Genomic DNA, 53,217 nt, shown 5'->3' on the forward strand with positions numbered 1-53,217 from the left:
TCCTCGCCGAGGTGCTCCCCGAGCCCGGCAACGAACGCACCGCCCGCGCCGTCCTGGACGGATTCCTCGCCAAGGCCTGCCCACCGACAGCCCCCGCGGCCGGGTGGCTGGTGGGGAGGTCACGGCGTCCCCGGGAACGCGGGCACCGGACCGGCTCCGGTGGGAGGATGGAGTCCGCCGATTCGCCTGAGGGGGTTTCACATGAGTCGGACCGTGCGTTGGCTGCTGCTGGCCGTGGGGTCGCTGGCGGTGTTCGGGCTGTGCGTGTGGCTGGGGGACGTGCTGCTGCCCTGGGACCGGCCGGAGCGGATCGGCGCGGGCGCGGGAGCCGGTGCGGTCCTCGCGGCGGTGCTGGTGGCGTGGGGCTCGTCCGTGATCAACTCCACTCCTCCGCCCCCGTCCCCGGGGGCGGGCGGCCATACGGTGTCCGGTGAGCGGTCGGTGGCCACGGGGGACAACTCGGGGATCATCGTGACCGGGGACAACGGCAACGTCCAGCGGTGAGCGCGGAACGGATGCCCTCGTCCGCCTCCGGCGGCCGGGCCGCGGCCGCGGGCAGCAACCCGGGCGTGATAGCGACCGGCGACGACGCCCGGATCGAGCAGCGGTTCGTGGTGCTGCCGCCGGACGCCGTGGGGCCTGCGGTCGACGGCGCGGCCGTCGCGAAGCTGAACAACCTGCCCGCGTACGACAGCGCGGTGTTCGAGGGCCGGGACGACGAACTGCGGGCCCTGGCCTCCGTGCCGTCGGCGGGGACGGGCGTGGTGGCGCAGAGCGTGCGCGGGCTGGGCGGGGTGGGCAAGTCCACGCTGGTGCTCCACCACGCGCGGGCGTTCCTCTCCGCCGGCTCCGGCCCGGTGTGGTGGATCGACGCGGAGACCCCGGCCGGCATCGTGGCGGGACTGGCGGGACTGGCCACCGCCCTGCACCCGGCGCACGCGGCCCTGCCCCTGGAGGAGGCCGCGGAATGGGCGCTGGCGTGGCTCCAGGGCCGCTCGGGCTGGCTGGTGGTCCTGGACAACGCCGAGGACCCCGCCGACCTGTCGCCCTACCTCGGCCGGCTGACCACCGGCCAGGTCGTGATCACCACCCGGCGCGACCTGCCCTGGCGCGACCTCGCCGCACCCCTGTGCCTGGACACCCTCACCCCGGACGCCGCCGTGGCCGTCCTGGAGGGCATCACCGGCCGCGGCCGGGCCGACGACGGCGCGTTCGAGGAACTGGCCGAGGAACTGGGCTGCCTGCCCCTGGCACTGCAACAGGCCGGCGCCTACCTGGCCCAGACCCGCACCTCGGCGGGCGACTACCTGAGGGAACTCCGCCGGGACCCGGCCGGCATCCTCGCCGCCACGCCTCCCGGCGACGCCCAGCAGCGCACCGTGGCGCAGGTGTGGAGCGTCACGCTCCGGGCCGTGGAGGAGGCCGACCCGCACGCGGTGCACCTGCTGGGCATCCTGGCCCACATGGCGCCGGACCCCCTGCCGCGCGGTGTCCTGGACACCGCTCTGCCCGCCCGCCGGACCGTCGACCACGCCCTGGGCGTCCTCGCCGCCTACAGCATGGTCACCCTGACGGAGTCGACCGTCACCACGCACCGCCTCGTCCAGAGCGTCATCCGCACCACCGCACCGCCGCCCCCCGCACCGCCCACCCGCCTCCGGCTCCTCACCCGCCGGCTCCTCGGACGCCCTCCAGCCGCACCTCCCTCACCCCTGACCATCGCCCTGGCCCTCCTGACGTACGCCATACCGTCGGAGAGCCCCGCGGAGGTGGAGGGATGGCCCGTCTGGCAGGACCTGCTGCCCCACCTCCAGGCAGTGATCGCCCACCACCCGGACGACAGCACGGCCCAGCAGCTGGCGTTCGCCCTGGGAGAGACCGCGCTCTATCTGCGCAGCCGCGGACAGGCGTCCGTGACGCTGCCGTTGGAGCAACGGGCGCTGGCGATCACCGAGGCGGCGCTCGGACCGGGCCACCCCGACACGGCGGTGCGGCTGAACAATTACGCTCTGACGTTGACCGCGCTGGGCCGGCACGGCGAGGCGCTGCCGCTGGTGGAGCGGGCGGTGGGAATCGCCGAGGCGGTGCTGGGGCCGGAGCACCTCACCACCGCGCTGCGGCTGAACAATCTCGCCTCGGTCCTCACCGCGCTGGGCCGGCACGGCGAGGCGCTGCCGCTGAAGGAGCGCGCGGTGGCGATCACCGAGGCGGTGCTGGGGCCGGACCACCCCACCACCGCGCTGCGGCTGGGCAACCTCGCCGCGACCCTCTCGGACCTGGGGCGGCACGGTGAGGCGCTGCCGTTGAAGGAGCGGACGCTGGCGATCGTCGAAGAGGCGCTGGGGCCGGACCATCCGCACACCGCGCTGCGGCTGGGCAACCTCGCCGCGTCGCTCTCGGACCTGGGGCGGCACGGCGAGGCCTTGCCGTTGGAGGAACGGGCGCTGGCGATCACCGAGGCGGCGCTGGGACCGGAGCACCCCACCACCGCGCTGCGGCTGGGCAACCTCGCCGCCACGCTCTCTGCTCTGAGCCGGTACGACGAGGCGCAGCCGTTGGAGGAGCGGGCGCTGGCGATCACCGAGGCGGCGCTCGGACCGGACCATCCCGACACCGCGCTGCGGCTGGGCAACCTCGCATGGAAGCTCTCTCGTCTCGGCCGGCACGACGAGGCGCTGCCGTTGGCGGAGCGGGCCTTGGTGATCACGGAGGCGGCGCTGGGCCCGGACCACCCCGACACCGCGATGTGCCTGGGCAACGTCGCCTCGGTCGCCACCGCTCTGGGCAGACTCGACGAGGCGCTGCCGATGAAACAGCGGGCGCTGATGATCACCGAGGCGGCGCTGGGCCCGGACCACCCCACCACGGCACTCCGGCTGAGCAACCTCGCCGCCACGTTCATCGCGTTCGGCCAGTACGGCGATGCCCTGCCGCTGGTGCGGCGGGCGCTGGCCATCTCGGAGGCGGCGCTGGGGCCGGACCACCCCACCTCCGCGCTGTACCGGCACAACCTCACCGAGCTGCACCGACGGCTGGAGCCCGCCCGCCCCGACGCACCCCCTTGAGCCGCCCGAAGCGCCGTGGGCCCCGGCCGCTGGCGGCGCGGCGTGGGGAACACCAGGTCGCGCGGTTCCCCCCCAGCGCTGGAGTACCCTCGCCGCGGAACTCCTCGGCGGCGTGGGCGTTGACCGCCTCCATTCCTGCCCTCTCGGGGTGACGCCGAGGTGAGGCCCAGAGGCCGCCCATTCCCGCGCGGGTGTCCGAAGACGCTGCACGGGGCGCGGCTACCCAGCGGTGCGGCGGGCGCGATGGGAGCTGCCGCCCGGTATCCGATCCGTACTTCATCTCCAAGCTCCGACGCTGTAGAAGCGCCGGAAACCGCCCGCGGGTGGAGGCGACAGTCCAGGCCGATCGGCACGTTGCAAGCCTCGGCCATTCATTGGTCTCGCCGGTGGATGCTGGTGACGGCGACGGCACATGCGGCGCCCGCCCACACCGCGTAGACGGTCCAGGCTCCGCCGGTGCTCCACGGGAAGGCGATCGGGGAGTAGTCGACATCGACGAGCCGGAGCCACGCACGGTAGGGAAGGGCGTGTCCGGCGACCGCCGACCGGTGGCGTCCGTCGGTCAGGAACAGCGGCAGCACGAGGACGACCACCACTGAGATGATCATGGTGGAAGCGGTGTGCCGGATGACGGCGCCGAGCGCGAGGCCGGCGAGCGCGCACACCGGCGCGAGGAGGGCGGAGGCCAGAACGACACGGAAGGCTCCCGGGTCGCCGATGGCGACGCCCGCGTCCCGACGATCGAGAATGGCCTGTGTCGCAGCGAACGAGACACCGGCGACGACCATGCCGAAGACCGTCGTGACCACGGTGACGACGACCGCCTTGGCCCCCATGACCGAGCGGCGGGCCGGAACGGCCGCACATGTCGTCCGGATGGTGCCCGTGCTGTACTCCCCGACGATCACCAGGGCGCCGATAGCGCCGATGGCGAGGGCCATGAGCAGGGCCGCATTCGGCGTGAACGCCTCTTGCAACGCGATCCCGTCCTTCTCGAATGCGGCGCGGTCCTTCGACACCTGCAGCGTCCAGTGGCTGTACGTGTCATAGGCAGTGCCCGCGTTGCAGCCGATGACGGCCAGGGCGGTGGCCCCGTAGGCGATCCAGGTCGAGCGCAGCGACCGGTGTTTGAGCCACTCGGCGGCGACCAGATCGCGGAAGCGGGCGCCAGGTTCGCGGGTGGCGCGTTCGCCGTCGGGAACGTCCGTGGTGGTGGTCGCGGTCATCGGGGCTCTCCTCCGGGGAACCGGACACGGTCGGCGGTGAACTCCATGAAGGCCTCTTCCAGCGAGGCGGAGCGGGTACTCAGCTCGTGCAGCGGGAGACCGTGCCGCCGGGCGATCTCGCCGATCCGCACCGCGGTCAGGCCCGTCACGGTGAGCTGCTCTCCCTCCGCCCGGACGGCCGCGCCCTCGGCGGTCAGCAGATCCCTCAGCGCGGTCGCGGCGGGCGTGGCCACGGTGACGCCGTGCCGGGTGCCGCGGGCCGAGAACTCCGCGAGGCTCTCCGCCGCGAGCAGTTGGCCACGGCCGATCACGATCAGCTGGTCGGCGGTGTGCTCCATCTCCGACATCAGGTGGCTGGAGACGAACACGGTGCGGCCTTCGGCGGCGAGCCGTCTGAACAGCTCACGCACCCACCTCACCCCTTCTGGGTCCAGGCCGTTGAGCGGCTCGTCGAAGAGCAGCACCGGCGGGTCGCCGAGCAGGGCGGACGCGATGCCGAGCCGTTGTTTCATGCCGAGCGAGAATCCGCCGATGCGCCGCTTCGCGACCTCGGCGAGACCGACCTCCCCCAGCACCTCGTCCACCCGGCGCCGGGGGATGCGGTTGCTGCACGCCAGCGCCGACAGATGTGCCGCCGCACTGCGCCCGCCATGCACGTCGTGCGCGTCGAGGAGGGAGCCGACATGTCGCAGGCCGCGAGGGCGGTCGCGGAAGGGCCGGCCCTCGATGGCGACCGTGCCGCTGGTGGGCTCGTGCAGGCCGAGGATGACCCGGAGCGTGGTGCTCTTGCCGGAGCCGTTCGGCCCGAGGAATCCGGTCACCTGACCGGGGCGCACGGTGAAGGTCAGGTCTTCGACGGCGGCAGTGCCGCCGTATCGCTTCGTGAGTTCATTGACTTCGATCACGGTGCCCACGGTGCCGCTCGGCGCTCCCGCTCGTCGTCGGACCGGTGCTGACAATCACCGGGCGCGGGTGTCGACCCTGGTTGTACGACCGCGAGCCGATGACCCGTTGCGGGTACGCCCTTACGATCTCGGCATGCCCGCCTCCTCGCCGCCGCCGCTGCTCAAGCGCATACCGCCGGGCCTGTGGACGGCGCTGGTGTGGGTCGCGGCGGCAGTGCAGCCCGTGGTGGAGTACGTCCTGATGCCGCCGCAGCGGACGTACTCCCACAGCTATCCCCGGGACGGCCTCGATCCGCTCGGAGCCCGGGCACTGCTCGCCCTCGCCTTCCTGCTGGTCCTGGCCGGCAGCGCGCTGCTGCGCCGCCAGACGGCGGTGGCGTACGGTCTGGTGATCGTCGGCACGGTCGTCTCGTCGGTGGCCTGGCGGCAGGACGAGGTTCCGCCCCTCCAGTTTCTGGGGGCGGATGTCGCCCTCTGCTACGTCGCGGCCACCCGGACCCGGCGCACCGCGATCACCGCGGCCGCCGGGGCGCTGGGCGTGCTCGCCGGTTACCTCGCGCTGCGGTGGATCACGGGGGGAGAGTCCGGCACCGCCTCCGAACCGTTCGTGGCCCTGACGGTGGTCATCGCCTGGCTCATCGGCAACTCGGTGCACCAGGCTCGTGCCCACACCGTGGAGCTGCACGCCCGGGCCGCCGCCCAGGCGGTCACCGCCGAACGGCTGCGCATCGCCCGCGAGATGCACGACACGGTTGCCCACAGCATCGGCATCATCGCCCTGCAGGCCGGAGCCGCGGCCCGAGTGGCGGAGACACAGCCGGCCAGGGCCCGCGAGGCGATGATCACCGTGGAACACGTAGGGCGCGAGACGCTGGCGGGACTGCGGCGGATGCTGGGCGCACTGAGGCAGGCCGACCAGGAGCAGGAACCCGCCACCCGGGATCGGGAACCAGCCGGCCACGACCAGGGGCGTACACAGGCTCATCGGCGGCCGGCCGTCGGTCTGGCGGATCTGGAAGGGCTCGCCGCGACGACCACGGCCGCCGGTGTCCGCGTGGAGGTGTGGTGGCAGGGCACACGCCGCCCGCTCCCCGCGGACATCGACCTCGCGGCGTTCCGGATCGTCCAGGAGGCGGTGACCAACGTCGTACGACACGCGGCTGCTGATCACTGCAAGGTCACAGTCGAATATCGCGAGGACGAACTCGTCGTCGAGGTCGTCGACCGAGGGAAGGGCGGCGGCCCGAACACGAAGAACACAGACACCGGATTCGGCCTGCTCGGCATGCGGGAACGGATCGCCTTACTGGACGGCCGCTTCACCGCCGGGCCGCGTTCCGGGGGCGGCTTCCGGGTAGCCGCCCGGCTTCCAGTGCCGGCAGCGCCGGGGACCGAATCCGGAGCCACGGCTGGTGCCCGATGACCATTCGCGTGGTACTCGCCGACGATCAGCCCCTGGTCCGCGCCGCCCTGCAGATGGTCATCACCGACACCGCGGACGTCCAGGTCGTGGGTGAGGCAGTGGACGGCGCCGAAGCGGTCCGGCTGACCGGGGAAGTCACCCCTGACGTGGTGGTGATGGACATCCGGATGCCCGGCATGGACGGCATCGAGGCCACCCGCCTGATTACTACGGGCACCAGCACCGCACGCGTTGTCGTGCTGACGACCTTCGATGACGACGACTACGTCTACGGAGCGCTGCGCGCCGGCGCATCCGGGTTCCTGGTCAAGGACATGGCCTTGGACGACATCCTCGCCGCAGTCCGTGTCGTGGCCGCCGGGGACGCCCTCATCGCACCGAGCGTCACCCGCAGACTGATAAAGGAGTTCGCCGGCCGCCCTACAGCGACGCCGCCACGGCGGACGGAACTTGAGCGCATCACCGACCGGGAACGTGAAGTGCTCACCCTGGTCGGCAAGGGCCTGTCCAATGCCGAAATCGCCGACCAGCTCTCCATCAGCGTTGCCACCGCCAAGACCTATCTGACCCGGCTGCTCGCCAAGCTCGACGCACGTGACCGGGTGCAACTCGTGATCCTCGCTTACGAAGCGGGGCTGGTGGCCCCGTCCTACTGAGCGAACTTGGGTGCCGTCTTCCGGCGGTACTCAGGCGACCTGGCCGAAGCCGGCGGTGGTCAGGTCCTGCTCGCGCAGCGGGGTGAAGTCGACGTCGGGCTGCGGGTCGTATGCCTCTGGCCGGCCACCGCCACGTCGCCCTGCGCAGTTCCTCGGCGAGACAGGTGAAGACCATCGCCTCGACGTGCTCGCGGACGAACTGACCCGGCCTGCTCTTGTCGGCCACGGCCTGCTGCCAGTTCTGCGTGGCGAAGGAGACGCCGATGCGCCTGCCGTCCGCGCCGATCGCGCTGGTATACCCGCCGCGGGCGGCCTCGTTGCGCTGCGCGTGCGCGAGCGCGTCCAGCACCTTGTCGGGGCGTCGGCCCGTGAACCCTCCTGCGTGCGGACGGGTCACCCGGCGTCCGGAGCGCCCAGCGTCCGGTGCGCCAGCTCCAGGACGCTGCGCGTGACCTCTTCGGTGTCGATGGGCCCGCCCTGCGCGATCAGTTCCTCCAGCAGCCCGTCGGCCGCGTGGTAGACCATGCGGAAGGCCCAGTCGGCGTTGCGGCTGCGGAAGGCCCCGGCGTGCTCCCCGCGCACGACGAACTCGCAGATGCGGTTCACCACGCGCGCGTTGGACTCCTTGCACAGGTCCAGCGCCTTGGCGTTCGCCGAGCCGTACACCAGCCGGTGCAGTTCGGCGTGGCCGACCGCGTGCTGGATCAGCCGGGACAGCAGCTCGTCCAGCGTCGGCCACCAGGCCTCGCCCCGCGCCAGGATCGCCTCGGTGGTGTCGTAGAAGGCGTTGACGTACTCCTCCCACATGGCCCCGAGCACGTGGTCCTTGGTCTCGAAGTACATGTAGAAGCTGCCCTTGCCCATGCCGGCAGCCGTGGTGATGTCCTGGATGGTGGCCTCGGAGAACCCGATGGTGCCGAACACCTCGTGCCCGGCCCGCAGGATGTCCGCCCGCCGGGCCTCCGGGCTCTTGTGGACGCGCTTGCGCCTGGCCGGACTCGGGGTCTGGGGCATCCGCACGCCTTCCTTCCGTGGCTCGTCTGCTCCCCAGCGTACCTGACCGACCGCCGGTCGATTGACTGACTGACGGTCAGTCCCATACTGTCGTGGGCATCGCCGGGCCCGTCGGGCCTGCCGTTTCACCGCCCTGGCCAGGGTCGGTCCGCTTTTGCTCCCGCGTGTACGTGAGGACGACATGACAAGTCCCAGCCCTGCCGCCACCCGAGGCAAAGGTCTGCTGCTGACCTTCATCTGCGTCGGGATCTTCATGGTCTATCTCGACTCCACGATCGTGAACGTGGCCCTGCCCGAGATCCAGCACGACCTGTCCGCGAACATGACCCAGCTGCAGTGGGTCATCGACGCCTACGCCCTGGTCGTCGCCTGTCTGCTGCTCATGGCGGGCACGCTCGGCGACAGCTTCGGCCGCAAGCGCATCTTCCTCGGCGGTCTGGCCGGCTTCCTCGCCGCCTCCGTGCTGTGCGCGGTCTCACCCAGCTACGAGTTCCTGCTGGCCGCCCGCGTGCTGCAGGGCGCCGCGGGCTCCGTCATGATCCCGGTCTCGCTGGCCCTGGTGTCCACGACCTTCCCCGAGCCCGCCGCCCGGGCCCGGGCCATCGGCGTCTGGGCCGGCATCGGCGGACTCGCCCTCGCCGCCGGCCCCGTGCTCGGCGGCGTGCTGGTCGACGCCTTCGGCCGACAGTCGATCTTCTGGGTCAACGTGCCCTTCGGGCTGGTCGCGTTCGCCGTCCTGGTCACCAGGCTCCCGGAGAGCAAGGCCCCCGGCCGCCGGCGTGCCGACGTCGTCGGCCAGATCCTGTTCGTCGTCTCGATCGCCTCGCTGGTGTACGCGCTGATCGAGGCCGGCGCCAGGGGCTGGAGCGACCCGCTGATCCTCGCCGCCTTCGCCGTCGCCGCCGTCGCGATGGCCGCCTTCATCGGCTGGGAGTTGCGCCGGGAGCAGCCGATGCTGCCGATGAGCCTCTTCCGCAGCCCCGTGCTCGTCGTCGCCGGCGCGGTCAACTTCCTCGGCCTGTTCGGCCTCTACGGCAGCATCTTCCTGCTCACCTTCTACCTCCAGCAGGTCAACGGGCTCTCCACCACCGAGACCGGCGTGCACTTCCTCTCCCTGAACGTGTCGATCATGGTGTTCTCGTACGTCGCCAGCGTGGCCGCCGCCAAGTTCGGCCCCAAGGTGCCGATCCTCATCGGCTCCGTGGCCAGTGCCGTGGGCCTCTTCGCACTCGGCCGGCTGGACCAGGGCAGCGGCTTCGGCGAGTACGGGTGGTCGATGGCCCTGCTCGGCGCCGGTGTCTCCCTGGTCGGCGCGCCCGCCACCGTCGCCCTGCTCCTCTCGGTCCGCCCCGAGCAGGCCAGCACCGCCTCCGGCGTCTCCAACACCTTCCGGCAGGTCGGCAGCGTCTTCGGCGTGGCCCTCTGCGGCACCCTGCTCATCCGGCATCTGGGAGGCGCCGTCCCGGACGCGGTGAGCGGGATCGCCATGGACGCCGGCACGCGCCAGGAGGCCGTGGGCGCCCTCTCGCACGGCGATCTCAGCGTCGTCGCACAGCTGCCGGCCCGGGTGCAGGGCCCGGTGATGGACGCGGTCGGCCCGATCTTCACCGAGGGCCTGCGGATCGGCTTCACCACCGCCGCGATCGGCACCCTCGTCGGCGGCCTGTTCGCCCTGGTCGTCCTGCCCGGCCGGAAGAGGCAGGCGGCCAGGGCCGCGGCGACCGCCCCCAAGGTCGCCTCCGACTCCGCATCCCACTGAGCCCGCTGATCCCGCTGATCCCACTGAGCCCGCTGATGCCGCTGATCCCGCGTGCCGGCGGCCGCACGCCGCGTCGCGGCCGCCGGCGCCCCTGCCCCGCACCGGAGCCTTTGTGGGGACCAAAGCCCTCGCCGACGCCTACCGGGACCTGGTGGCGGCGGCCGAGTCCATCACCGGGAGCAGCCCCCTCGCCGACGCCGACCGGGCCCAGGCGGACTGGCTGCTGGCGCACATCGCCCTCAGCGACCGGGCGCTGATCGACGCCGCCCGGCAGGTGCTGGTCGGGCACAGCGCCTGGATCGACAACGCCCGGGCGATGTCGAAGTCGGAGATCGCCAAGGTGCTCTCCGCGACGCGTCACACGGAGCGGGTGGACATGGTCCGCCGCACCGCACGCGAACTGCTGGCCGTCCTCGACTGCACCTCGGACACCGCGGCGGAGGTGACGGTCCGCGCCCGGCTCGCCGGCCGGAACGGCGCCGTGGTCCTCGACAGCGACCTGCCCTGGGGCGAGGTCATCCGGCTGCGGGCCACGGAGCACATCCCGGGGCACGCCGCCTCCCTGGCCGCCTGGGCCTCGCCCACGTCCGCTGCCTGACCCGCTCGCGCCGGACCCGGCTGCGGGTGCGCGCGGCTCCGGCGCCCGGACCTCGCCCGACTCGCGGAGACCGACGCCTTGGTCCTGCTCGGCGGCTGCTCCGGCCTCATCGCGCAGGCCCTGGGGACGGCCCGCGGCATCCCGCTGACCGGTCCCGCCCACTACGCCCGCGCACCGGCCGGGCCCACCGCGACGTTCCGGCCCCGCCCGGGGCGCGTGAGCGTCGACGGCACCGTCCTGCACGAGGCGACACCGCGCGCCGGGCGGCTCCACCAAGACGCTGGAGGTGCTGCCCGGCGTGATCCCGGCGTGGGGCCGGGGGGTCTGGGGGAGACGGTCGGGGCTGAGAGGGGGGAGGGCGGGAGGGCGGTGCCGGGGTGGGCGCTTCCGGTGCCGGGGCAGGGGGAGGCGGGATGGACGTCGAGGTCGTGGGTGCCGGGGCAGGGGAAGGCCGCAGGACCGTCCAGGACACGGGTGCCAAGGCAGTGGGGGAGGCCGCACGACCGTCGACGACTTCACCGCCCCCGCCGGGACGACGGGACCTGCTGGCAGGTCGCCCGGCGCGTCCGCGTCGTGCACGACCGCGCGATGACGCAGGGACTCCTCGACTCCGACGCCCCCATCGGAGAGGCCGTACGCCGGGCAGGCCCCGCCGCCGAACGCCCGGACGGCCGTGTGCGAGGCCATCGGCTTCGCCGACGCGAAGGTCTCCGACATCACCCGGGTCGCCGGCATCGCCAAGGGCACTTTCCACCTCCACGTCGGTTCACGTACGCGGGGGAGGAGGCCGATGAGCCTCCGTTACCCTGGTCGTTTTCGGCCCTTGTGGTCGGCCCGGAACCGAACGATGTGATCGTCGGGAGATGGCATGGACCTGCTTCAGGCCCTCGGTGAAGCGGTGGCCGCTCTCAAGGCTCCTCTGGGCGAGGACGACCGGGCGCAGGGCTGGACCGACGACCTGCGGAGAGAGGTGCAGGAGGAACTCTCCGTCAGTCGCTCGGTGCTGCGTCGCCACGGGACGGGCATGGTGCGGCACCTGCGCCCTCGCTTCGACGAGTGGATGGAACACGAGAACGTGCAGCCCGGACGCCTCCGGAACCTGGTGGGCGACGTGCAGCGCTCGCTCGCGGAGGCACGGACCATGACGTGAGAAACGTCGACCAGGCCGGCTGTCATCCTGCTCGAACGGCAGGTTCGTGATGCGGTCGCCGTCGGCGTGGCGCTCTGCGGACCGACGCGTCCGCGAATCCCTCAGAGGTGTCGCTTGGCTGTACTGACCAGCCGGCTGATGTCGTCGCGGGTCCGCACCCTGGCATCGTCGAACGCCGATCTGCTGTGTGCCTTGAACACCACCGTGACGTCTGCCAGCACCTTCTCCGCGTCCTGGCTCAGCGTCTCGTCATCGGTGAGCATCTGCGCCCTGAACAGGGCCTCCTGGGCGTTGGAGCGTAGCTCGTAGGCCCGGATACGCACCGTGTCGGGGTCCTCCGGTGGAGGCTGTTGGTGCTCGCAGAACCAGAGGTGAACCAGGCAGCGGCGGTAGTTGACCAACGCGCCGGCATAAAAGGAGTAGGCGTCGAGTCGTTCCTGTCGCAGCTTCTCCTGACGGGTGAACTGGTGGCTCCTGTCGGCGGTGCGCTGCTGGTACGCCAGGGTGATCCCCGAACCAAGCAGCGTCCCCAGGACGGCTATGCCGCTGGCGATGATGGTCTCCACGTTCCCAGCTGATCACACAGCATCGTCTCGGGGCAGTTGGAAGAGGGCATCCCGCTTCCGCACTCCGGAACTTGCCCGCGCCCAAGGACCGCGTCAGAGACCTTGGAGGCGGCGATGACCCGGCTGTGAGCGTGGTGGCCGCCGGGCATTACGGAACACGCTCGGACGGCCTGGAGACGGCCGACCACGCCTGACCCATCGGCTCGGTACGGGCGTCACCAGGGCGCCGGTGCTCACCCTCTTCGGACAATCGGCCACCGGTGCAGAGGTCCAGAACCTCGGTCGAGTCATGGCACCTGGCCGGAGGCAGCGTCCAGCATCACCATTGTCTCTGGTCGTTCATCTGCGGACGGTCCGGGCGCTGACTTCGGTGGACGCCCGAAGGGCGGCCTCACCGGCCTCGGCAGCTCTCACCGTTCTTCCCGCCGTTTCCCGCTCGGTCTGACGCGCGCGTGATGCAAGGCCGCCACGCCGCCTGCCGGGCATCCGTCTTCGCATGCCGGCTATCGCGTACCGGTCCTACGACTCAGCGACGACCGTCTGGGCGTTCGTGCTGTCCCTTCTGGTCGTGCTCGTCGTGGGCTGGTACGGCCGGCGTCGCAGGAAGTGACCCCGCGTGTGGCAGGCCGCTGGGGCACTGACCTTTCGCCAGCCGCGCTCGAATCTCGAACTTCGCGAACGACACGCAGCAGAAGATCCTGTTCATGGCTGCACGGACGAAGAAAACGATGGAGGGCACGGTCAAGGCCACCGTCGAGTACGTCGAGGGCGACCTGACCATGGCTGCCGATGCGCAGCGTGAGGTAGCCGCGGCACCTACGCCCGAGGAGCTCAAGGCGGCTGCCGGCAAGCCGGATCCAGGCGGGGAGCAGCCGCGATGATCGAACCAGGGATGATCCCGCAGCACCTGGGCGACTTCGAGCAGTTGGGCAAGGACGCATCGGCGCTGCGCACCCAGGCGGCCGGGATCCGCAACGAAAGTTCGGACATCCACTGCCGGTTCCAGGCCGTCGGCGCCTACTACAAGGCGCCGGAGGACGAGCAACTGCTGTCCAGCACACAGCCGGTGGCGGACACCGGTGACGAATTCGCCGCGAACCTCGAAACTCTGGCCGACGCTCTGGTACACGTTCATCGCCGAAGCCAAGCCGCACGCGGACCGGCTCAAGCAGCTGAAGGCAGATGTGTTCGCGTTCGTCGACAGCGTCAAGGGTGACGACGACTGGACCGACGATGAGGACAAGTCCAACACCCACCAGGCGCTGCTGGACGGTGTCACCGCCGCGCAGGCCGGGTTCCAGGAAGCCGAGCGGAACGCTGCCAACAAGATCGACGCGATGAACAAGCTGGTGTGCCGCCCCAAGTGGGTCGTGGATGACGGCAGTCATGGCGCGGGCATGTACGGCTACAGCGCCGACATGCTGGGGCAGGCCCAGGGGCTGCCCTGGGGCACGCCGGAAGAACGTACGTATGAGACGTGGAGTCTCGACTGGTGGGGCCTGCTCGTCCTGGCGCACCTGCGCTGCGGTGACACCTAAGCCCGCCTCGCAGCGGGTTTCCGTATCGGCATCGCGACGGTTTACCGCTACATACGCGAGGCCGTCGATCTCCTGGCCCCGCTCGCTCCGACGATGGAGCGGGCCATGGACACGGTCCGCAGGAAGGCGTACGTGATCCTCGACGGCACGCTCCTGCTGATCGACCGCATCGCCGCCGACCGCCCGTACTACTCGGGCAAAAAGAAGCATCACGGCATGAACGTGCAGGTTCTCGCCGACCCGGCCGGACATCTGCTCTGGGCGTCGGACGCACTGCCTGGAGCCACGCACGACCTGACCGCGGCCCGGACTCACGGCATCCCGGCCGCTCTGGCCGCCGACAACATCAAGTGCTGGGCCGACAACGCGTACCAGGGTGCGAGCTCCACCATCCGCGTCCCGTTCCAGGGCAGGAACCTGCGCAGCCGGCGCCGACGTCACAACCGGGACCACGCCAAGATCCGCAGCCTCGGCGAACGCGCCACAGCAACCCCTGAAGGGCTGGCGGCTCCTGCGGAAGCTCCGCTGCAACACCACCCGGATCACCGCCGTCGTCCGAGCCGTCATTGCCCTCGAACTCGCCAACTGATCAAGATGGGAAGCCCTCATCCAAGCACCGGTGCGAGCCGCTCCGCGGCTGATCGGCAAGGCTTTCCCGGCTGCCAGCTGCCGGCGACGGCTCACACGCCACTCACACGCGGCCAGTGCGAAACAACGAGAGAGGGCGGGAGTCAGTGAGACTGACTCCCGCCCTCTTCCGTCGGCATCCGCCCTGGTCAGCGCTTGATTTCTACTGATCCTCGGCGAGTGCCCCCGGCAGGATTCGAACCTGCGCACACGGCTCCGGAGGCCAGGGGAGAGCGAGGGGTCTGGGGGGCTCTGACCTGCGGGGGAGCCGTGCAGGAGCCGGGCCTCCACCAAGATCATCACGTCCCTATTACGTGAGTGCCCTGTCCGAGGGTGGAGCCGCGCCGTATCGTCAGATGCATGATCTCGGGCACTGGCGGCGAAGCGCACGACGGCGATACGGAGTTCACGGCGGAGGGCGTGGAAGTCGTCCTGCGTGAGGCGTGCAAGACAGCCGGCCTGGACTCGACCGGGGCAGAGCTGCTGCGTCTGGGATCCAACGCGGTGTACCGCCTGGACTCCTTACCGATCATCGTCCGCATCGCACGTGACCCCGCCGTCCTGTCCGAGATGGAACGCGCCGTCGGTGTCGCTCGGTGGCTGGAGACGGTGGACTTCCCGGCCACGCGCGCACTGGCCGGCGTTACTCAGCCCATCGTCGTGCGCGGCCTGGTGGTGACGTTCTGGGAGAGCGTCCAAGAGCATGAGGAGTACGCGACGGTCGGTGAACTGGCCGACTTGCTCCGCCGCTTCCACTGGCTTGAGGAACCCGAGACGCTGGGACTTCCGTACTTCGACCCGCTGGCGAAGTTGTCGGCCTCGCTGGACGGCCTGGATGCCGTCTCCGCCGAGGACCGGTCCTTCCTGGAGGAGCGGGCGGCCAAGCTAGCCAAGGAGTACGACCGGCTGGATTTTGTGTTGCCCTTCGGCCTGATCCACGGGGATGCCAACATCGGAAACGTCCTCCGCCACAGGGACGGTCACGCGGTCCTGATCGACCTCGACGGGCTCACTCTCGCTCCGCGGGAGTGGGATCTGATCTTGACCGCGCTCTACTACGACCGGTACGGCTGGCACACCAAGGCGGAGTACGCGGAGTTCGTCCACCGGTACGGCTTCGACCTCATGAACTGGCCCGGATACGAGACGCTGGCCGACCTGCGGGAGCTGATGATGGTGGCCTGGCTCGGCCACCAAGTGGGCACGAGCGAGCGTTCCGCCGCGGAGTTCGCCAGGCGGGTGCGGTCTCTACGAACGGGCGAGGGGCGCAAGTCGTGGAGTGCGTTTTAAGGGGCTGCCGGCGCCGCTCAGCGCGCCGCACGGGCACGCTCCGTGTTCCCTGCTCCAGCCGGTGAGCCTTGCTGGTGCTACGCCCCCGCAGCGATCCACAGCCTGTGCTCTCGCGCCTCCTCCTCAAGCCCGCGGGCTGCGGCGCTGTGGCCGGCGGTACTGAGGTTGTGGCGGAACTCGGCGAGATAACTGATGCACCGGGCGGACTTGAGCTGTTCGCCGAGGTCAAGCGCGTCGAGAGCCACGCGGCAGGCCTCATCGGCATCACCCGCACGCAGGTGGGCATCGGCGAGAACCATGGTCGCGAAGAAGTCACTCCGCACGTGGTTACCGCTCATGGCGTTCTCGGCATGGGCCACTGCCTTACGAGCGCTGTTGACGTCACGGAAGCAGTGGGCGGCTTCGGCGGCGAGCTCGGTTTCGTCGAAGTAGCTGATCCACTCCGGCTCGTCCTCGCTGTTCCGGCTTTCGAGCGCTCTGGTCGCCGCTCCCAGGGCGGCCTCGCAGCCGGCGACGTCCCCGGTGCGCGCGAGCGCGCGGGCCTCCATGGCATGGAACTGAGCCCGCAACGTCGGTGTGGCCACCGGGGAAATACCCATGAGTGCTGCACGGGCAAGGGTCGCGGCCTGCGTGTACCGACCCAAGAAGGTCGCCTGATGGCTCATCGCTGAAAGGATGCTGCCGGCGAGCCGGCGGTCGTTGGCGTCCTGGGCGAGGCGGAGGGCCTGGAGGAAATACCTTTGGGCGAGCCCGTGGTGACAGGCGTCGTAGGACATCCAACCGGCAAGGAGGGTCGCTTCTGCCACGGTAGAGAAGAGGGCCTGGCCTACCTGCTCGGTGTATCGACCTCGCAGCAGTGGGGCCACATCGTTGTTGAGGTACTGGATGACCGAATGACGCGCGTGGTCCCCACCGAACTGGTCGTCGAGCTGGGCGAACATGTCCGCCGTGGTTTTGACGGCTGCCACGTCGCCAAGACCAACACGAATCCCCTCAGCACGCGGCCGAGGGATGCCCGGCTCTGGCGCGACCAGCCACCGAAGGGACGCCTCGTTCCACGCAGGCTCGGACGGCTCCGACGCGAGCAGCGGGTCGTAGTGGTGGAGATCCGCACGCCATAACTGGCCAACCGTCTGAATGGCGTCATCGGGACTGGCGGGATACGCGACGTCGAGCACGGGGGCTTCGTTCGGCTCTCCGTGCCTCAGACCGAGTTCCGCCGCGCTCATGGCGAAGGCGTCACACAGAAGCGGACCATAGAAGTCGTCAGGCGTGCTGTGTTCTCCCAACTGGCGATACGCCGCTTAACACTGGCGTCCGACGGGAGCTGATGTCCACGCCGGGCGGCTGTCTGGCGTAACTCCCTCACCAACCGCGGCTGACTCCAGCCCCGGCCGGTGCGGGCCTCACGTAAGCGGACACTGATCGGCTTCATGAAGACGCGGCCCTTGGCTCCCTGCGCGTACGCCGGTGCGGCAACTCGGTTGCTCGACCGAATGTACGCGCTGGTCATTGCCTCTTGCACGCAGTAATCGAAGATCGTTCAGATGCAATGGGGGTGACGGGGGATGACGTGACGTGTGTGGACGTGTCATCCCCCGTCGCCTCTCGTCATCTGCCCTGGTCGGGTGCCATGCCGTGAGTCTGGATCCACGGCGGCACCGTGGCCGCGCCATAGTCCGACTGAGGGTGAGACGACGTGCAGAGGATGACCAGGCGGGGCATGGAATGGCTGTCCGCCGCGGCGGACAACCCGCGGGAGTGCCAGCAGATCTGGGCGGATGACCCGCGACGGCCCTGCATGCTGCCGACCGGCCGCTTCTTCGACGTGATGAGCGTGGAACAGCGTCTCGGCATGGAAATGTTCGATCGGCTCCAGCGAAGCGGGATGCCGTTCGGGCCGTCGGTCGTCGACCGGAAGGCGCAGCGAGTCGGGTTCTTCCTCGGCTCACAGAGCCGCGAGACCTTCACGTTCTACCTCGGCCGTGAGACGTCATCCCCACCACCGTACCGATACCTGGGCGAGGGGTCCGCCGTCGTCGTTCCCGGCCCTATCCCGCTCTCCGGCGACCGCTACCAGTGGCTTCGCGCACCGACGGGTAGGCCGGAGGCCAACCCGCTGCGCCCGGTCGCCCTCGCGACCGCGCTGGTTGCCTCCGCTGAGCTCCTGGCCAGGATCGACCGCTTCGACGAGCAGTACCCGACCCCGTACGCGGCGGTCGCTGCCCTTCCCGAGGAGACGACTCCGGATGCCGGGTGAACCGACCTACGGCCGCGACGCTGCCACGTGGTCCCCACTCGACAGCGACGGGTGGTACGCAGCCCGCAACGCGACCACTGCACTGCGAGACGCTCTCGTACGCGCGGGCCTGCAGAAAGACTTCCCCTACCTACGCGCAGACTTGAACGCCTTCGGCCATGGCCTCGTCGAACTGGGTCGCGTTTCCCCCGACACGGCCGAACGCCTCGCGGAGCTCCTGCGCCTCGCCCTTGCGAGCGGCTCCGGCCGGGACCGCTCCGACTGCGAACACGCGTCGACCACCGTCGAAGAACACAAGGGAAGGACGTGAAGCCATGACTGACCGGCGAGGAGTGGTGGCCAAACGGGCGGAGGACCTGGTGCCCGGCGTGCCCTACGTCCGTGGCTGGAACCGCGCACGCCGAAGCGCCGGCACTCTGGCCGAACAGCTCGTGCTGCTCGGACTGGACTCCGACTTCCCGGGCCTGCTCGCCGACGTGAACGTCTTCGGCGACGGACTGGTGCAGCTCGGGACCGTCCGCCCCGAAGCGGCCGAGCTGCTGGCGAAACTGATCACGGCAGGACTCGAAGCGGAGCTGCACAGCGCGGCGGCTGAAACGTATCCGGCTACCGAGCGAGAGACGTCGGCAGCCTGACCGTCCCTCAGACGCCGGCTGGCCGCGGTCTGAGGCTGCTCCCTCGACCAGCCGGCTTGGCCCCGTACGGCATCGTCCCCCGCGCTGTCGTACGGGGCTCTTCGCTGTTGTCCCAGCGCACGTGGTGCGCAGCTAGCCTGCCGCTCGGCCGGGACCGGCGCCCCAGCGCCGCAGCCCGGACGAACGGCAGGCCGCTGATGACATCAGCTTGGGAAGCTGCGGTCATTTGGGGCTGCTTGGGGCGCTGACCTGTGTGAACGGCCGTGTGACAGCCTCTTCAGGCCGGCCCCCTTTCCCCGCTGTTCCCCGCCCGATCTGGTGCGCTTGTGGTGCGGAGACGAACGGTGCGCGGGCGGGTCTCAGAAGCGCGCGTGGATGGTCCCCGTGCCGTACGGCGTGCCGCTGTCGGGGTGCTCGTGGGGCAGTGGGGCACGCACGAACCGGGTGCAGCGCTCGTCGCATGCGCTGATCTCCTGGTAGTTCCGGCGGGCCTCTCGGAGGCTCAAGCCGCGGTTCGGGCCGCCCCGCACTTCGCCAGCGTCGTGTTCGTCCTGGCCGTCGTCTTCCCAAAAGCAGACACGGCAGATCTCGTACGCTCCGCGTTCGGCGAGGGTGATGAAGCCACAGCAGGGACACCGATACGGTCCGGCCGCAGCTCCGCCCTGAACATTGATGAATGCCACGGCTCCATCCTTGTCCACCAGCACTGGCAAAGGCCCTCGACTTTTTCCCCGAAACAACTGGGGTGGGGGCGCTGCCTTGGGTTCGTGCGGCTCTCACCTGGGCTGATGGTCCGCTGACGTTCGCGCTCGTCCGCCGGTGTTCGCCGCCGTTGTCACGCAGTTAGACACTCAGCCTTGCTCCATCTACCGTGTGGGAAACACCGGTGCAAGGGCGCTGACGGCCGTCCTACCATGAGTCTGCCTGCGTCGGCCGGCGCGCTGTAGACCCGCAGCACCGGCCCGTTGTGGAGGGGACCAGCCCGTTCGAGCCGGGCCAGGTGGGCTGTCATCTGCTGAGCGGTTCGATACGAGGTTCGTCTATGCCTCAGGGTGGGGCCATGGAACGGGAGAAGCTCGAACGGCTGCTGGGTGGTGGCGACGACACGTCGGCGGCCGCTCTCGCTGCACTCCGCGCCGACGCTTCATACGTCGTCTGGGACGGAACGACCTCCCCCAAGTCACTCGCGACGGTCTACGGGCGCCGACTCCGTCACACCCTTCGGAGGGGCATCGAGACCTCCGGCTTGGCCCGGGCCGTGCAACGCCTCGACCTATACGGCCGACCGGTTCGATTGGGGCAGATCAGGACTGCCGACGGATCGTGGATCTTCATGCTGTTTCTCGACGCGGGCGGCAGCACGCTGGTGGCGTGCACTGGCGTACGGCAATCCCAACCAGGCTTGGCAAGACCAGACACCTGTTGAACCGGCGCACGGCCAACACGCTTTCCAACTGTGGTGGTGGTCCCGGGAGCATCGGACGGGTCCGTTCACCTGCGTTCATGAGAGGTCGACTGGTGGGCAAGCACCGTGAGCGGTCCCCGCTGAACGGCCGTGAACGTGACTGAATGAGACGGAAACTGAGACGGCTCGGCTGGCCACTGATACGGCTCCGTACCTCGTTCTGGTGCTGCCGCTGCATGGAAGTATGTGGGCGTGGATACCGTGGCGGACCTGCGAGTGATGCTTGAGTCGTTGGCCAAGGAGGACGGTGTCTTCGGCCGGGGCGAGAGCGAGGATGCGGGCTCCGTAGAAGAGCACGTGTACGGCTTGGTCCTTGTCGCCCAGAGAGCTTGGGCGCCTTATGCGATCGAGGGTTCTCGGGGGCCGACCCGCCCCGCTGACATCTCCGATGCCCTGACGGCCATCGACAGGGAAGAGGCGGCAACCGTCATGACCTACCTGTCTGCGAGTGACCTGGTCTTTCCCGGCCGGCTGCGTCGTGATCGTGAGCACGCACATCGAGCGGCACAGCGAGTGGTGAAGCTGCTGGGACGGGACTCCACGTGGTGGACGAACATCGAACTATCGGGTGCGGGCCACGGGTGGAACCCGGTATCTCGGTTCTCCTTCGATGGAGTGGTCGCAGGCACGGGCAACGGGTTTGTCGTGGCCCTGCTCCAAGTCGGAGAAGACTGACGCGTGGCGCTTCGCGGTTCTGAACACCGCTTTAGGAGTTCGATCCCTCATTCATGGTGAGCTGTCATCCTGGCGCTTCACGGCCATCGAGAGTGCGGTCCTGCCCGCTCGGAACCGTCGCCGTCCGGCACTGTTGATGTCAGCCGTGGATGTCAGTTGCTGCTCACGGGGCCCGGCTCGCCCACCGATAACTGCTTGCTGAGCACACATGCTCACTGTATTGCAGGAGCATGACCTGGAGCCTGTCCCCTGAGACCTTCGACTCGCCTGACGCCACCACCCTGCGTCGTGACTACTATGCCGACGTCGCGAGCCGCTATTGGAAGCGGCCGGCGACCGATGAGGAGATCGACCAGGGGCTGGCTGAGGACGGAGCCGAGCTACTTGTTCCGCCTACGGGCCAGTTCGTCGTCGGCCGCTACGGCAGTGAGGCGGCCGCGTGCGGCGGAGTGCTCATGCTGGACGCGGACCGTGCCGAACTCACCCGTATTTACGTGCGACCCGCCTTCCGCGGCCGGAAGGGCGGGAGCCTCCTGCTCGATCTGCTGGAGGACGAGGCACGTGAGCTCGGTGCCCGACGGATCGTCCTCAACACCCGCCTGGACCTGACCGAGGCTCGCTCGCTGTACGCACGCCACGACTACGCCGAGATACCGGCGTACTGCACGGGTCCGTACATGGAGATCTGGTATGGCAAGGAGCTCGCCCGCCGGCGCTCATCGCTAACACCGCGTTAGGAGAGAGGCTGATGGATCTCGTGCCTGCCCTGCTGCTTCGCCGGCCGAGACAGCGGGCGGCTACTCAACCGCGGGGCACCGGTGTTGACCGTGGCTGACCCCTGCATCTGGCACGGTTGTGGCACGAACCTCAGCCAACGAAAGTCAGCCACGACGGCGGGGTGCGCCGACCGACCAGGCGCGCGTGTGTCTCGCTGCACCCCCGCCGGCCTCAGCCACGCTACCGGTTTGTGGGGTCCGCCGACCGGACGGAACGGCCAGCCCGACAGGAGGCTAAGGAGACTGCACTTGGAGCTCTCAGCTTGGGAAGCTGCGACACCATGGAGCCTATGTCAGCGCTGACCTGGGCGAACGGCTGAGCTACGGCCTCGTTGAGCTGTAGTGCTTTCACCGTGATTCCCCGCTGCTCCCCGCCCGTTCTGGTGCGCTCATGGTGCAGACGCGGTTAGGTGAGTGGGCAGTTGGCGGGCCGACAGGCAAAACGATCTGAGTAGGCTTGATCGCGAACGGTAGTCGTTGACTCCTGATGGGAGGCTGGAGCGACAGTGGCTAACCCCTTTGCACCGCCGCCAGAGAACTCAGGTCAACCGTCATGGTCGCCGGTCGACGAGTACCTCTGGCACTCATGCGACATCCTCGCCGATGTCCTCGAAGGACAAGTGGCCCGCCGGCCCATCGTGGCCACGACCGCGCGACTGCAGCACGGTGATCGTGCACTCGCAGTAGGGCCGGGCCAACGCATGACCTGGAGGGCCCTCGGTAGCGGGAGGTACACACACACCAACGTGGTTGCCTTCGGCAGCCCTGGCTTTGTGGTCGGCTCCTTGGTGGGCTCTGCCATCGGAAACTCTGCCCGACGTCGTCAGGCAGCGCGTGATGCTCAGCCACGGTGGGTGGTGGACGGCATCGGCGAAGTCACCCTCACGCTGCAGAGGCTCCATTTTGCGCATGCTGCGGAACTGGACCTTGACTGGCGGGCGTTGAGCTCCATCGAGCTCGCGGCTCCTGACGTGTTCCAGACGAGCTTCATCGACACCCGCGGTTCCCAGACGACGGTTCGAGTGCAGACACCATGGGCTTCGCTCGCCTTCGCTCTCGCCGCGATCACTGCGTTCCCTGCTCACCCGCGTTTACTCAACCGCGGTTGGCTTCCTCCGGATTTCGAGCAACGGTGCGCCCGAGTAGGTCGTCCGTGCCGTCCCGCTGCGCATCTCGCGCTGCGGTCAATCGGCACCTAGAAGTGGCAGAGGCCGCCCTGGAGGCTATGAGCTTGGGAAGCTAAGGACATCTGGGGCATACTCCGGGGCTGACCTGCGGCGGGGCGGTGTCGGCGTCTGGTGGGCCGTCGAATCGTTCCCCGGTGTTCCCCGTGGTTCCCCGCACGATCTGGCACGGTTCTGGCACGCCGCAGTTTGGCCCCTTGCCCAAGCTGCGGCGTGCACCATGCTTCAGGCGTTGACGATCTTCTGGACCTCGCGAAGTTTCTCTTCCGCAGTCAGTGACGAGTAGTCGCCGCTCACCAATCCGTCCAAGGCGCTTCGTACGTTGTACGACTGAGGGCGCAGAACGGCATCCAGGACGCGGGCGCGCTCACTCCCATCGCGTGTGTACACCCACACCTGTTGGTCCTTACGTGGTTCGGTGTTGCACCGAGGATCCAAGACGGCGAGCGGAAAGTACCCGAGGCCGACAGCTTCGAGTTCACGAGCGATGGAGCTGAGAACATGCTTGCCGAGTCTGTCGAATCCCAACGCGTTCCGCAGACGCCCCAAGTTGTCCTGCATCAGCCCGCCTTCATCCTCACACGCCGCAGCCGTCTCCTGAAGATCAGCCACTTCACCCTCCCCTTGTGTGGTGCTGAGATGAAGAGCGTATAGGGATCAAGGAAATGTAACCTGTGATCTCCCAACAGGGCTGGTTGCTGGCCTGGTCATGGCGGTAGACGTAACCTCCGGCACGGAGTGCGCATCGTGCGCACGGCTCCGGAGGCCGTTGAACTGCGGGAGGTCTGCGCACTTCAGGGCCCTTCTGCTCCTTGAAGAGCACAGACCGGTCCACAGGTAGTCCACGGGTCAGTACCTATGCCTACGCATGAGCTGGCAGAAGCTGTCCTCTCTCAGAAGGCACGCGGACTACACTCGGCAAACTCCTCTTGATCCGGCGGTTCTTGGATCAGCTAGGCTTTACGCTCTGCGATAGCGGCTGAAAAAGGCAGACCTCGCATGACCGCCTCCATGTAGTCCCAGTCGGGCTGCCCACTGGGATGAGCTGGGAGGCGAATAACAGTCTTTTTCATTCGCGCGAGAGTCCATTTATATCCGTAAGTAAAGCGACTCCGGCCATGCTTGATGATGGCAGCGACAAACAATTGCGCCCATCGTGAAAGCGGCACTTTTGGGATGAGAACGTTGACGTCGTCGCTTGCGAAAAATGGCTCGTCCTGATAAAAGGCGTACCCCACACTGTTTCCGTTGTAGACAACGGTCAAAACTCCAGCAGGGAAGATGGGGGACACGTCATTCAAGTCTGTAATGCCGTTATTCTTCTCGGACGCGCTGACGAACCTAGTTGTTCCGGGAACTCGTTCAGCCTTAGTTAGTCGCTTCCCTTTCTTGATCTCGAAAAGGTCACCCAGTGAGAAGTCTGACCAGAGTTGGCTGTGCGGGTCGGTGAGATCTTGAGGTGCCGCTGAAGGCTTCGCCAGGCCATCGTGCGTAGGCAAGGGTGTTTGATGGACCCAGTCCGGCGCCCTATAAGGAACCAGCAAAGATCCGAGTGTCCGGTTAGCTTGCCGGCCGTATGAGAATCGATAGCGGTTCTCCCAAATGCAGCGAGCCCACCACAGCCTTTCTACGATCGTCATCCCCGGGTCGATGGGACTCAGGATCATGACGTCCCGGCCGCAGACGAAGGGTTCGGGCTGCACGAAGGTCGAGAGGACTCCATTGCCGCCAAGAGCAACTGAAAGCTCACCAGCCTTCGCTGGTGTGACATTCACGTCCACACGTGCTGTAACGCCGTTATTGCCCATAGCGCGGGATACAAAGTTCACACCGTCGGGTGCATGAACTCGCTTTAGCGCATTCAGTTCCAGTGAGTGCCCGTAACGCAGTTTGAAAACACGATCTAGGCGCTGCATTATTCGGCGTCTTCCTCGGGTTGGGAGCCCTTTAGTACGAACAAGGCGTAATCGAGCAGAACGCGCTCTAGATCTTTCTGAGTGAGGTTTGAGTAGTCCGTCTCCATGTACGCCTCGGCGACCCATTCATCCTTTGGGCCGACCATAGCGGTTACAGACTCACCAGGGTGTACTTCACGATTGCGCCATGCTTCGATCCACCGGTCACGAACTTGTGGCCACCTACTATGGCGGTCTACCCGACCGAGGTTCTTAATCTTGACAAATTCATCGTCTCGCCAATAGCCGAACCATGATTTTTTGTTTGCGACAGCGTGTGGTACTCCTGCCGTGAAAACCATGATGCACGTTACGACACCGACTGGATAGAAAACCTCGGGAGGCATCGACATCACGGCCTCAAGCGTGTGCTTGGACATGATGTTTGCCTTTTCAACAGAGTTCGCGGTTGCGCAGGATACGGGCACAATCGCAACACCCATCCCACCTTTTTCAAGCATGTCCAGCATGTTCTCAACAAACCGGAGTTCGCTAAGATCGGACTTGCTTTTCGCGTAAGGCGGGTTGATGAGTCCAATGTTCGGACGGAGTGGATTGTTGCTGCTGTCTCGGTGTTCTTTAACGGCCTTGACGATGGCGTTATCGAAACAGGAGCCTTGGTAGAGATTCGCTTTCCCGTCGCCTCGTAGAATCATATTTGAGGCAGCGAGAGCGTACATCTGGGGACGCTGCTCGATTCCGATAAGACGATCGCGCTTGATCGATAGCTCTTCTGACTGCGTTGTCGCGGTCTTTGCCATACGCATCATCGCGGAGATGAGGAACCCGCCGGTTCCCGCGCAAGGATCGACTACAACATCGTCCTTCGTGACGTTTGCGATCAGGGCAAAAAGCTCAGTGACGTGTTTGGGCGTAAGAACAATTCCAAGCCCTTTCCCGTCGCCTCCTGTATACTTTAGGAATTCTCCGTAGAACTGACCCACTACGTCGTAGTCATGGTAGATGGTCATGAATGGCAGAACTCGATCCGCCAATAGTCGAACAATCTCGTTTAGTAGGCCTTTCGGGTAGCCCTTGGTGGGCTTCCGTAGTTCCGGTTGCACCTCAATGTTGGTGAACGGTTGAGTCATGTTTTCTACTTTGGGAACTGGAATGTTGGCTTTTTGTACCTCCGTCTTGATGGTCTGCATCCAGAAAGCAGGAAGTTCATGTGCAGGGTAAGCGTCATAAGTTTTGGCAAAAACTTCGTTGCCCAATGCGATGAGTGTGCCTGCTACGGCTAGTGGCTTCTCCTGTTCGCTCATCTCTGCCTCATCTCGCATGAACTCATGCATCTCCTGTGAGAACAGGATGAGGTCGCGCTCTCGCTGATGATGAACGAGAGGGTCAAACGAAGCGGCTCGAATGAGGTCATCCATAGGGATGAGTTGTTCGACCGATGCGCCGTGTGGAGCTACTAGATCACGGGGTTCAGATTCTCCCTTAGGCAAAAGGAAGAAGGAGAAGAGGCTAGATTTTTTGTCACCTGATACAGCGATAGCGATGACAGTGTAGTTAGGGGAGAGGTGCCTGGCGTAATGCAGTACGCCGTCCACTGCGTATTGTGCTGGCTTGTCGCGATCTTTGGATTCGTGCTTTGACGTCTCGGCCTTGCACTCAATGATTACTACTATGTCCGGAGTGAATGGCGCGGTGATGATGAACTCAGGGTAGCCGATTCCGCCCTTCCCGGTCTTTGAAGCTTTAGAGAGTGCAGTTCGGATGGCCTGTACTGTCGATTGCTGCTTTTCGACGACAATTGCATCCTCGTCGTCGTAATACCCCAGCTTCCGTAGCAGTTCGTCCACAAGGTCTTCGGTTACCCGCTCGTTCGCCAACTCAGCCCCAGTCCAAGATCACAGCCGGCATGTCCAGGCTGTCGCAGCCATGCAGCGCACATGCGCCGATAGGTCCGCAGACACTTTAGTCAACAGAGTGCTAGACAGGGGGCACTGAGGTCGAACATAGGTTGGCTACCGCTGGCCGGGCTGTGGGTCGCGTCTCGCTGCGCGGTCGGTGGAGCGGCTTTGGGGTGGCGCTGCTTTGGCGCGAGTGATCATGGCCCCGTAAGCTTCCGGCGCGTCGGGCAGTCTGTGGACCTGCCCGGTAAAGCGCGACGTTGGGGCCATGATCTTCGAGTCTCGCGCCAAAGTGGCTCCGTAAAGCCGCGGAGCCGACCGGCCCAGCCACGACGTACCTCTTCTCTGGCATCAGGTGGCTGATTGCTTGGAGCGCGGCACGGGCGCCGGCCGGGCTGGAGCGGGGCGGAGACTGGAGCGCAGGCCCGGCCGGGGGCCGGGCCGCGCGCGGTGAGCGGAGCGAGCCGCCTTGAACCAGTAGAGAGACTTTGAATCACGCTCATGCTGGTGGCTGTTGATGCTGCTCTTGCGCCTGGTCGCTGTCGGCTCGTGGTGTAGAACCCTGGGTATGGGGAGTGGACGGCGCGAGCGGATGCGGGTGCTTGGGGCACGTCTTCGGGCTCTGCGTGCGGAGGCTGGTCTGACGGGTGCTGCTCTGGCTCAGCGGGCCGGCGTGGGTCAGCCGACGGTCTCCAAGGTGGAGACCGGGCGCATGGTCCCCAGTGTCGATGTGCTGGACCGGCTGTGCCGGGCGCTCAACCTCGATGAGTCGGCGGCCCGGGAGGTCCGTGACCTCCTTGTCGCCGTGGAGTCTGCAATCGACACCGATTCCGAAGCGGCGGGGCTGGCCGCTGGGCTCGTCGTTGATGACGCGATCCGCGGTGCTCGGTTGGTTCGGTCCTTCCAGTGCGTCGTTCTGCCTGGCCTGCTCCAGAGCGCGGAGTACGCCCGTCACGTCTTCGAGAGCGCACCGGACTCGACCCCTGAGGCTGTCGGTCGGGCTGTCGCTGCGCGTGTGGAGCGGCAGAGCGTGTTGTACGAGCCTGGGCGCGAGTCGGTGTTCGTGCTGACGGAAGCCGTGCTGCGGACCTGGCCGGGCACGCCGGCGCTGATGCTCGCCCAGCTCGACCGGCTGCTCGCCGTCGAGAGCCTGAACACAGTGCGGCTCGGCGTCATCCCGTGGCGCCGCCCGGTGCCGCTTCTGCCTCGTCACGGATTCACTCTGTGCGACGAGCAGGCTGTCGTGATTGAGGCGTTCACCGGTGAGCGGGTGGCCGTCGACTCCGCCGAGGTGGTTGCGTACGAGGAGGCCTTCGACCGCTTCCAAGGCGCAGCCGTCTTCGGGGACGAGGTACGTGAGCTGTTGCTGCGGGTGATGAAGGAGTTCCGCGAGCTGGGAGACACGGTCACCCCTTAGAGGAATAATTCCTCTACATGCCTAGCGTGCTGGCTTCCTGTGGGCATAGCCTGCCGTCACGCTGTCTAGTCCCCTAGACGCAGACAAGGAGCTTGCCATGCGTACTAAGTGGTGCCGCGCCTTCCCGGGTCTTGCCGAGCAAGTGGTCCAGGCCCGTCACTTCGTCGCTGCCTTAGTCGCCGAGAAGGGGCCGGTCGATGACGCCACCCTGGTCGTCAGTGAGCTGGCCACCAACGCCGTTCGTCACTCGCTGAGCGGGGCGGAAGGCGGTTGGTTCCTCGTGGTCGTGGGCTTCGGTGACGGCTTCGTCCGTATCGAGGTGGTCGACCAGGGGGGCGAACGGGTCCCGCACCTGTGCGATGTGACCAGCCAAGAAGAGGGCGGGCGCGGGCTGCTGCTGATCGCGGCCTGCGCGAAGGACTGGGGGGTGAAGAACTGGCCCGACGGGCGTTCCGTGTGGGCGGAGCTGGCCTGGGAGGGCGCGTGACCGGGTGCCGCCCGCTGATGGGTGGCCGTTGCCGTGCCGGCGGTGACGGGTGACTCCACGGGGTGTGCCTCGGCGGCGGTCGCGCTTCTTCGTCGTTGAAAGTCGTACGGGACGGCGCCCCCCACCCGTTCCGTCTAGGGCCCTAGACTCCTGGGTACTTCTGGGAGGTGTGGTCATGTCGGACGAGCTGCAGCGGATCATGGCGATCGATGATCCGTACCTGCTCCTGCGTGAGGTCACCACAAGGCTGGCCGCGGCGCAGCAGGAGGTGACCGAACTCGCCCGGCTCCGCCGCCGCGTGGTTCAGGACCTCCACGCGCAAGGAATGTCCTACGCGCAGATCGCCGAAAAGGCCGGCCTGAGCCGCGGGCGGATTCATCAGATCCGCCACACCGGCCCCGCGCCCGAGGGGGCCTTCCTCGGGACGGGTGCCGTCACGGTCGTGACACCGCTCCGGTGGGACGACACGAAGAAGCGCCCGGTCGTCGCCATGGCCGACATGAACTCCGGCAAGCGGCTGGAGGAACTGGCGAAGTCGTACGGGCTCGACGTCAACTCCGGCCACGTGCAGGTGAGCGGCGAGGTCGACCTCAACCGTGACGGCCTGGTCGTCGTCTGCGGTCCGGGCATGTCCCAGGCCATGCGCGACCTGTACGCCCAGGACCCGGTACTCGCCTGGGAACACCCGGAGGGCGAGCCCTGGGCGCTCGTGGACCGGCGCACCGGCACGGCGTACCACGCAGGGGCGGACCTCGAGCCGAGCCGCCCGCACGACGTCGGATACCTGGGTCGACTGCCCCGCCCGGACGGCAACGGCTCGCTCCTCGCCATCGCCGGCATCCACACCGCAGGCTCCCTCGGCGTCGTCCACCTGCTCACCTCCGACCTCAGCACGCTGTGGGGACAGGTGGGGGAGCGGCACTTCTCCACCCTGGTGAGTGTCGAGTACGACCCCGAGAGCGAAGAGCCACAATCCGCCGAACTCCTCTGCCCCCTCTACCTGCACGACGAGGAGGCGACGGCGTGAACGTCGCCCTCGGCACGCTGCCCGCCGAACCAGACCAGCCGAACGAGGACTTCGCGGCCGCCGCTCCCGGTGCGGCCGTCCTCCTCGACGGTGCCGGCGTCGCCGGGGCCGAGACCGGCTGCGTGCACGGCATCGCGTGGTTCTCCTCGACCCTGGGCGGACTGCTGCTGGGCAACATCGCGCAAGATCCCGTCCGGCCGCTCGCCGACTGTCTCGCCGACGCGCTCCGCGGTGTCCGGTCCCTGCACGAGGACACGTGCGATCTGACCTACCGGGCCAGTCCGACCAGCACAGTCGTCGCGGTCCGCGTCGGCGGGGGAGCGCTGGAGTACCTCGTCCTCGGCGACTCGACCCTCCTCCTCGCCGGTCAGGACGGGAAGACGACCGCTGTCACCGACGACCGCCTGGACCAGGTCGGCAAGCAACTCCGTGCGCCGGTCGACCGACTGCCCACCGGCACGCCCGAGCACGCTGCCGCCCTCGCCCAGTACCGCGACGACCTGACGGGACTCCGGAACCGGCCGGGCGGCTTCTGGATCGCCGGCCCCGAACCGCAGGCAGCCGAGCACGCCCTCACCGGAACGGTGCCGCTGGAGTCGCTGGCGTCCGTGACGTTGCTGAGCGACGGCGCGACACGTGTCGTCGACCGGTTCGGCCTCGCCGACTGGGCGGACGTGCTGGACGTGCTCGCGTCCGCCAGCCCGGACGAACTCATCCGCCGTGTACGGGAAGCGGAGAACAGCGATCCGGACGGGCAGCGATGGCCTCGCGGAAAAGCGAGGGACGACGCCACGGTTCTCCACTGGGTGCCCTCGTCGTAGCCGCACACCCAACCGTAGAATCGAACATGTGAGCGACCAACCGTCCCGACTGGAGCTGCTGCGCTTCGCGCGCCGTGTGGTCGTGCAACAGGCGACGGCCGCCGTGCGCCAGCTCGACGGGTGGATCGCGGACGAGGAGCGGCGCGAGGCTGAGCGGTGCCGAGGTGAGGAGATGCGGCCGCCGCCTCCGGACTGGCTGCTCCAGTACGGGCTCAACCGGAAGAACGTGGATGCCGTCCATGCCGGGGACTGCTGGGCAGCGACGAAGTCGGGCCGGTGTCGTTCCGCGTCCCGCGAGCAGGTGGTTGAAGCTCTGCGGCATGGCGTGCCGGCGTGCGTGCACTGCCGCCCGGATACGGTGCTGGGCCTGCTCGACAACCCGTGACGGTGGTGGTTTGAAAGCGGGCGAGGGGCTCCCGAATGGCGTCACCGGCCGCTGCGAGATCGGGTGGTCCCATCGACGCTCGCGCGACACGCTCGTATACCCCCCTAGACAGTTGACGGGGCGTCGGTTTACGGTTGTCGTCAACCCCCCTAGACGGTTGGGGTGGTCGCCTCCCTGTGCTGTCTAGGGGGGTATTCAACGGCTCGGCGTCCACGAAGGCGCCCGAATCAAGTGAGGTTCAGAATGCGTGTCATCCCCGTGGACACCTCGTCCGCCACTCTGCTGGTCACCAAGCTCCCCGAGGTCAAAGTGAGGGACCGGCAGACCGGCGAGGTGGCCGTGGACCCGGTCACCAACGACCGGCTCATGGTCATGGAGCTGGTGTTCATCGCCCAGGGCGGCTCGGACATGATCAAGGTCACCGTGCCCGAGAAGGGCATCGGCGAGGGACTGGTCATGGGCGCACCGGTGTTCCTGTCCGGCCTTATCGCTCGGCCCTGGGAGAGCGAGTTCGGCGGCCGTACTCGGCACGGCATCGCCTACCGGGCGGACGCCGTCATGGTCGGCACCCCTGCTGCGGTGCAGGGCTGAGCGCCATGGCCGATGCCCTGCGGATTCTGCTGTTAGCGCTACTGGTGGCGGCTGGGCTGGTCGCCGTACGCCGTCGACTGCCGGTCCTGTTCTGGTGGCTGGTCGGGTATCCGGCCGTGACGCTGCGGGTGCTCACCACGTACCGGGCCACCATGGACGCCTGCGGCCTGACTGTGCCCGCCTCGGCCATGCGCCGGGCCACCGCCCGGATGCTGGGGCGACAGGCCGCTCCCGTGCCGCCTCGTCGGTCGCTGCCACTGCCGACCGGGTCCGGACTCGTGATGCGGCTGCGCATGGCGGCCGGCCAGGCACCCGAAGACTTCACCGCCTCGGCCGACCGGCTACGGCACGCCTGGGGTGCGCACGCCGTGCACGTCCGGCCCACCAAGCCGGGGCGACTGGAACTCCGGTTGGTCGGCTGGGACGTCCTCGCCGACGTTCGGCCCACTCGTCGGTGGCTGCGGACCGAACCGTTGACCTTGCCTCTGGCGTTGCGCGAGGACGGGCATTGGCACGTCCGGGACTTCCGCACCGTTCCGCACGAACTCATCCTCGGAGCCACGCAGTCGGGCAAGTCCGTGTACCTGCGCAACCTGCTCTGCGGGCTGGCCCGGCAACCCGTCGCACTCGTCGGCATCGACTGCAAGTGGGGCGTCGAACTGGCCCCTTTCGCACACCGGTTGTCGGCGCTCGCCGACACACCGGACCGCGCAAACGACCTCCTTGACGTCCTGGTGGACGAGATGGAGGCACGCTTCCGCCTCATCGGCATGAGGGGCGGGGCCGGTCTAGATGCCGTGCTCACCTCGGACGTCTGGGGCCTGCCGGTGAAGACGCGGCCGGTGCCGGTCGTGGTCGTCGTCGACGAGGTCGCCGAACTCTTCCTCGCCGCGAGCAAGGACGACGAGAAGCGGCGGGACGCCATGGTCACCAAGCTCATTCGCCTCGCCCAGCTCGGGCGCGCGGCCGGCATCTATCTGGAGGTGTGCGGGCAGCGCTTCGGCGCTGAACTCGGCAAGGGCGCCACCATGCTCCGCGCCCAGCTCACCGGTCGGGTCTGCCACCGCGTCAACGACGAGACGTCCGCCAACATGGCCCTCGGCGACATCGCACCGGAAGCGGCGCTGGCGGCTACCAGGATTCCGGCCGAACGGCCCGGCGTCGCGGTCGTCGGTGACTCCTCCGGCGGCTGGTCCCGGTTCCGCTCCCCGCACCTCACCCTCGAAGACGCGGCGGCCGTCTGCCGCGACACTTCGGGCCTGATTCCGGTACTGCCCCGCCTGGACACCTTCCGCCCCGCGGTGCCGCAGCCTTCCGCTGTTCCCGTCGCGCAGCCCGCCACGCGTCCGGTGACCGGGTAACCGCACATACCTCCGACGGTCGGCGTGACCGCCTCACGCCAAGTCCCTACCCCTGCCTTGCCTGAAACCGAAGGAGCCCGAGCCGATGCGTGCCCACCTGGCCCGCGTGGACGCCGTGATCGTGCAGGCCGTCATCGCCGGTGCCCTGTCCTTCTCCCACTTGCACGACGTCGCCGCGGCGGCCGGACAGGACGGCTGGAAGGCGTGGGCCTACCCCGTGAGTGTCGACCTGCTCTTGGTCGCCGCCTGGCGTCGGATGCGCCAGTCACAGCGAGCAGGACAGGCGGCCGGTGGCCCGCGTCTGTGGTTCCTCGTGGCCCTGGCCGCGTCCCTCGGCGCCAACGTCGCCACGGCCGGCCTCCTCGACCTGGACGACGTACCCGCCTGGCTCCGCGTGACGGTCGCGGGCTGGCCGGCTGTCGCCTTCTTCGGCGGCACGCTGCTGGCTCACACTCCGCACACCGCGGAAGACCCCGCCGCCTCTCCTGCGACGGACGCCGCTACGGCTCCTGACGGCGGTTCGTGCGACGTGGAGGGGCCCGATCACAAGGTTCCGTACAGCGCCGACCCCGAACCGGCTCCCGAGCCTTCTGCCGCGCCGGCCACCGCTCCCGCCCCGGCGCCTGCTCCTGCCGTCGCCCTGCCGCCCGCCCTCGTTGACCGCGTCCGGGCCTTGGCCGAGGAACACCGCTTGGCCACCGGCCGCCTCGCCGACCCCGACGCCATACGCACTCGGCTCGGACTGCCCCCGTCCATGACCGCATCCGTCGCCGCACACCTCTGAGAGGAGCCCCACCGTGAACCGCCGCTTCCGCAACCTCCGACGCATCGGCCCCGTCAACGTCGCCTCCTACGTCGAACGCGGCCGGAACCGCCACCTGGCCGCCTGCACCGCTCCCCGCTGCGACTTCTCCGCCGAGTACGACAGCCGTGCCGCCGCCGAACTCGCCGCCCGTACCCACCGCTGCCCGGCCTGACAGGAGACCACCGACATGGACGTTCCGCTCTGGCTCGCCCTCCTCGTCGTCGGCGTCCTCGGCGTCAAGCTCATCCGCCCGCCCTGGTGGCTCATCGCCGTACTGCTCCTCGGCGGCTACCTCCTCGCCGACAGCCTGCTCGCCCCCGTCATCGACCCCGCCCTCAAGTGACCCGCGAAGGGAGACCGCTCATGTTCCGACCGAAGGTCCCGACCATGCCGCAGCCCACCGGCCTGACCACCCCGCCCGTTGTCGTCGAACCGACCACCGTCACGCCAGACACCTCGGCCTCGGCGTCGATACCCGCCACTACGACTCCGAACCGTTCGGTCGTCCCGCTCACGCCGGGCGCCGTGCTCGCCCTGGTCGGCGGCGGCACCGCCGTGGTCCTGGTCGTCGGCGCCGTCTTGGTTTCCATGCTTCTCGCCGTCGCCCTCACTGCCACGTCTCTGGCCGTGTGCGCCGTCGCCATCCGCTCCGTCGTCGCCCGACGCTGACACCAACGCCCCGGGCTCTCGGTCTTCTCACGCTGTCTAGCCCCCTCGACATAACGGACTGCACGCCCACCCCAGGCAAGGAGGACCCCGCACATGACTTCTGCGGCTCCGACCGCAGCTATCCGCCAGTTGGCATCCATCGCCCGGCACGGCGACCTCAGCGCCTACGCCCACCAGATCCAGCGCCTCGGCGGCTGCGAGCGGCCCATCCGAATGGAGGGCCACCGGCTCGACGTCCACGCCGCCACCGGGGAGATCGTCCGGGAGATTGCCGACCGCGACCTCCCGGCCGGACAGCTCCTCATCCGCTGCAACAACCGTCGCGCCACCCGGTGCGCCTCGTGTGCCGAGGTGTACCGCAAAGACACCTTCCACCTCGTCACGGCCGGTCTGAGTGGCGGCAAAGGCATCGGCCCGGCCGTGGCCCAACACCCGCGTGTCTTCGCCACCTTCACCGCACCGTCCTTCGGCCCCGTGCACAACCGCCCCGGTGGCGGCCGGTGCCGCTGCGGACGCCTTCACCCGGACGACGACCCCGCCCTCGGCACGCCCCTGGACCCGGACCGATACGACTACGGTGCGGCCGTCCTGTGGAACGCTCACGCGGGGAAGCTCTGGGGTCGCTTCACCACCTACCTGCGCCAGCACCTCGCCTCCCGCGCGGGCCTGAGCCGTTCGGCGCTGCGTCACTGCCTCAAGGTCTCCTACGCCAAGGTCGCCGAGTACCAGCGGCGCGGCGCCGTCCACTTCCACGCCGTGATCCGACTCGACGGCCCGGACGGCGCCGAGGACACCCCGCCGGCCTGGGCCACGACCGGACTCCTCACCGACGCGATCCGCTCGGCGGCCCGGATGGCCGAGACACCCGGCCCGGTCCTCGACGGCTATACGTATGCCTTCCGCTTCGGCGAACAGCTCGACATCCGCCCCATTCGCTTCGCCGACTTCGCGGGCACCTCGGAACTGTCCAGCCGCGCCGTGGCCGCCTACATCGCGAAGTACGCCACCAAGGGAGCCGAGACCGCAGGCACCCTCGACCGGCCCATCCGCGAACCCGATCACCGACCTGATCGGCTCCGGCGTCACCGATCACGCCCGACGCATGATCCTCACCTGCTGGCACCTCGGGGCGCTCCCCGAACTGGAAGACCTGCGCCTGCGCAAGTGGGCCCACATGCTCGGCTTCCGCGGCCACTTCTCCACCAAGTCCCGCGCCTACTCGGTCACCCTCGGCGCCCTCCGCCAGGAGCGGGCTGACCACAACGAAGCCCTGGCCCGCGAACGCGCGGCCGAGGCCGGCCATCCGCTGCCCGACCCGGACACCCTCCTCGTCCTCTCGCACTGGCGCTTCGCCGGCACTGGGCTGACGGCTGCGGAACGCCTCATTACTCACGGAATTCCATCGCCTGCCAACTCGACGGACGACGATATGGAAGGAGCTCCGACGTGGACCGCCGACGCGATGAACTCATGACTGTTCCGCAGATCCTCGCAGAGTTGGGCGGTGTATCTCGACGCACTTTCTACCGGTGGCGCGAGCTGGGCCGGGGAGCTGCTGCCTTCAAGCTGCCTAACGGCGAACTTCGGGTGTGGCGGAGTGACTTCACCACGTGGCTGCGGCAGTTGGAGGCGGCGGCGTGAAGTCTCTCGACGTGAAGGTGTGGGGCGTCCGGAAGAGGAACACCAAAAAGTCGTCCTATGACGTCCGGTGGACCGTTGCCGGAAATGTGTTCTCCGAACAGTTCCGCACCAAGGGGCTCGCGGACCACTACCGTTCCAAGTTGCTCCGCGCCGCCCATGCTGGCGAAGAGTTCGACACAGAGACCGGGCTGCCCGACTCGATGGTCGAAAAAGCAGCCTCAATGACCTGGTACACCTTCGCTTTGAAGTACCTCGCCATGAAGTGGCCGCACGCGGCGCCGAACACGCGCAACGGGATCAATGAGGCCCTGACCGCCGTGACGATGGCCCTTCTTGACGAGCGTCCGGGGCAGCCGTCCGAGGACCTGATCAGGAGGGCGCTTCGGAACTGGGCCTTCGTCCTTCCCGGACCGGACGAGCGCGAAGTGCCGACCGAGATTGCGAACACCTTGCACTGGGTGGCGAAGGCATCGCGTCCGCTCTCGGACCTCGGTGACCCGCGATCGGAAGGGCCGTTCTGGATTCGCTCAAGCTGAAGCTCGACGGGACGGCGGCAGCTGCGGAGACCGTCCGGCGCAAGCGTCGGACGCTCGTCAATGCGCTGCACTATGCAGTCGATCTCGGGGAGTTCAAAGAGAACCCGATCACGGGCATTCGCTGGAAGAAGCCGAAGGTGGCCGGGGAAGTTGATCCTCGGGTGGTCGCCAATCCTGCTCAGGCGCGTGCCCTGCTGACTGCGGTCTCGTACGTCGGTGGGTACGGCCGGGCGCGTGGTCGCCGACTCGTCGGCCTGTTTGCCTGCATGTACTACGGCGCCTTGCGTCCGGCTGAGGCCGTCGGCCTCACCGATGCGGACCTGAAACTGCCCGAGGCCGGCTGGGGGACGGTGTTGCTCAACCGGACGCGTCCCAGCGTTGGAAAGCAGTGGACAGACTCCGGTGAGACTCATGACGACCGGGGCCTCAAGAACCGACCGGCGGAAGAGGTCCGGCTCGTGCCGATCCCGCCCCAGCTCGTCGCCATCCTCCGGCAGCACCTCGACACGTTCGGCACCGCCGAGGACGGGCGGCTGTTCACCAACGAGCGTGGGGGAGTGGTCGGGTCCTCGACGTACTACCGCGTCTGGCAGGAGGCCCGTGCGCTGGCGCTTCCGCCGGCCGCGGTCGCCTCTCCGCTCGCGGCTCGCCCGTATGACCTCAGGCACTCGGCACTGTCGACCTGGCTCAACTCCGGGGTGGACCCGACGGAGGTCGCTGAGCGTGCGGGCAACAGCGTGGAGGTCCTGCTGAGCCGCTACGCCAAGTGCATCGACGGACGGCAGGAGATCGTCAACCGCAAGATCGAGGAGTTGTTGCGCGAGTACGAGTGATCACGCGCGTAGGCCGTCAGCCCTCCAGCCCGCTTGGGCCGGAGGGCTTCGCCATGTCTCGGCCGTGTGCCGTAGGCCATTGGTTGCTGGCTGCACCTGCCGCGTCGTGTTTCGCCCCGCTGGCGGACGGTTGCCCCAGGGGTTCCGTCCGGTTCGCGCTCTACGCCTGGACTGCTGGGCTGGCGACCCTCGCAGTATGGGGGCCTTGGAGGAGAAGCCGCGGCGGCTGGGTGGTGGGCAGCCTCGCTGCCCGTACTGCGGGCTGCTGCAGGATCGGGTGGCGACGCTGGAGCAGGACTGGGTACTGCTGGAGCCGGACATGCGTCCGCTGGCTCACACGGTGCCGGCGGAGCATCGGTGGATCGAGCTGTCCGATGGACGGGTGACGGTCTACGGGGTGTGTCCGCCGGATCAGTTCCAGCGGTGCCGTATCGAGCACCGTCTCGCCTGCCCGGCGCAGCCGCTGCCGGATCTGTGGCCGTGGTTGACGAGCCTGCGAGGGGAGAACGCGCGGCAAGCGGAGCGGCGGGACGACCCGAAGCTGCCCCCGCCTCCTGAGGAGTGGCCGGACGCGGGCTGACGGGCACTTCGGAAACCTCGGGGTTGACCAGGGAAGATGTCCTAAGAACCTGTCCACGAATAGTCCACGGACCGCGTCATAGGGCTGCTCCGGGCGGCACATGCCTGCACATACGCGAAGACCCCGTTCTCAGCGTTTCCGCTGGTGACGGGGTCTTTGGGCACCTCATACAGGGTGCCCCCGGCAGGATTCGAACCTGCGCACACGGCTCCGGAGGCCGTTGCTCTATCCCCTGAGCTACGGGGGCGTGTCGGCCGCTGTGGTGTTCCTTGCGGCGACGGGTAGAACACTACCAGCTCCCTCGGGGTGTTCATGAACGGGTTTGCCGGGGGACGTGTCCTGGTCAGGGGAGGGTGGGTCGCTCGCAGGGGGTGGAAGTGGGGAAAACCCGGACGCGGTGGCCGGGACGGACCTACTCTCGAAGTTGTGCCAGGCGCGTCGGGCCGGGTGCTTGTTGTGGACGACAACAAGGTCATCCGGCAGTTGATCAGGGTCAACCTCGAGCTGGAGGGCTTCGAGGTCGTGACCGCGGCCGATGGTGCCGAGTGTCTGGAAGTCGTCCATCAGGTGCGGCCCGACGTCGTCACGCTGGACGTCGTGATGCCGCGGCTCGACGGGTTGCGGACCGCCGCGCGGCTGCGCGCGGATCCCCGGACCCGGCATCTGCCCCTCGCCATCGTCAGTGCCTGTACGCAGTACGAGGTCGACAGCGGTCTCGACCTCGGTGTCGACGCCTTCCTCGCCAAGCCGTTCGAGCCCGCAGACCTTGTGCAGCTTGTGCGGCAGTTGGTCGAGCGGGGGGCCGAAGAGCACCCCGGTGGCGCTGGTGATGGTGGTCCCGGCGGTGATCGCGGTGATCGCGGCGACGGCGGGGGCAGTGAGCGCCCTGGTGGTGCCGGGATGGGGGAGTTGTTCGGGGCCGCCGAGGCCGAGCGGGCCGGGCGGGCGGGTGGCTGAGGGCCGGCTTCGGTGATCGGACGGTCGTCGCGGTCAGGACGAGGCGTCGGGTACGGGGCCGGTCACGTCCCCACGCCCATCGGCCGCGTCGGTCTGGCAGCGGCGGTCGACGACAACAGCCACGGGCAACCGGGCAGTCCGCTTCGGCGGCGCCGAGCCCGGCGTCCACCACCGGGCCTCGGTCCTGAGGCCCGATCTAGGGCGTCGGACGTGACGTTCGTCTGACGGCGTCCACATGCCGGACCGCCGTCCGAACCGGCTCGCTTACCCACCCCCCTCCTCCCCTACGCTTGTCCCGTGACCCCCGTCGAGCTCTCGCGCACCGTGCTGCACGCCGTGCGGCGCGCCGTCGACGACGGGGAGCTGAGGGTCACCGTGCCCGCGCGAGCCGTGGTGACGCCGCCCGGGCCGGGAGGGTGGGGCGACTACGCCACCAACATCGCCCTTCAGCTCGCCCGTCCCGCCGGCCGGCCGCCGCTGCGCGTCGCGGAGGTGCTGCGGCCGTATCTCGTGGGGGCCGAGGGGGTGCTCGGCGTCGAGATCACCGGACCCGGGTTCCTGAACATCGCCCTCGCCGGCACCGCCACCACCGGCGTCGTCCGGCGCATCCTCCGGGACGGGCCCCGCTACGGGCACGGTGACGCCCTCGCCGGGCAGGTCCTGCGGCTGCACGCACCCCACGACGTGCGCGCCCTCGTCGTCCTGGACGCCGCCGCCCGCCTGCTGCGCTCCCAGGGCGCCCGGGTCCGCACCAGCTGCGACGCCGCACCCGAGCCCGCCTGGGCGGCCGTACTCGACCTGCATGTCGATACCCACGGCGTTCCCGACGGCTCCGACGGCATCGTCCACGGCGTTCCCGACGGCTCCGACGGCATCGTCCACGTCGTCGTCCGCCCCATCCCCGCCTCCGCCGACCCCCTCCCTCTCGCCCGCGACGCCGCCCGCTGGGCCCTGCTCCACCCCGCCCCGCACGACCGCCCCCGCGTCACCCCCGACCACCTGGTCCAGCGTGAGAGCAACCCCCTCTTCCGGGTCCGCTACGCCCACGCCCGCACCCGCGCCCTCACCCGCAACGCCGCCGACCTCGGCTTCACCGCCGACCCCGCCGCCATCGACGTAGCCCTGACCGGCGTCCCCGGCACCGTCGACGTAGCCCTGACCGGCGTCCCCGGCACCGTCGACGTAGCCCCGACCGGCGTCCCCGGCACCGTCGACGCAGCACCCCCCGGCGGGCCCCCGGCCTTCCCTCTCCCCACCTCCCCCGACATCGCCCCCCTCCTCACCACCCTCGCCGACCACCCCCGCGTCCTCACCGCCGCCGCCACCCACCGCGCCCCGGACAGGCTCGCCCGGCATCTCGTCGGCGTCGCCGACGGGGTTCTCCCGCTGTTGCCCGCCGTGCTTCCGCGCGGTGCGGAGAAACCCTCGGCCGCCCACCGCGCCCGGCTCGCGCTCGCCGAAGCCGCCGGGACGGTGCTGGCCGGCGGCCTGTCCCTGCTCGGCATCGACGCACCCGACCATCTCTGAGAGAGCCCAAGGAGACATGAGCCGTTCCGCACACCCCGCCGGGCCCCGTCACGCCGACGTCCTTCCCGAGGGGCACTACAGCGCTCCGCCCGCCGACCTCAACGCCCTCGACGGCAAGGTGTGGTCGCAGACCGTCGCCCGCGGCGCCGACGGCGTCGTCACGGTAGGCGGCATCCCCGTGACGCGGCTCGCCGAGGAATTCGGCACCCCCGCCTACATCCTCGACGAGACCGACTTCCGGGCCCGGGCCCGTGCCTGGCGTACCGCCTTCGGGCCGGAGGCCGACGTCTTCTACGCGGGCAAGGCGTTCCTGTCGCGCGCCGTCGTGCGGTGGCTGCACGAGGAGGGGCTGAACCTCGACGTGTGCTCGGGGGGCGAGCTGGCCACCGCGCTCTCCGCCGGGATGCCCGCCGACCGCATCGCCTTCCACGGCAACAACAAGTCCGAGGACGAGATCCGGCGGGCCGTCACGGCCGGGGTGGGGCGGATCGTGCTCGACTCCTTCCAGGAGATCGTCCGCGTCGCCCACGTCGCGCGCGAGCTGGGCACGCGGCAGCGCGTGCAGATCCGGATCACCGTGGGGGTGGAGGCGCACACGCACGAGTTCATCGCCACCGCCCACGAGGACCAGAAGTTCGGCATCCCGCTGGCCGGCGGGCAGGCCGCCGAGGCGGTCCGGCGGGCCCTGCGGCTCGACGGGCTGGAGCTGATCGGGATCCACTCGCACATCGGGTCGCAGATCTTCGACATGTCGGGCTTCGAGGTCGCCGCCCACCGGGTGGTGGGGCTGCTGCGGGAGATCCGTGACGAGCACGGCGTCGAGCTGCCCGAGATCGACCTCGGCGGCGGCCTCGGGATCGCGTACACCAGCGCCGACGACCCGCGTGAGCCGCACGAGATCGCCAAGGCGCTCACCGAGATCGTCACCCGGGAGTGCGAGGCCGCCAGGCTGCGCACGCCGCGCGTCTCCGTGGAGCCCGGGCGCGCCATTGTCGGGCCCACCGCCTTCACGCTCTACCGGGTCGGCACCACCAAGCCGCTCGACGGACTGCGGACGTACGTCTCGGTCGACGGCGGGATGTCGGACAATATCCGTACCGCGCTGTACGACGCCGAGTACAGCGTGGCGCTGGTCTCCCGTTCCTCCGACGCCGAGCCGGTGCCGGCCCGGGTCGTCGGCAAGCACTGCGAGAGCGGCGACATCGTGGTGAAGGACGCGTTCCTGCCCGCCGACCTGGCGCCCGGCGACCTGATCGCGGTGCCGGCCACCGGCGCGTACTGCCGCTCCATGGCCAGCAACTACAACCACGTCCCCCGCCCGCCGGTGGTCGCCGTGCGGGACGGCGAGGCACGCGTGATCGTCCGCCGGGAGACGGAGGAGGACCTCCTCCGTCTCGACGTGGGGTGACGGAAGGGCCTCCGCCTCCCGGCACCGGGTGACCGGAGCGGGGGAACCGGAGCCGGGAGACGGCGGCCGGAGACGGCGGCCGGCGAGCCCTTGGGTATCCCGGGGTGGAAGATCTCCTTCTTCCACCCCGGGAAAAATGAAATAAACGTCTCACGATCCGGACGAAGGGCAGAAACTCCCGTCCGGTGAGTGAGACTGGTCCCACCGTAGAAGGTCAGAGAAACGAGGTCGGATGATGCGTACGCGTCCGCTGAAGGTGGCGCTGCTGGGCTGTGGAGTGGTCGGCTCAGAGGTGGCGCGCATCATGACGACGCACGCCGCCGACCTCGCCGCCCGCATCGGCGCCCCGGTGGAGCTCGCGGGCGTGGCCGTCCGCCGGCCCGACAAGGTGCGCGAGGGCATCGACCCGGCCCTCGTCACCACCGACGCCACCGCCCTCGTCAAACGCGGCGACATCGACGTCGTCGTCGAGGTCATCGGCGGCGTCGAGCCCGCTCGTACGCTGATCACCACCGCGTTCGAGCACGGCGCCTCCGTCGTCTCCGCGAACAAGGCGCTGCTCGCCCAGGACGGCGCGGCCCTGCACGCGGTCGCCGAGGAGCACGGCAGGGACCTCTACTACGAGGCCGCCGTCGCCGGTGCCATCCCGCTGATCCGCCCGCTGCGCGAGTCCCTCGCCGGCGACAAGGTCAACCGGGTGCTCGGCATCGTCAACGGCACCACCAACTTCATCCTCGACAAGATGGACTCGACGGGCGCCGGCTACCAGGAGGCCCTCGACGAGGCCACCGCGCTGGGGTACGCGGAAGCCGACCCCACCGCCGACGTGGAGGGCTTCGACGCCGCCGCCAAGGCCGCGATCCTGGCCGGTATCGCCTTCCACACGCGCGTGCGCCTCGACGACGTCTACCGCGAGGGCATGACCGAGGTGACGGCGGCCGACTTCGCCTCCGCCAAGGAGATGGGCTGCACCATCAAGCTGCTCGCCATCTGCGAGCGGGCCGCGGACGGCGGGTCCGTCACGGCACGCGTGCACCCGGCGATGATTCCGCTGACCCATCCGCTCGCCTCGGTGCGCGGCGCGTACAACGCGGTGTTCGTGGAGTCGGACGCGGCCGGACAGCTGATGTTCTACGGGCCCGGTGCCGGCGGCTCCCCGACCGCCTCCGCCGTCCTCGGCGACCTGGTCGCCGTCTGCCGCAACCGGCTCAGCGACGCGACCGGGCCGGGCGAGTCCGCGTACGCCGCGCTGCCCGTCTCGTCCATGGGCGAGGTCGTCACGCGCTACCACATCAGCCTTGACGTCGCCGACAAACCGGGTGTTCTCGCCCAGGTGGCCACCGTGTTCGCCGAGCACGGGGTGTCCATCGATACGGTTCGGCAGCAGGGCAAGGACGGCGAGGCCTCCCTCGTCGTCGTCACGCACCGTGCGTCCGACGCCTCCCTCACCGGGACCGTCGAGGCGCTGCGCAAGCTCGACACCGTGCGGGGTGTCGCCAGCATCATGCGGGTTGAAGGAGAGTAACCAGCAATGACCCACCAGTGGCGCGGAATCATCGAGGAGTACCGGGACCGGCTGCCCGTCTCCGACACCACGCCGGTCGTGACGCTCCGCGAGGGCGGCACGCCCCTCGTGCCCGCGCAGGTGCTCTCCGAGCGCACGGGCTGCGAGGTCCACCTCAAGGTGGAGGGCGCCAACCCGACCGGGTCCTTCAAGGACCGCGGCATGACCATGGCGATCAGCAGGGCCAAGGAGGAGGGCGCGAAGGCCGTCATCTGTGCCTCCACGGGCAACACGTCCGCCTCCGCCGCCGCGTACGGCGTGCGCGCCGGGATGGTCTCCGCCGTGCTGGTGCCGCAGGGCAAGATCGCGCTCGGCAAGATGGGCCAGGCCCTGGTGCACGGCGCGAAGATCCTCCAGGTCGACGGCAACTTCGACGACTGCCTCACGCTCGCCCGGGCGCTCAGCGACAACTACCCCGTCGCGCTGGTCAATTCGGTCAATCCGGTGCGTATCGAGGGTCAGAAGACCGCGGCGTTCGAGATCGTGGACATGCTCGGGGACGCCCCCGACATCCACGTCCTGCCGGTGGGCAACGCGGGCAACATCACGGCGTACTGGAAGGGGTACCGCGAGTACGCCGCCGACGGCGTCGCCGCCCGGACCCCGCGCATGTGGGGTTTCCAGGCCTCCGGCTCCGCGCCCATCGTCCGCGGCGAGGTGGTCAAGGACCCGTCGACCATCGCCACCGCCATCCGGATCGGCAACCCGGCCTCCTGGCAGTACGCGCTGGCCGCGCGGGACGAGTCCGGCGGCCTGATCGACGAGGTGACGGACCGTGAGATCCTGCGGGCCTATCGCCTGTTGGCCGCGCAGGAGGGCGTCTTCGTCGAGCCCGCCTCCGCCGCCTCGGTGGCCGGTCTGCTGAAGGCCGCCGAACTCGGCAAGGTCGACCCCGGTCAGCGCATCGTGTGCACCGTCACCGGCAACGGCCTGAAGGACCCCGACTGGGCCGTCGCCGGCGCACCGCAGCCGGTCACCGTGCCGGTGGACGCGGCGACCGCCGCCGAGCGCCTCGGACTGGTCTGACGTACCGCTCGACCCGGGGCGTCCCCGGGTGAGGGGGCACAGGGGGCTTACGACACGCATCGTGCGCCTCCTGTGCGCCCTATGTCGCCACAGAACCTTCCTTCGATAGGCTGTACTGAACCCGCCCCCCGCATATGCCCCGCATAGGCAGGGCGCAGCGCCGTCGTCGTGGTCCCCTCAGCGGTCCCCGGAGTGATCCGACGGCGGCCCGAAGGGTTCGTCGTACGTCATCGAATGTCTTCGACAGTCACGCAGCTCAAGGAGAGTCATCGAGCGATGGCCGGTCCAGCGTTCCGCGCCGCCGCCGTACGGGTGCGCGTCCCCGCCACCAGCGCCAACCTCGGCCCGGGCTTCGACGCCCTCGGCCTCGCGCTGGGGCTCTACGACGACGTCGTCGTCCGGGTGGCCGACTCCGGGCTGCACCTCGACATCGCGGGTGAGGGCAGCGAGACGCTGCCGCGTGACGAAAGCCACCTTCTCGTGCGCTCCCTGCGCACGGCCTTCGATTCGCTGGGCGGACAGCCGCGCGGCCTGGAAATCGTCTGCGCCAACCGCATCCCGCACGGCCGGGGCCTGGGCTCCTCCTCGGCCGCCATCTGCGCCGGCATCGTGGCCGCCCGAGCCGTGACCATAGGCGGCGAGGCCCGGCTCGACGACAGGGGCCTGCTGGAGCTGGCCACCGAGATCGAGGGCCACCCGGACAACGTCGCGGCCTGCCTGCTCGGCGGATTCACGCTCTCCTGGATGGAGGCCGGCGCCGCGCGGGCGATCAGGATGGACCCCGCCGATTCCGTCGTTCCGGTGGTTTTCGTGCCCGGGAAGCCGGTCCTGACCGAGACCGCGCGCGGGCTGCTCCCGCGCACCGTGCCGCACGTCGACGCCGCCACCAACGCGGGCCGTGCCGCGCTGCTCGTCGAGGCCCTGACCAGGCGCCCCGAGCTGCTGCTGCCCGCCACCGAGGACCGGCTGCACCAGGAGTACCGGGCGCCCGCCATGCCCGAGAGCGCGGCCCTGGTGGAGCGGCTGCGGGCGGACGGCATCCCCGCGGTCATCTCCGGCGCCGGACCCACCGTGCTCGCGCTGGCCGACGAGGGCACGGCCGACAAGGTGGAACGGCTGGCCGGCCCGGGCTGGGCGGCCAACCGGCTGGCACTCGACGTGCCGGGAGCGAGCGTGCTGCCGCTCGCGACCAGCGGCGCCGAAGCGGCGCGCGCCGATTGAAAGCACGCGGTTGCCGGATTTCGAGAGGGGGAATGTTTGTTGGATCCGGTAGTGTTAACCTCAAGTCTGCACCCGACCCCACCATGGCGAGGTGCCTCGTGTCCCAGTTCGGGACAGACATTCTTCCGGGAGCTCCCCACGCCGCACTGTGTTTCGTACCTCGTACGCGGGCAGTACGTCGTACGCCGACACTGAGCGGTCCGACGGGCACGCTCCGGAACCGGTGCGACCACGCCACGTGACACTGGGTGCCACGGCTCAAGGAAGCGCCATCACCAGATATTTCCTCCGCCGCTCCGGCGGATTACCGCCCCGGCACGGTTCGGTCAGCAAGAACCGAAGCCGGACAGCACAACCGGTCGCCGAGCCAGACAGGCCGACGTCCGCTCCAGGGAAGGACCCTTCGTGAGCGACACCACCGATCTGATGGGCGCACGTGTCGAGGAGACCGCTGCCGCGCCCGCCACGGACGCCTCCGCGCCTGCCACCGGTGCCGGCTCCCGGCGGCGCCGCGGTACCGGCCTCGAGGGCATGGTGCTGGCCGAGCTGCAGCAGGTCGCATCCGGCCTCGGCATCAGGGGCACCGCGCGCATGCGCAAGAGCCAGCTGATCGAGGTCATCAAGGAGGCGCAGGCGGGAGGGGGAGCCCCGGCGAAGACCGCCGAGGCCGCCACCGAGACCAAGCCGAAGCGCCGCGCCACCTCCAAGGCGCGCACCGGCGAGGAAGCCCCCGCCGAGAAGGCCGCCAAGACGGCCGAGGCGCCCGCCGACAAGGCCGTGGCCCAGCAGCAGATCGAGATCCCCGGCCAGCCGGCCGGAGGCACCGCCCGTGACGGGGGCGCCTCCCACGCGGGCGCGGCCGAGCGGGGCGGAGAGGCCGAGCGCCAGGCGGACGACGCGCCGGCCGAGCGCCGCCGTCGCCGTGCCACCGCCGAGGCGGGCAGCCCCGAGACCGTGACCGCCGAGGCCAAGGGCGAGCCGAAGGCCGAGACGGCCTCCGCCAAGGCCTCCGGCGCGTCCGAGCAGCAGCCGCAGGGCGACGCCGGTGACGGCGAGGGCCGCCGCCGCGACCGCCGCGAGCGCGGCCGGGACCGCGACCGGGACCGCGACCGGGACCGCCGCAAGGGCGACGACCAGCAGGGCGGCCAGCGCGGCCAGCAGCAGGGCCAGCAGCAGGGCGGCGGCCGTCAGGACCGCGCCCAGCAGCAGGACGACGACGACTTCGAGGGCGGCCGGCGCGGCCGTCGCGGCCGCTACCGGGACCGCCGGGGCCGCCGGGGCCGCGACGAGATGGGCAGCGAGCCGCAGATCACCGAGGACGACGTCCTGATCCCGGTCGCCGGCATCCTGGACATCCTCGACAACTACGCCTTCATCCGCACGTCGGGCTACCTGCCCGGGCCGAACGACGTGTACGTCTCCCTCGCCCAGGTCCGCAAGAACGGCCTGCGCAAGGGCGACCACATCACCGGCGCGGTCCGCCAGCCGAAGGAGGGCGAGCGGCGCGAGAAGTTCAACGCGCTCGTCCGGCTGGACTCCGTCAACGGCATGGCGCCCGAACACGGTCGCGGCCGCCCGGAGTTCAACAAGCTCACCCCGCTGTACCCGCAGGACCGCCTCCGCCTGGAGACGGACCCGGGCGTGCTCACCACCCGCATCATCGACCTGGTGTCGCCGATCGGCAAGGGCCAGCGCGGTCTGATCGTGGCCCCGCCGAAGACCGGCAAGACCATGATCATGCAGGCGATCGCCAACGCGATCACGCACAACAACCCCGAGTGCCACCTGATGGTCGTCCTGGTCGACGAGCGTCCGGAAGAGGTCACCGACATGCAGCGGTCGGTCAAGGGCGAGGTCATCTCCTCGACCTTCGACCGCCCGGCCGAGGACCACACCACGGTCGCCGAGCTGGCCATCGAGCGCGCCAAGCGCCTGGTGGAGCTGGGTCACGACGTCGTCGTGCTGCTCGACTCGATCACGCGTCTGGGCCGTGCGTACAACCTCGCCGCCCCGGCCTCCGGCCGCATCCTGTCCGGTGGTGTCGACTCCACCGCCCTGTACCCGCCGAAGCGCTTCTTCGGTGCGGCCCGCAACATCGAGGACGGCGGCTCGCTGACCATCCTCGCCACCGCCCTGGTGGACACCGGGTCCCGCATGGACGAGGTGATCTTCGAGGAGTTCAAGGGCACCGGCAACATGGAGCTCAAGCTCGACCGGAAGCTCGCCGACAAGCGCATCTTCCCGGCCGTCGACGTCGACGCGTCCGGTACGCGCAAGGAGGAGATCCTGCTCGGCGCCGAGGAGCTGGGCATCGTCTGGAAGCTGCGCCGGGTGCTGCACGCGCTCGACCAGCAGCAGGCGATCGAGCTGCTGCTCGACAAGATGAAGCAGACCAAGTCGAACGTCGAGTTCCTGATGCAGATCCAGAAGACGACGCCGGCTCCCGGCAACGGCGACTGAGCCCGCTCGGACCGGCCTGGGCAAGGGCCGCATCCGTCACGTCGGTGACGGATGCGGCCCTTCCGCGTTCCCGGCGCGCTGCCGCCGCCGAGTTTCCCGCCCGGCCGTACGGGGCGACGATGGTGAGACGCACGCCCATTCCCGACCGCGCAGGGGGTAACCGCAAAGGACCAGCGAGCCGACGAGAACCGAGGAGCACATGCCTGCCGACAGCACGCCGGAGCCCGGCATACCGGGCGCGCCCGGCTCACGGGGCCCGCGCCGCCGGGCCGGGGCCCTCAGCCGCAAGCCCCCGGGCCGGGGCCGCAGAGGGCTGCTGGTGACCGCCTGGACCGCGGTGGGCATCCTCGTCCTGGGCGGCACCGGCGTCGGATACCTGTACGTCAAGCTCAACGGCAACCTGCGCAGCATCGACCTCGACCACGCCCTGGGCGCCGACCGGCCCGGCAGGGCCGCCAACGGCTCCGAGACCGTCCTCGTCCTGGGCTCGGACTCCCGCTCCGGCGGCAACGGGGAACTGGGCGGCGGAACCGACGACGGCGGCGCCCGCTCGGACACCGCGATGATCGTGCACCTCTACGAGGGCCGGAAGGCGGCCGGCGTGGTCTCCGTCCCGCGCGACACCCTGATCGACCGCCCCGCGTGCACGGGCCCCGACGGCACCCGGCACGAGGCGGCCTTTGGCGTGATGTTCAACTCCGCGTACGCCACCGGCGGCGCCGCGTGCGCCGTGAAGACCGTGGAGTCCCTCACCGGCATCCGGATGGACCACTACCTGGAGGTCGATTTCGCCGGCTTCGAGCGGCTCGTCGACGAGCTGGGCGGCGTCCGGGTGACCACGACCGAGGACATCGCGGACCCCGACAGCCACCTGACCCTGAAGGCCGGCACCCACCGGCTCACCGGCGAGCAGGCCCTCGGCCTGGTCCGCACCCGGCACGGCGTCGGCGACGGCTCGGACCTCGGCCGCATCCAGCTCCAGCAGGCCTTCGTCAAGGCGCTGGTCGAGCAGGTCAGGGACATCGGCCTGTTCACCAGCCCGAAGAAGCTGTACGACCTCGCCGACACCGCCACCGACGCGATCACGACCGACTCCGCCCTCGGCTCGGTCGACGCCCTGATGTCCTTCGCGAGCGGCCTCAAGGGCATCAGCGCCGCGAAGCTCACGATGATCACCATGCCGGTCCGCTACGACCCGGCCGACCCCAACCGCGTCCTGCTCGACGAGGCCGGGGCCCGGCAGGTCTGGACGGCCCTGAAGAACGACCGCCCGATCCCGCGGTCGGCCACGCGGGGCACGGCGACGGGCGAGGCCGACAGCGTGGTGAGCGCTCCGTGAGCGCGGGGCCCGGCCGGTCGCGGCGCCGCCGCGCGGGCGCGCACGGCCAGGGAACGCCCGTACGGAATAGACGGCGGCGGCCCCCGGTTTTGGGGGATGGCCCCAGTGCTGGCAGACTGGTACGTCGGCTCCGGTTCACGCTTCCGCATCCCGCGGCCGCGACCCGGCGCCCTCCCGAAACTAGGAGACACCTTGAAGCGCGACATCCACCCCGAGTACGTCGAGACGCAGGTCAGCTGCACCTGCGGCGCGTCGTTCACCACCCGTAGCACCATCTCGTCCGGCACCATCCGGGCCGAGGTCTGCTCCGAGTGCCACCCGTTCTACACGGGCAAGCAGAAGATCCTCGACACCGGTGGCCGTGTGGCCCGCTTCGAGGCCCGCTTCGGCAAGGCTGCCGGCTCCAAGAAGTAGCGAGCCCCTCTTCGCCGGTCCACGGCCGTGTCCCCTGCCGGGGCGCGCCGGGACCGGCGTTTTTGGTCGCCGCCCACTTCACCCCACGCATCCACAGGAGCCAGAGATGTTCGAGGCCGTCGAGGAGCTCGTCGCCGAGCACGCCGACCTGGAGAAGAAGCTCGCCGACCCGTCGGTCCACGCCGACCAGGCCAACGCCCGCAAGCTGAACAAGCGGTACGCCGAGCTGACCCCGATCGTCGCCACGTACCGCTCCTGGCGGCAGGCCGGCGACGACATCGACACGGCCCGCGAACTCGGCGCCGACGACCCGGAGTTCGCCGCCGAGGTCAAGGAGCTGGAGCAGCAGCGCGAGGAGCTGACCGAGAAGCTGCGGCTGCTGCTGGTCCCGCGCGACCCCAGCGACGACAAGGACGTGATCCTGGAGATCAAGGCGGGCGCGGGCGGCGACGAGTCGGCGCTGTTCGCCGGCGACCTGCTGCGCATGTACCTGCGCTACGCCGAGCGGGTGGGCTGGAAGACCGAGATCATCGACGCCACCGAGTCCGAGCTCGGCGGCTACAAGGACGTCCAGGTCGCGGTGAAGACGCGCGGGCAGACCGGGCCCGGGCAGGGCGTGTGGGCGCGGCTGAAGTACGAGGGCGGCGTGCACCGCGTGCAGCGCGTGCCGGCGACCGAGTCGCAGGGCCGGATCCACACCTCCGCGGCCGGTGTCCTCGTCACCCCCGAGGCGGAGGAGGTGGATGTCGAGATCAACCCGAACGACCTGCGCATCGACGTCTACCGGTCCTCCGGCCCCGGCGGCCAGTCCGTGAACACCACCGACTCCGCCGTGCGCATCACGCACGTCCCGACCGGAGTCGTCGCCTCCTGCCAGAACGAGAAGAGCCAGCTGCAGAACAAGGAGCAGGCTCTGCGTATCCTGCGCTCCAGGCTGCTCGCCATGGCGCAGGAGGAGGCGGAGAGGGAGGCCGCCGACGCCCGCCGCAGCCAGGTCCGCACCGTCGACCGCTCCGAGAAGATCCGTACCTACAACTTCCCGGAGAACCGCATCTCGGACCACCGCGTCGGCTTCAAGGCGTACAACCTGGACCAGGTCCTGGACGGCGACCTCGACGCGGTGATCCAGGCCTGCGTCGACGCGGACTCGGCCGCCAAGCTCGCAGCCGCGTAAGGCACTCACGAGTACGACGGAGGACGAGCGTGCAGCCATCTTTTGGGGGGCGACCCCCGGGCCCCCGCAGTCTGCTGCTCGCGGAGGTGGCTCAGGCCACCCAGCGGCTGGCCGACGCGGGCGTGCCCTCGCCGCGCACCGACGCGGAGGAGCTCGCGGCGTTCGTGCACGGCGTGAAGCGGGGCGAGTTGCACTCCGTGCAGGACTCCGACTTCGACGCCCGCTACTGGGAGGTCGTCGCGCGCCGTGAGCAGCGCGAGCCGCTCCAGCACATCACCGGGCGCGCCTTCTTCCGGTACCTGGAGCTCCAGGTCGGGCCGGGGGTGTTCGTGCCCCGGCCGGAGACCGAGTCGGTGGTCGGCTGGGCCATAGACGCCGTGCGCGCCATGGACGTGGTCGAGCCGTGCATCGTCGACCTGTGCACCGGCTCCGGTGCCATCGCGCTCGCCCTCGCCCAGGAGGTGCCGCGCTCGCGCGTGCACGCCGTGGAGCTGTCCGAGGACGCGCTGCGCTGGACCCGCAAGAACGTCGAGGGGTCCCGGGTGGAGCTGCGCCAGGGGGACGCCCTGACCGCCTTTCCCGACCTGGACGGGCAGGTCGACCTGGTGATCTCCAACCCGCCGTACATCCCGCTCACCGAGTGGGAGTACGTCGCTCCCGAGGCCCGGGACTACGACCCCGAGCTGGCGCTGTTCTCCGGCGAGGACGGCCTCGACCTCATCCGGGGTCTGGAACGCACCGCGCACCGGCTGCTGCGCCCCGGCGGCGTCGTCGTCATCGAGCACGCCGACACCCAGGGCGGCCAGGTGCCGTGGATCTTCACCGAGGAGCGGGGCTGGGCCGACGCGGCCGACCACCCCGACCTCAACAACCGCCCGCGCTTCGCCACCGCCCGCAGGGCGCTGCCGTGAGCACCCACCAGACTTCGCACCCGCAGTACGTGTACGAGGAGGACCGCTGAAATGGCCCGGCGATACGACACCAACGACACCACCGACCGTGTGACCGGTCTGCGTGAGGCCGCGTCCGCCGTCCGCCGTGGCGAGCTGGTGGTCCTCCCGACCGACACCGTGTACGGCATCGGTGCCGACGCGTTCTCCGCGGAGGCCGTCTCCGACCTGCTGCTGGCCAAGGGCCGGGGCCGCAACATGCCCACGCCCGTCCTCATCGGCTCCCCGAACACCCTGCACGGCCTGGTCACCGACTTCTCCGAGCTGGCCTGGGAACTGGTCGACGCGTTCTGGCCGGGCGCGCTGACGCTGGTGGCCAGGCACCAGCCGTCGCTCCAGTGGGACCTGGGCGACACCCGGGGCACGGTTGCCGTGCGCATGCCACTGCACCCGGTCGCCATCGAGCTGCTCACCGAGGTCGGCCCCATGGCCGTCTCCTCGGCGAACCTCACCGGGCACCCGGCGCCGGAGGACTGCGACGCCGCCCAGCAGATGCTCGGCGACTCCGTCTCCGTCTACCTCGACGGCGGCCCGACCCCCGGCAACGTGCCGTCCTCCATCGTCGACGTCACCGGCCCCGTGCCCGTCCTGCTGCGTGAGGGCGCCCTCTCGCCGGACGAGCTGCGCAAGGTCGTACCCGACCTCGAGGTGGCCAATTGACAGCCCCTGGAGCGGGGCGTTGCATAGGCAACGCGGAGAGCGCGGCGGAGATCACGACGACCTTCGTGGGACTTCCGCGCGACAGCTTCCGCATCCTCCACGTCAGCACCGGCAACGTGTGCCGCTCGCCCATCACCGAGCGGCTGACCCGGCACTTCGTGTCGCAGCGGCTCGGTGTCCTGGGCGGCGGGCTGATCGTGGAGAGCGCCGGGACCTGGGGCCACGAGGGCGCCCCCATGGAGGCCAACGCCGAGACGGTGCTGGCCGACTTCGGCGCGGACGCCTCCGGCTTCGTGGGGCGGGAGCTGCTGGACGAGCACGTCATCCGTGCCGACCTGGTGCTCACCGCCACCCGTGACCACCGCGCCCAGGTCATCTCGATGGGGCACTCGGCGGGGCTGCGCACCTTCACGCTGAAGGAGTTCACCCGGCTGGTGAAGGCCATCGACCCGGCGACCCTGCCGCCGCTGGAGGACGGGGTGGTCGTGCGGGCGAGGGCGCTGGTGCGGGCCGCCGCCGCGCTGCGGGGCTGGCTGCTGGCGCCGACCGCCGAGGCGGACGAGGTGTACGACCCGTACGGGGCGCCGCTGACCTTCTTCCGCTCGGTCGGCGACGAGATACACCAGGCGCTGGACCCCGTGGTGACGGCGTTGACCGGGGTGGCCGCCCGGACCTAGACCCGGCCGCCCCCGCCCCCGCCCCCGCCCCCGCCCCCGCCCCCGCCCCCGCCCCCGCCCC

51 protein-coding genes, 2 tRNA genes and 3 pseudogenes are annotated in these 53,217 nt (G+C 69.4%); 45 read left to right on the forward strand and 11 right to left on the reverse strand.

The features are described from left to right. Positions 1-201 precede the first annotated feature (201 nt). Together ACFF45_RS04070 and ACFF45_RS04075 are read left to right on the forward strand one after the other, a co-directional pair. Positions 202-504: a hypothetical protein gene (locus ACFF45_RS04070; RefSeq protein ID WP_381341947.1), complete on the forward strand. Its 303-nt coding sequence runs from the start codon at positions 202-204 to the stop codon at positions 502-504. Beyond that, positions 501-3,065, forward strand: coding sequence for a tetratricopeptide repeat protein (locus tag ACFF45_RS04075; protein WP_381341950.1), 2,565 nt, complete (start codon positions 501-503; stop codon positions 3,063-3,065). The genes ACFF45_RS04070 and ACFF45_RS04075 overlap by 4 nt, the downstream gene beginning before the upstream one ends. A 371-nt stretch (positions 3,066-3,436) precedes the next feature. On the opposite strand, the gene ACFF45_RS04080 is transcribed toward ACFF45_RS04075, so the two are convergent. Together ACFF45_RS04080 and ACFF45_RS04085 are read right to left on the reverse strand one after the other, a co-directional pair. Beyond that, the gene (locus ACFF45_RS04080; RefSeq protein ID WP_381341953.1) at positions 3,437-4,291 is read right to left on the reverse strand and encodes an ABC transporter permease; all 855 of its coding nucleotides are present in this window, start codon (positions 4,289-4,291) and stop codon (positions 3,437-3,439) included. Beyond that, positions 4,288-5,196: an ATP-binding cassette domain-containing protein gene (locus tag ACFF45_RS04085; RefSeq protein WP_381341956.1), complete on the reverse strand. Its 909-nt coding sequence runs from the start codon at positions 5,194-5,196 to the stop codon at positions 4,288-4,290. The genes ACFF45_RS04080 and ACFF45_RS04085 overlap by 4 nt, the downstream gene beginning before the upstream one ends. A 133-nt stretch (positions 5,197-5,329) precedes the next feature. Here ACFF45_RS04085 and ACFF45_RS04090 point away from each other — a divergent pair, with 133 nt between their 5' ends. Beyond that, positions 5,330-6,619 (forward strand): sensor histidine kinase, encoded by a 1,290-nt coding sequence (locus ACFF45_RS04090; protein WP_381341958.1) that lies wholly within the window; start codon positions 5,330-5,332, stop codon positions 6,617-6,619. Then, positions 6,616-7,275 carry a response regulator gene (locus ACFF45_RS04095; protein WP_381341961.1) on the forward strand — a complete coding sequence of 220 codons (660 nt, stop codon included), beginning with the start codon at positions 6,616-6,618 and terminating at the stop codon, positions 7,273-7,275. Before ACFF45_RS04090 ends, ACFF45_RS04095 begins: the two co-directional genes overlap by 4 nt. Before the next feature lie 393 nt (positions 7,276-7,668). Here the strand turns inward: ACFF45_RS04095 and ACFF45_RS04100 are convergent, their stop codons facing one another. Then, positions 7,669-8,289 carry a TetR/AcrR family transcriptional regulator gene (locus ACFF45_RS04100; RefSeq protein WP_381341964.1) on the reverse strand — a complete coding sequence of 207 codons (621 nt, stop codon included), beginning with the start codon at positions 8,287-8,289 and terminating at the stop codon, positions 7,669-7,671. 181 nt (positions 8,290-8,470) lie between these two features. On the opposite strand from ACFF45_RS04100, the gene ACFF45_RS04105 reads away from it, so the two are divergent. The 3 genes from ACFF45_RS04105 (at position 8,471) to ACFF45_RS04115 (ending at position 11,796) form a co-directional block, all read left to right on the forward strand. Beyond that, positions 8,471-10,048, forward strand: coding sequence for a DHA2 family efflux MFS transporter permease subunit (locus tag ACFF45_RS04105; protein WP_381341967.1), 1,578 nt, complete (start codon positions 8,471-8,473; stop codon positions 10,046-10,048). A 112-nt stretch (positions 10,049-10,160) separates the two neighbouring features. Continuing rightward, positions 10,161-10,646 (forward strand): hypothetical protein, encoded by a 486-nt coding sequence (locus tag ACFF45_RS04110; protein ID WP_381341970.1) that lies wholly within the window; start codon positions 10,161-10,163, stop codon positions 10,644-10,646. 868 nt (positions 10,647-11,514) lie between these two features. Continuing rightward, positions 11,515-11,796 carry a hypothetical protein gene (locus ACFF45_RS04115; RefSeq protein WP_381341972.1) on the forward strand — a complete coding sequence of 94 codons (282 nt, stop codon included), beginning with the start codon at positions 11,515-11,517 and terminating at the stop codon, positions 11,794-11,796. A 101-nt stretch (positions 11,797-11,897) separates the two neighbouring features. On the opposite strand, the gene kilB is transcribed toward ACFF45_RS04115, so the two are convergent. Then, positions 11,898-12,362: a plasmid transfer protein KilB gene (kilB, locus tag ACFF45_RS04120; RefSeq protein ID WP_381341975.1), complete on the reverse strand. Its 465-nt coding sequence runs from the start codon at positions 12,360-12,362 to the stop codon at positions 11,898-11,900. 496 nt (positions 12,363-12,858) lie between these two features. On the opposite strand from kilB, the gene ACFF45_RS04125 reads away from it, so the two are divergent. From ACFF45_RS04125 to ACFF45_RS04140, 4 genes and pseudogenes are all read left to right on the forward strand, one after another. Next, complete coding sequence (locus ACFF45_RS04125) at positions 12,859-12,972, forward strand: LPXTG cell wall anchor domain-containing protein (RefSeq protein WP_381341978.1); 114 nt, start codon at positions 12,859-12,861, stop codon at positions 12,970-12,972. 52 nt (positions 12,973-13,024) lie between these two features. Then, complete coding sequence (locus ACFF45_RS04130) at positions 13,025-13,243, forward strand: DUF6507 family protein (protein WP_381342070.1); 219 nt, start codon at positions 13,025-13,027, stop codon at positions 13,241-13,243. Further along, on the forward strand, positions 13,240-13,578 hold the full coding sequence (locus ACFF45_RS04135; RefSeq protein WP_381341981.1) for a hypothetical protein: 339 nt from the start codon (positions 13,240-13,242) through the stop codon (positions 13,576-13,578). The genes ACFF45_RS04130 and ACFF45_RS04135 overlap by 4 nt, the downstream gene beginning before the upstream one ends. Before the next feature lie 283 nt (positions 13,579-13,861). Then, positions 13,862-14,489 (forward strand): annotated as a pseudogene (locus ACFF45_RS04140) (transposase family protein); the annotation flags it as partial. A 219-nt stretch (positions 14,490-14,708) separates the two neighbouring features. On the opposite strand, the gene ACFF45_RS04145 reads toward ACFF45_RS04140, so the two are convergent. Beyond that, positions 14,709-14,793, reverse strand: a tRNA-Arg gene (locus tag ACFF45_RS04145). Between the two features lie 94 nt (positions 14,794-14,887). Here ACFF45_RS04145 and ACFF45_RS04150 point away from each other — a divergent pair. Then, a complete protein-coding gene (locus ACFF45_RS04150) occupies positions 14,888-15,817 on the forward strand; it encodes a phosphotransferase (RefSeq protein ID WP_381341984.1) in 930 nt (309 codons plus the stop codon). Positions 15,818-15,894: 77 nt separating this feature from the next. Here the strand turns inward: ACFF45_RS04150 and ACFF45_RS04155 are convergent, their stop codons facing one another. After that, positions 15,895-17,046 carry an NsdA family TPR-like regulatory protein gene (locus ACFF45_RS04155; protein ID WP_512701181.1) on the reverse strand — a complete coding sequence of 384 codons (1,152 nt, stop codon included), beginning with the start codon at positions 17,044-17,046 and terminating at the stop codon, positions 15,895-15,897. 470 nt (positions 17,047-17,516) lie between these two features. Here ACFF45_RS04155 and ACFF45_RS04160 point away from each other — a divergent pair, with 470 nt between their 5' ends. Genes ACFF45_RS04160 through ACFF45_RS04170 form a run of 3 tightly spaced genes read left to right on the forward strand, consistent with a single transcriptional unit; the run spans position 17,517 to position 18,712 of the window. Further along, positions 17,517-18,077, forward strand: coding sequence for a bifunctional DNA primase/polymerase (locus ACFF45_RS04160; protein WP_381341986.1), 561 nt, complete (start codon positions 17,517-17,519; stop codon positions 18,075-18,077). Beyond that, positions 18,067-18,387, forward strand: coding sequence for a hypothetical protein (locus ACFF45_RS04165; protein ID WP_381341989.1), 321 nt, complete (start codon positions 18,067-18,069; stop codon positions 18,385-18,387). Before ACFF45_RS04160 ends, ACFF45_RS04165 begins: the two co-directional genes overlap by 11 nt. 4 nt (positions 18,388-18,391) lie before the next feature. After that, the gene (locus tag ACFF45_RS04170; protein ID WP_381341991.1) at positions 18,392-18,712 is read left to right on the forward strand and encodes a hypothetical protein; all 321 of its coding nucleotides are present in this window, start codon (positions 18,392-18,394) and stop codon (positions 18,710-18,712) included. A 359-nt stretch (positions 18,713-19,071) separates the two neighbouring features. On the opposite strand, the gene ACFF45_RS04175 is transcribed toward ACFF45_RS04170, so the two are convergent. Further along, positions 19,072-19,395 carry a CPCC family cysteine-rich protein gene (locus tag ACFF45_RS04175; RefSeq protein ID WP_381341994.1) on the reverse strand — a complete coding sequence of 108 codons (324 nt, stop codon included), beginning with the start codon at positions 19,393-19,395 and terminating at the stop codon, positions 19,072-19,074. Positions 19,396-20,369: 974 nt separating this feature from the next. Here ACFF45_RS04175 and ACFF45_RS04180 point away from each other — a divergent pair. Continuing rightward, the gene (locus ACFF45_RS04180; RefSeq protein WP_381341995.1) at positions 20,370-20,852 is read left to right on the forward strand and encodes a hypothetical protein; all 483 of its coding nucleotides are present in this window, start codon (positions 20,370-20,372) and stop codon (positions 20,850-20,852) included. Between the two features lie 230 nt (positions 20,853-21,082). Then, the gene (locus ACFF45_RS04185) at positions 21,083-21,589 is read left to right on the forward strand and encodes a GNAT family N-acetyltransferase (RefSeq protein WP_381341998.1); all 507 of its coding nucleotides are present in this window, start codon (positions 21,083-21,085) and stop codon (positions 21,587-21,589) included. A 1,448-nt stretch (positions 21,590-23,037) separates the two neighbouring features. Here ACFF45_RS04185 and ACFF45_RS04190 read toward each other — a convergent pair. The 3 genes from ACFF45_RS04190 to ACFF45_RS04200 form a co-directional block, all read right to left on the reverse strand. Further along, positions 23,038-23,424 carry a hypothetical protein gene (locus ACFF45_RS04190; RefSeq protein WP_381342001.1) on the reverse strand — a complete coding sequence of 129 codons (387 nt, stop codon included), beginning with the start codon at positions 23,422-23,424 and terminating at the stop codon, positions 23,038-23,040. Positions 23,425-23,765: 341 nt separating this feature from the next. Further along, positions 23,766-24,728 carry a restriction endonuclease subunit S gene (locus ACFF45_RS04195; RefSeq protein WP_381342004.1) on the reverse strand — a complete coding sequence of 321 codons (963 nt, stop codon included), beginning with the start codon at positions 24,726-24,728 and terminating at the stop codon, positions 23,766-23,768. Then, entirely contained in the window at positions 24,728-26,575 is a 1,848-nt protein-coding gene (locus ACFF45_RS04200; RefSeq protein ID WP_381342007.1) for an HsdM family class I SAM-dependent methyltransferase, read from the reverse strand. The genes ACFF45_RS04195 and ACFF45_RS04200 overlap by 1 nt, the downstream gene beginning before the upstream one ends. Positions 26,576-27,194: 619 nt before the next feature. Here ACFF45_RS04200 and ACFF45_RS04205 point away from each other — a divergent pair. From ACFF45_RS04205 to ACFF45_RS04275, 15 genes and pseudogenes are all read left to right on the forward strand, one after another. Further along, on the forward strand, positions 27,195-28,043 hold the full coding sequence (locus tag ACFF45_RS04205; protein WP_381342072.1) for a helix-turn-helix domain-containing protein: 849 nt from the start codon (positions 27,195-27,197) through the stop codon (positions 28,041-28,043). 97 nt (positions 28,044-28,140) lie between these two features. Next, the gene (locus ACFF45_RS04210) at positions 28,141-28,530 is read left to right on the forward strand and encodes an ATP-binding protein (RefSeq protein ID WP_006134834.1); all 390 of its coding nucleotides are present in this window, start codon (positions 28,141-28,143) and stop codon (positions 28,528-28,530) included. A 175-nt stretch (positions 28,531-28,705) separates the two neighbouring features. Further along, a complete protein-coding gene (locus tag ACFF45_RS04215; RefSeq protein WP_381342010.1) occupies positions 28,706-29,557 on the forward strand; it encodes a sigma factor-like helix-turn-helix DNA-binding protein in 852 nt (283 codons plus the stop codon). Further along, positions 29,554-30,378, forward strand: coding sequence for a protein phosphatase 2C domain-containing protein (locus ACFF45_RS04220; protein ID WP_381342013.1), 825 nt, complete (start codon positions 29,554-29,556; stop codon positions 30,376-30,378). Before ACFF45_RS04215 ends, ACFF45_RS04220 begins: the two co-directional genes overlap by 4 nt. Before the next feature lie 28 nt (positions 30,379-30,406). Continuing rightward, the gene (locus ACFF45_RS04225; protein ID WP_381342015.1) at positions 30,407-30,763 is read left to right on the forward strand and encodes a DUF6233 domain-containing protein; all 357 of its coding nucleotides are present in this window, start codon (positions 30,407-30,409) and stop codon (positions 30,761-30,763) included. Positions 30,764-31,006: 243 nt separating this feature from the next. Further along, positions 31,007-31,354 (forward strand): SCO3933 family regulatory protein, encoded by a 348-nt coding sequence (locus ACFF45_RS04230; RefSeq protein WP_028959488.1) that lies wholly within the window; start codon positions 31,007-31,009, stop codon positions 31,352-31,354. A 5-nt stretch (positions 31,355-31,359) separates the two neighbouring features. Further along, the gene (locus ACFF45_RS04235; RefSeq protein ID WP_381342018.1) at positions 31,360-32,715 is read left to right on the forward strand and encodes an FtsK/SpoIIIE domain-containing protein; all 1,356 of its coding nucleotides are present in this window, start codon (positions 31,360-31,362) and stop codon (positions 32,713-32,715) included. Between the two features lie 85 nt (positions 32,716-32,800). Further along, complete coding sequence (locus tag ACFF45_RS04240) at positions 32,801-33,499, forward strand: DUF2637 domain-containing protein (RefSeq protein WP_381342020.1); 699 nt, start codon at positions 32,801-32,803, stop codon at positions 33,497-33,499. A gap of 13 nt (positions 33,500-33,512) precedes the next feature. Then, a complete protein-coding gene (locus ACFF45_RS04245) occupies positions 33,513-33,692 on the forward strand; it encodes a mobile element transfer protein (protein WP_019524147.1) in 180 nt (59 codons plus the stop codon). A gap of 15 nt (positions 33,693-33,707) precedes the next feature. Continuing rightward, positions 33,708-33,863 carry a hypothetical protein gene (locus ACFF45_RS04250; RefSeq protein WP_006134826.1) on the forward strand — a complete coding sequence of 52 codons (156 nt, stop codon included), beginning with the start codon at positions 33,708-33,710 and terminating at the stop codon, positions 33,861-33,863. A gap of 20 nt (positions 33,864-33,883) precedes the next feature. Next, on the forward strand, positions 33,884-34,189 hold the full coding sequence (locus ACFF45_RS04255; RefSeq protein ID WP_381342022.1) for a SpdD-like protein: 306 nt from the start codon (positions 33,884-33,886) through the stop codon (positions 34,187-34,189). A gap of 93 nt (positions 34,190-34,282) precedes the next feature. Continuing rightward, positions 34,283-35,663 (forward strand): annotated as a pseudogene (locus ACFF45_RS04260) (replication initiator). Then, positions 35,660-35,830 (forward strand): helix-turn-helix transcriptional regulator, encoded by a 171-nt coding sequence (locus tag ACFF45_RS04265; protein WP_381342074.1) that lies wholly within the window; start codon positions 35,660-35,662, stop codon positions 35,828-35,830. The pseudogene ACFF45_RS04260 and the gene ACFF45_RS04265 overlap by 4 nt, the downstream one beginning before the upstream one ends. Further along, positions 35,827-37,199: pseudogene (locus tag ACFF45_RS04270) on the forward strand (tyrosine-type recombinase/integrase). Before ACFF45_RS04265 ends, ACFF45_RS04270 begins: the two are co-directional and overlap by 4 nt. 196 nt (positions 37,200-37,395) lie before the next feature. After that, the gene (locus ACFF45_RS04275; RefSeq protein ID WP_381342024.1) at positions 37,396-37,779 is read left to right on the forward strand and encodes a DUF6083 domain-containing protein; all 384 of its coding nucleotides are present in this window, start codon (positions 37,396-37,398) and stop codon (positions 37,777-37,779) included. Positions 37,780-37,954: 175 nt separating this feature from the next. Here ACFF45_RS04275 and ACFF45_RS04280 read toward each other — a convergent pair. Further along, positions 37,955-38,026 (reverse strand) — tRNA-Arg (locus ACFF45_RS04280). 209 nt (positions 38,027-38,235) lie between these two features. On the opposite strand from ACFF45_RS04280, the gene ACFF45_RS04285 reads away from it, so the two are divergent. The 13 genes from ACFF45_RS04285 to ACFF45_RS04345 all read left to right on the forward strand — a co-directional run bounded on the left by ACFF45_RS04285 (position 38,236) and on the right by ACFF45_RS04345 (position 53,156). Continuing rightward, complete coding sequence (locus ACFF45_RS04285; protein ID WP_381342026.1) at positions 38,236-38,736, forward strand: response regulator; 501 nt, start codon at positions 38,236-38,238, stop codon at positions 38,734-38,736. 297 nt (positions 38,737-39,033) lie between these two features. After that, positions 39,034-40,263: an ArgS-related anticodon-binding protein NrtL gene (gene nrtL / locus ACFF45_RS04290; RefSeq protein ID WP_381342028.1), complete on the forward strand. Its 1,230-nt coding sequence runs from the start codon at positions 39,034-39,036 to the stop codon at positions 40,261-40,263. A gap of 16 nt (positions 40,264-40,279) precedes the next feature. Continuing rightward, positions 40,280-41,671 (forward strand): diaminopimelate decarboxylase, encoded by a 1,392-nt coding sequence (lysA, locus tag ACFF45_RS04295; RefSeq protein WP_381342030.1) that lies wholly within the window; start codon positions 40,280-40,282, stop codon positions 41,669-41,671. Between the two features lie 232 nt (positions 41,672-41,903). Further along, the gene (locus ACFF45_RS04300; RefSeq protein WP_381342032.1) at positions 41,904-43,196 is read left to right on the forward strand and encodes a homoserine dehydrogenase; all 1,293 of its coding nucleotides are present in this window, start codon (positions 41,904-41,906) and stop codon (positions 43,194-43,196) included. A 6-nt stretch (positions 43,197-43,202) separates the two neighbouring features. Continuing rightward, positions 43,203-44,261, forward strand: a complete 1,059-nt coding sequence (gene thrC, locus ACFF45_RS04305; RefSeq protein WP_381342035.1) for a threonine synthase — start codon at positions 43,203-43,205, stop codon at positions 44,259-44,261. Positions 44,262-44,537: 276 nt separating this feature from the next. After that, entirely contained in the window at positions 44,538-45,482 is a 945-nt protein-coding gene (gene thrB / locus ACFF45_RS04310) for a homoserine kinase (protein ID WP_381342037.1), read from the forward strand. A 405-nt stretch (positions 45,483-45,887) separates the two neighbouring features. Next, positions 45,888-47,942 (forward strand): transcription termination factor Rho, encoded by a 2,055-nt coding sequence (gene rho / locus ACFF45_RS04315; RefSeq protein WP_381342039.1) that lies wholly within the window; start codon positions 45,888-45,890, stop codon positions 47,940-47,942. A 199-nt stretch (positions 47,943-48,141) separates the two neighbouring features. Beyond that, on the forward strand, positions 48,142-49,281 hold the full coding sequence (locus tag ACFF45_RS04320) for an LCP family protein (protein WP_381342042.1): 1,140 nt from the start codon (positions 48,142-48,144) through the stop codon (positions 49,279-49,281). Between the two features lie 192 nt (positions 49,282-49,473). Next, the gene (gene rpmE / locus ACFF45_RS04325) at positions 49,474-49,695 is read left to right on the forward strand and encodes a 50S ribosomal protein L31 (protein ID WP_093720256.1); all 222 of its coding nucleotides are present in this window, start codon (positions 49,474-49,476) and stop codon (positions 49,693-49,695) included. Positions 49,696-49,801: 106 nt separating this feature from the next. Then, entirely contained in the window at positions 49,802-50,869 is a 1,068-nt protein-coding gene (gene prfA, locus ACFF45_RS04330) for a peptide chain release factor 1 (RefSeq protein WP_381342045.1), read from the forward strand. A gap of 71 nt (positions 50,870-50,940) precedes the next feature. Then, on the forward strand, positions 50,941-51,780 hold the full coding sequence (gene prmC, locus ACFF45_RS04335; RefSeq protein WP_381342077.1) for a peptide chain release factor N(5)-glutamine methyltransferase: 840 nt from the start codon (positions 50,941-50,943) through the stop codon (positions 51,778-51,780). Between the two features lie 51 nt (positions 51,781-51,831). After that, positions 51,832-52,479 carry an L-threonylcarbamoyladenylate synthase gene (locus ACFF45_RS04340; protein ID WP_381342047.1) on the forward strand — a complete coding sequence of 216 codons (648 nt, stop codon included), beginning with the start codon at positions 51,832-51,834 and terminating at the stop codon, positions 52,477-52,479. After that, on the forward strand, positions 52,476-53,156 hold the full coding sequence (locus tag ACFF45_RS04345; RefSeq protein WP_381342049.1) for an arsenate reductase/protein-tyrosine-phosphatase family protein: 681 nt from the start codon (positions 52,476-52,478) through the stop codon (positions 53,154-53,156). The genes ACFF45_RS04340 and ACFF45_RS04345 overlap by 4 nt, the downstream gene beginning before the upstream one ends. Positions 53,157-53,217: the final 61 nt, after the last annotated feature.

This window comes from Streptomyces cinereospinus (assembly GCF_042430725.1).
Lineage (GTDB): Bacteria > Actinomycetota > Actinomycetes > Streptomycetales > Streptomycetaceae > Streptomyces > Streptomyces cinereospinus.

Bases quoted from the DNA above. Each gene is read 5' to 3' on its own strand.
- thrB (WP_381342037.1), top strand. From the start codon at position 44,538: ATGGCCGGTCCAGCGTTCCGCGCCGCCGCCGTACGGGTGCGCGTCCCC.
- ACFF45_RS04155 (WP_512701181.1), bottom strand. From the start codon at position 17,046: ATGAGCGCGGCGGAACTCGGTCTGAGGCACGGAGAGCCGAACGAAGCC.
- ACFF45_RS04090 (WP_381341958.1), top strand. From the start codon at position 5,330: ATGCCCGCCTCCTCGCCGCCGCCGCTGCTCAAGCGCATACCGCCGGGC.
- ACFF45_RS04095 (WP_381341961.1), top strand. From the start codon at position 6,616: ATGACCATTCGCGTGGTACTCGCCGACGATCAGCCCCTGGTCCGCGCC.
- ACFF45_RS04235 (WP_381342018.1), top strand. From the start codon at position 31,360: ATGGCCGATGCCCTGCGGATTCTGCTGTTAGCGCTACTGGTGGCGGCT.
- ACFF45_RS04165 (WP_381341989.1), top strand. From the start codon at position 18,067: ATGCCGGGTGAACCGACCTACGGCCGCGACGCTGCCACGTGGTCCCCA.
- ACFF45_RS04115 (WP_381341972.1), top strand. From the start codon at position 11,515: ATGGACCTGCTTCAGGCCCTCGGTGAAGCGGTGGCCGCTCTCAAGGCT.
- ACFF45_RS04205 (WP_381342072.1), top strand. From the start codon at position 27,195: ATGGGGAGTGGACGGCGCGAGCGGATGCGGGTGCTTGGGGCACGTCTT.
- ACFF45_RS04185 (WP_381341998.1), top strand. From the start codon at position 21,083: ATGACCTGGAGCCTGTCCCCTGAGACCTTCGACTCGCCTGACGCCACC.
- thrC (WP_381342035.1), top strand. From the start codon at position 43,203: ATGACCCACCAGTGGCGCGGAATCATCGAGGAGTACCGGGACCGGCTG.
- ACFF45_RS04170 (WP_381341991.1), top strand. From the start codon at position 18,392: ATGACTGACCGGCGAGGAGTGGTGGCCAAACGGGCGGAGGACCTGGTG.
- ACFF45_RS04265 (WP_381342074.1), top strand. From the start codon at position 35,660: ATGACTGTTCCGCAGATCCTCGCAGAGTTGGGCGGTGTATCTCGACGC.
- ACFF45_RS04340 (WP_381342047.1), top strand. From the start codon at position 51,832: ATGGCCCGGCGATACGACACCAACGACACCACCGACCGTGTGACCGGT.
- prfA (WP_381342045.1), top strand. From the start codon at position 49,802: ATGTTCGAGGCCGTCGAGGAGCTCGTCGCCGAGCACGCCGACCTGGAG.
- ACFF45_RS04250 (WP_006134826.1), top strand. From the start codon at position 33,708: ATGGACGTTCCGCTCTGGCTCGCCCTCCTCGTCGTCGGCGTCCTCGGC.
- ACFF45_RS04125 (WP_381341978.1), top strand. From the start codon at position 12,859: ATGCCGGCTATCGCGTACCGGTCCTACGACTCAGCGACGACCGTCTGG.
- ACFF45_RS04255 (WP_381342022.1), top strand. From the start codon at position 33,884: ATGTTCCGACCGAAGGTCCCGACCATGCCGCAGCCCACCGGCCTGACC.
- ACFF45_RS04100 (WP_381341964.1), bottom strand. From the start codon at position 8,289: ATGCCCCAGACCCCGAGTCCGGCCAGGCGCAAGCGCGTCCACAAGAGC.
- ACFF45_RS04195 (WP_381342004.1), bottom strand. From the start codon at position 24,728: ATGCAGCGCCTAGATCGTGTTTTCAAACTGCGTTACGGGCACTCACTG.
- ACFF45_RS04080 (WP_381341953.1), bottom strand. From the start codon at position 4,291: ATGACCGCGACCACCACCACGGACGTTCCCGACGGCGAACGCGCCACC.
- ACFF45_RS04070 (WP_381341947.1), top strand. From the start codon at position 202: ATGAGTCGGACCGTGCGTTGGCTGCTGCTGGCCGTGGGGTCGCTGGCG.
- ACFF45_RS04135 (WP_381341981.1), top strand. From the start codon at position 13,240: ATGATCGAACCAGGGATGATCCCGCAGCACCTGGGCGACTTCGAGCAG.
- ACFF45_RS04240 (WP_381342020.1), top strand. From the start codon at position 32,801: ATGCGTGCCCACCTGGCCCGCGTGGACGCCGTGATCGTGCAGGCCGTC.
- ACFF45_RS04210 (WP_006134834.1), top strand. From the start codon at position 28,141: ATGCGTACTAAGTGGTGCCGCGCCTTCCCGGGTCTTGCCGAGCAAGTG.
- ACFF45_RS04275 (WP_381342024.1), top strand. From the start codon at position 37,396: ATGGGGGCCTTGGAGGAGAAGCCGCGGCGGCTGGGTGGTGGGCAGCCT.
- ACFF45_RS04150 (WP_381341984.1), top strand. From the start codon at position 14,888: ATGATCTCGGGCACTGGCGGCGAAGCGCACGACGGCGATACGGAGTTC.
- ACFF45_RS04215 (WP_381342010.1), top strand. From the start codon at position 28,706: ATGTCGGACGAGCTGCAGCGGATCATGGCGATCGATGATCCGTACCTG.
- ACFF45_RS04320 (WP_381342042.1), top strand. From the start codon at position 48,142: ATGCCTGCCGACAGCACGCCGGAGCCCGGCATACCGGGCGCGCCCGGC.
- ACFF45_RS04300 (WP_381342032.1), top strand. From the start codon at position 41,904: ATGATGCGTACGCGTCCGCTGAAGGTGGCGCTGCTGGGCTGTGGAGTG.
- ACFF45_RS04230 (WP_028959488.1), top strand. From the start codon at position 31,007: ATGCGTGTCATCCCCGTGGACACCTCGTCCGCCACTCTGCTGGTCACC.
- lysA (WP_381342030.1), top strand. From the start codon at position 40,280: ATGAGCCGTTCCGCACACCCCGCCGGGCCCCGTCACGCCGACGTCCTT.
- ACFF45_RS04105 (WP_381341967.1), top strand. From the start codon at position 8,471: ATGACAAGTCCCAGCCCTGCCGCCACCCGAGGCAAAGGTCTGCTGCTG.